Consider the following 52,059-nt stretch of genomic DNA (forward strand, 5'->3'; position numbering starts at 1 on the left):
TGGCAGGCGGTTCAGCTACGGCCGGACAGCCTCGCGCTGCCGCTGGTCGTCGTCCTGCGTTTTCGCCTGCAAGGCGAGCGGCGGGTCCGGGCGATCTGTGTGCCCAGGGATTCGCAGGCGGCGGATGTGCACCGACGCCTGCGGGTTCGGCTCACGTTCAGTCGGCGTAGGTGGGCGGCACCAGAATAGTGTCCAGCGCCTCCGGCAGCAGGTTCGGGTAGTCGAGGGTGTAATGCAGGCCGCGACTTTCCTTGCGTTCCATGGCTGACTGAATCATCAGTTCCGCCACTTGGGCCAGGTTACGCAGCTCGATCAAGTCCCGGCTGACCTTGTAGTTACTGTAGAACTCGTCGATTTCGTCCAGCAACAGCCGCACGCGGTGTTGCGCACGTTGCAGGCGCTTGTTGGTGCGCACAATGCCGACGTAGTCCCACATGAATCGCCGCAGTTCATCCCAGTTGTGCGCAATGATCACGTCTTCATCCGAGTCGGTGACCTGGCTGGCATCCCAGACGGGCAGGGCGACCGGAATCGAAACCTGCGGCAGCTGCTCGAGAATGTCTTCTGCCGCCGAGCGTGCGTAAACGAAACATTCCAGCAGCGAGTTGCTGGCCATGCGGTTGGCGCCGTGCAGGCCAGTGAAACTGGTTTCGCCAATTGCATACAGCCCCGGCACGTCGGTGCGGCCCTGCTGATCGACCATCACGCCGCCGCAGGTGTAGTGCGCTGCGGGAACCACCGGAATCGGTTGCTTGGTGATGTCGATGGAAAACTCCAGGCAGCGCTCGTACACCGTCGGGAAGTGCGTCTTGATGAACGCTTCCGGCTTGTGACTGATGTCCAGATAAACGCAATCGACACCCAGGCGCTTCATCTCATGGTCGATGGCCCGGGCAACGATGTCCCGTGGCGCCAGTTCGGCGCGCGGGTCGAAACGCTGCATGAAGCGTTCGCCATTGGGCAGTTTCAGGTGCGCACCTTCGCCGCGCAGGGCTTCGGTGATCAGGAAACTCTTGGCCTGCGGGTGATACAGGCACGTCGGGTGAAACTGGTTGAACTCCAGGTTCGCCACCCGGCAGCCCGAACGCCAGGCCATGGCGATGCCATCACCGCAGGCGCCGTCGGGGTTGCTGGTATAGAGGTAGACCTTGGCGGCACCGCCGGACGCGAGGATCACGAAGCGTGCGCCGTAGGTGTCGACTTCCCCGGTGCCGCGGTTGAGCACGTAGGCGCCGAGGCAGCGGTCGCCTTCAAGGCCCAGGCGCTTTTCGGTGATCAGATCGACGGCGACCCGCTGTTCCAGCAACTCGATGTTGGGCCGTTGTCTGGCTTTGTCGAGCAGGGTTCTGAAAATCGCTGCGCCGGTGGCATCGGCGGCGTGAATGATGCGCCGATGGCTGTGACCGCCTTCGCGGGTCAGGTGAAACTCGAAACCGCCATCTTCGGTGCCGGATTGTTCATCGCGGGTGAACGGCACGCCTTGATCGATCAGCCATTGAATGGCCTCTTTGCTGTGCTCGACGGTGAAGCGCACGGCGTCTTCGTGGCACAGGCCACCGCCGGCATTCAGGGTGTCATCGACGTGGGATTCAACGGTATCGGTGTCATCCAGCACGGCAGCGACACCGCCCTGGGCCCAGAAGGTCGAGCCATTGGCGAGGTCGCCTTTGCTCAGTACGGCAATGCGCAAATGATCGGGCAAGGTCAGCGCAAGGCTCAAACCGGCAGCACCGCTGCCAATCACCAGAACATCGTGTTGAAACTGTTGGCTCATTTCAGGATTCCGCTCAAAGCGACCCGGGTCGGGGTTGGCGCATGACTCCCGCATCGGCGAGTCAAGGCGGCCACACAGCGCACTAGTATATAGAGGGGGGGAGCGGCACAATAGCCGAGGTCACATGGCATTGTGAAACTACTGTGACGGAAAAGACTTGACGCTTCGTCGGATGATTTTTCGACCGGTTCGGCGACAAGAAGACTGTATCGTCGATTTAACAGTCTTTTTCCATTCACGGTTGCACAATGTCGGTCTTGCGCAGCTATAAATATTTGGAACTTTTGCCAAAGGCCCAAGATCAATAGACCGTTGCCTGAATCAAGGGACAGTGTCGGCTTCAATGCAGGATTGCGGTTTGATCCTTGCCGGCGAATCCGATGACAAGATTATTCGCGCAGCCGGGTTATGCCGAGCTGCGCTTTTCGTGCGTGCCAAATCAGAGCCCGCAGGAAACTTGCTTGGAGGGGGAGAACTTTTGCGAAAAGCCCGAGTCTATGTTTGCAAGTCTGGTCGTTTAGTTATGCAAGCTTCCTCCGAGCTTATCGAGGAGAGTTCATGCTAACCCAGGAAGAGGATCAGCAGCTGGTCGAACGCGTTCAGCGCGGCGACAAGCGAGCTTTCGATCTGCTAGTGCTGAAATATCAGCACAAAATTCTCGGGTTGATCGTGCGTTTCGTGCACGACACCCATGAAGCCCAGGATGTGGCACAAGAAGCCTTTATCAAGGCGTACCGTGCGCTTGGAAATTTTCGCGGGGACAGCGCGTTTTACACGTGGCTTTACCGCATCGCCATCAACACGGCGAAAAACTATCTGGTTTCACGCGGCCGTCGGCCGCCGGATAGCGATGTCAGTTCCGAAGATGCAGAGTTCTACGATGGCGATCATGGCCTCAAGGATCTCGAGTCGCCTGAGCGCGCATTGCTGCGGGATGAGATCGAAGGCACCGTCCATCGAACCATTCAGCAACTGCCGGAAGATTTGCGTACGGCTTTAACTTTACGTGAGTTTGATGGTCTGAGTTACGAGGACATTGCGGCAGTCATGCAGTGTCCGGTGGGTACCGTGCGCTCCCGGATTTTCCGCGCTCGGGAGGCCATCGATAAAGCCCTGCAGCCGTTGTTGCAGGAAAACTGAGACAGCGGCGACAGCCAAGAGAGGAACGCCATGAGTCGTGAAGCCCTGCAGGAATCGCTGTCCGCAGTGATGGATAACGAAGCGGACGAACTGGAATTGCGTCGGGTATTGAATGCCTTTGACGATGTTGAAACCCGTGAAACATGGGCTCGTTATCAAATCGCTCGGGCAGTGATGCACAAGGATCTGCTGCTTCCACGTCTGGACATTGCAGCGGCCGTTTCTGCTGCGCTGGCTGACGAAGCCGTACCGGCGAAAGTCTCCCGTGGTCCATGGCGCAGCCTGGGTCGCCTCGCTGTAGCCGCTTCGGTTACCGTCGCCGTGTTGGCAGGTGTTCGTCTGTACAACCAGGACGAGATCGCGGGTGTCGAGTTGGCTCAGCACTCCACTCAACCGGGTCTGGCCGTTCCTCAGGTCAAGGGTCCAGCTGTTTTGGCAGGCTATAATGAGAGCTCGGAAGCCACTGGTCCTATGGCCAACGGCGTATTGCAGGCTCAGCCGGGCTGGCACGATCAGCGTTTGCCAGGCTACTTGCGCCAACATGCTCAACAGGCTGCACTGAAAGGTACTGAGAGCGCTCTGCCTTACGCTCGTGCAGCGAGCCTGGAAAACCGTTAAGGAGGATCATGCGCGCCATACCTCTACTTTCGCTTCTGCTTAGTGGCTGGTTCATTGTTCCAGCCCATGCCGATGAGGCACAAGACTGGTTGACCCGTCTTGGCCAGGCCGAGCAGCAGCAAAGCTTTCACGGTACTTTTGTCTACGAGCGAAACGGTAGTTTTTCTACCCACAACATCTGGCACCGCGTCCAGGATGGCAAGGTCCATGAGCGTTTACTCCAGCTCGACGGCCAGGCTCAGGAAGTTGTGCGCATTGATGGGCGTACTCAATGCGTCAGCGGCATTCTGATTGCAGGGCTTGGGGATTCCCCCAACTCCGCTGCTCGTACACTCGATCCACAGAAGCTCAAGAATTGGTACGACCTTGCCGTCATCGGCAAGTCGCGTGTGGCCGGCCGTGCGGCAGTCATCGTTACCCTGACGCCTCGCGATCAACATCGCTACGGTTTTGAATTGCATCTGGATAAAGAAACCGGCCTGCCGCTCAAATCATTGCTTCTGAATGAGAAAGGGCAGTTGCTGGAGCGGTTCCAGTTCACGCAGCTGGATACCTCCGATTTGCCTTCCGACGATGATTTGCGGGCAGGCCCGGATTGCAAAGCCATCACCCTCGACAGCGACAAGGCTTCAGCCGTCAAGGCTGCCCAGACCTGGCATTCGGACTGGTTGCCTGCCGGCTTTGAGCTGACCAGCAGCACTTCACGCAAGGATCCCGCGACCAAAACCCAGGTCAGCAGTCTGATGTATGACGATGGTCTCGCACGTTTTTCGGTGTTCCTTGAGCCGCTCAATGGTGCCCCCGTCACCGATACCCGCACTCAGTTGGGCCCGACCGTCGCGGTATCCCGGCGCTTGACCACCCCTCAAGGCGAGATGATGGTCACCGTCGTCGGTGAAATCCCGGTAGGCACCGCTGAACGGATTGCGCTGTCCATGCGCTCCGATGCCACTGCAACCCAGTAGTGAGCTGAAACCGAAATGTTTGGTGAGCATTTCAATTTGCAAATATCCCCGAAATTTTTTATAGGTCAGAGCCCCTCGGCTCTGGCCTTGTTTGTTGTTCCCGGAACAAAAATACCGGCGTATCGTTCCCGGTGTTCCTTGCTCCATATCGCTTAACCATGCTCGTCGTAACGGGAGCCGTATGTCGATACCACGCTTGAAGTCTTACCTCTCCATATTTGCCACCGTGCTGGTGCTCGGTCAGGCGGTCGCTGTACAAGCGGCCGAGTTGCCTGACTTCACGCAGCTGGTCGAGCAGGCCTCGCCCGCGGTGGTAAACATCAGTACCACGCAGAAACTGCCGGACCGCAAAGTGTCGAGCCAGCAGATGCCAGACCTTGAAGGCTTGCCGCCGATGTTGCGCGAGTTCTTCGAGCGCGGCATGCCGCCACAACCGCGTACGCCGCGCGGTGATCGTCAGCGCGAAGCCCAGTCGTTGGGGTCGGGTTTCATCATCTCGTCTGACGGCTACATCCTGACCAACAACCACGTGATCGCCGATGCCGACGAAATTCTCGTCCGTCTCGCTGACCGTAGTGAATTGAAAGCCAAACTGGTCGGCACCGATCCACGCTCCGACGTGGCGCTGCTGAAAATCGAAGGCAAGGATCTGCCGGTCCTGAAGCTGGGTAAATCCCAGGACCTGAAGGCTGGTCAGTGGGTCGTGGCCATCGGCTCGCCATTCGGTTTCGACCACACTGTGACCCAAGGCATCGTCAGTGCCATCGGTCGCAGCCTGCCGAACGAAAACTATGTGCCGTTCATCCAGACCGACGTGCCGATCAACCCGGGTAACTCCGGTGGTCCGCTGTTCAACCTGGCGGGCGAAGTGGTGGGGATCAACTCTCAGATCTACACCCGTTCCGGTGGTTTCATGGGCGTGTCGTTCGCAATCCCGATCGATGTGGCCATGGACGTTTCCAACCAGCTGAAAAGCGGCGGCAAGGTCAGCCGTGGATGGTTGGGTGTCGTGATTCAGGAAGTGAGCAAGGATCTGGCCGAGTCGTTCGGTCTTGATAAACCGGCCGGTGCACTGGTGGCGCAGATCCAGGATGACGGTCCGGCGGCCAAGGGTGGCCTGCAAGTGGGTGACGTGATCCTGAGCATGAACGGTCAACCGATCGTCATGTCTGCCGATCTGCCGCATCTAGTCGGCGCGCTGAAGGCTGGCGCCAAGGCAAACCTTGAAGTGATTCGTGAAGGTAAGCGCCAGAATGTCGAGCTGACCGTCGGCGCTATCCCTGAAGAGGGCAAAGAGCTGGATGCCCTGCCGAAATCGGCCACCGAGCGCAGCAGCAATCGCCTGGGTGTTTCCGTGGTCGAGCTGACCGACGAACAGAAGAAAACCTACGACCTCAAAGGTGGCGTGGTGATCAAGGAAGTTCAGGACGGTCCTGCATCCCTGATCGGCTTGCAGCCAGGCGACGTCATCACTCACCTGAACAATCAGGCGATTGGTTCCGCCAAGGAGTTCACCGATATCGCCAAGGCGCTGCCGAAGAACCGCTCGGTGTCGATGCGGGTTCTGCGTCAGAATCGCGCCAGCTTCATCACCTTCAAACTGGCTGAATAAACCGGTTGTCGGCTGAATAAAAAACCGCCTCGAAAGAGGCGGTTTTTTTATGCCTGGTGAAAAGTGTCAGCCCATCATGTCCTTGATCATGCGCTCCTGCTCCATCAGCTCCCGTTGGCGGGCGTCGATACGCGATGACAACGGGAAGTTGGTCCCGGCCTTGCGCTTGGCGAAGTCCAGTTGCTGAATGGCCTGACGGTAGTCGCCAACCAGCGCAAAGTACTCGGCGCGCGCCTGATGCAAGCCGATGATGTTGCCTGAAAGGCCACGGGTTTCCGCCACCATGTACCAGACATCCGGATCATCGGGACGGCTTTTGAGCAGGTTCTCCAGCGCTTTTTCCGCTTCGGGCGCCCGGTTTTGCTTGAGCAGCAAATCGACGCGCACCTGATTCAGTGGATAGTTGCCCGGATACTGAGTCAGCATCCGGTCCACCCGGGTTTGGGCGTCTGGCAGGCGGTTGTTGGTGATGTCCAGATCGATCTGCGCCAGGTTGTAGATGATCTCGTTTGGCGACTTGGCCAGCAGCAACTTGAGATTTTCCCGTGCTTCGTTCAGTTGGCCGCCCTTTATCTGGGCGATCGCCAGGCCATAACGCGCAACGTCGTTTTTCGGGTTTTCATCCAGCTGTGCGCGGAAGCGCTTGGCGCCCAGGCCTGGGGTTTCTTCGTAGATCAGCTGGACTCGCGCACGAATCAGTTGATAACGCATGCTGTCTTCAATGCCGCCGGGTTTGGCCTGCTCGGCGCGGTTGCGGGTGTCGGCGATACGCGATTCGGTCACCGGGTGAGTCAGCAAGAACTCCGGTGGCTTGGCGTCGAAGCGGTATTGGCGCGCCAACCGCTCGAACATGGTTGGCATCGAGCGAGGGTCGTAACCGGCTTTTTCAAGGTTGAGGATGCCGATGCGGTCGGCCTCTTGCTCGTTCTGGCGCGAGAAACGTCGTTGTTCCTGAATCGCTGCCGCCTGCGTGCCCGCAATAGCCGCGATCCCGGCATCACCGGCACCGGCAGCGGCAATCACGATCCCGGCCAGCAGTGCGGCCATCATCGGCACCTGCATGCGTTGTTGCGCTTCGACGCCACGGGCAAAGTGGCGCTGCGACAAGTGAGCCAGTTCGTGAGCGAGTACCGAGGCATATTCGCCTTCGGTCTGGGCATTAAGGAACAAACCACCGTTGACCCCGACGATCCCGCCCGGTGCCGCAAAGGCGTTGAGCTGCGGGCTGTTGATCAGGATGAACTCCAGACGCCGGTCATTGACCTGGCTGGTCTCAACCAACCGGTAGACGCTGGACTCGACATAGTCCTTGAGTTGCGGGTCATTGAGCTGGTCAACCTGACTGCGCAGCAGCGCCAGCCAGGCGCGGCCCAGCTGATATTCCTGTTGTGGAGAGACGATTGCAGAACTGGCGTCACCGAGTGACGGCAGGTCGTCGGCGAAGCCCGGTGAGGCGAGCAGGCAAGCGAGCGTCAGCAGGGTAGGGCGCAAAAAAGTCATGCACAAAGCCTTAGTCGACAAAGACCTTACTGTAGCCGGACAGTACGCTTCGGACCAGATATTCTAAGCCGCTCGACCACCTGACCCGGAGTAACGCAATGACCGACGCTGTAGCCCATGACGCCGAACTGGACGCCAGCGGCCTGAATTGTCCGTTGCCGCTGCTCAAGGCCAAGATGGAACTCAACAAGATGGCCAGCGGCGCGGTACTCAAGGTGATCGCCACCGATGCGGGTTCGCAGCGCGACTTCCGCACCTTTGCCCGTTTGGCCGGTCATACGCTGCTTCGTGAAGAAGATGAAGCGGGCGTTTACCGCTACTGGCTGAAAAAAGCCTGAAAATTGCTGCGTTCGTTTCTAAGGATTATTGATGTTCAAAGTGTTACGCGACTGGATTCAGCGCTATTTCTCCGATGAAGAAGCGGTGGTGCTGGCGGTCCTGCTGTTTTTGGCATTTACCGCCGTGCTCACCTTGGGCGGCATGCTTGCGCCGGTGCTCGCCGGGATGGTGCTGGCGTATCTGATGCAGGGATTGGTGGTGACACTTGAGCGCCTGCGGGTGCCGGGCGGGGTGGCCGTCGGAGCGGTCTTTGCCTTGTTCATGGGCGTTTTGCTGGTGTTCATTATTGTCGTGGTGCCGTTGCTCTGGCACCAGTTGATCACCTTGTTCAACGAGTTGCCCGGCATGCTCGCCAAGTGGCAATCACTGTTGTTGCTGCTGCCCGAGCGTTATCCGCACCTGGTGTCCGACGAGCAGGTGTTGCAGGCCATCGAGGCCGCGCGCGGCGAGATCGGCAAGTTCGGCCAATGGGCGCTGACGTTCTCGCTGTCGAGCCTGCCACTGTTGGTCAACATCATGATTTACCTGGTGCTGGTGCCAATCCTGGTGTTCTTCTTTCTCAAGGACCGGGAAATGATCGGCCAGTGGGTTCGCGGTTATCTGCCTCGTGAACGCGCGCTGATCACCCGTGTTGCCCACGAAATGAACCGGCAGATCGCCAACTACATTCGCGGCAAGGTCATTGAGATTTTCATCTGTGGTGGCGTGACCTACATCGCGTTTGTCGTGTTGGGGCTCAACTACGCAGCACTGTTGGCGTTGCTGGTAGGCGTGTCGGTGGTGGTGCCCTATGTCGGGGCCGTGGTGGTGACCGTGCCGGTGCTGCTGATTGCGTTGTTCCAGTGGGGCTGGAGCGATCAGTTCATCTATTTGATGGCGGTCTACGGAATTATTCAGACGCTGGATGGCAATGTGCTGGTGCCGCTGCTGTTCTCGGAAGCGGTCAACCTGCATCCGGTGGCGATCATCTGCGCGGTGTTGTTGTTTGGCGGGTTATGGGGATTCTGGGGGGTGTTTTTTGCGATTCCGCTGGCGACGCTGTTCAAGGCCGTGCTGGATGCCTGGCCTCGGAAGGAGCCTGTTGTGGCACCGTTACTTTAATTGTCCGTCTTGAGGGCCTCTTCGCGGGCAAGCCTCGCTCCTACAGGGGGCTTGGGTACGACTCAAAACCTGTAGGAGCGAGGCTTGCCCGCGAAGGCGCCAGAACAGGCGCCATCAAAATCAGGCTTTGTTCAATGCCTGTGCGGCAGCCAAAACAGCATCCACATGCCCCGGCACCTTCACGCCGCGCCATTCCTGACGCAGCACACCGTTCTTGTCGATCAAAAACGTGCTGCGATCAACACCCATGTATTCCTTGCCATAAAGCTTCTTCAGCTTGATCACATCAAACAGCTGGCACAGCGCCTCTTCCTTGTCGCTGATCAGCTCGAAGGTGAACGCTTGCTTGGCCTTGAAGTTCTCGTGAGATTTCAGGCTGTCGCGGGACACGCCGAAGACTTCGGTGTTAGCCGCTTTAAAGGCATCGAGCTGATCGCGAAAGCCCTGGCCCTGGGTCGTGCAGCCCGGCGTGCTGTCCTTCGGATAGAAGTAGATCACCACTTGCTTGCCTTTAAGGCTCGCGAGGCTGACGGTCTGTCCGCTGGTGGCGGGTGCTTCGAAGTCGGCAACCGGTTGGTCGATGGCAACGGCCATGAAAGCTTCCTTACATTGGGTTTTGTGGGCGCCACGGTTCGATCAGGGCATCCAGGTTCAGCGCGTCGGCGAAATCCAGGAACTGGTCGCGCAACCAGCTGATCTGCACGCCAGCCGGCAAGGTCACGGTGAACGTGGCGTTGAGCATGGTCCCGCCGGTTTGCGGTGCCTGATAGGTGTCACAGGTCAGGTTTTCCAGCTCGACGTTGTGGTCCATGAAGAACTGGCACAGTTCGTTGATGATGTCCGAGCGGTAAGCCGAGCTGACATAGGCAACGTACGGCAGGGCCTGGGGACGGTTCTCCAGCGCCGCGCTGCGCACCACGTTGACCGTGAAGGCGTGCTTCTTGGCGAGGCTCGGCAGGCTGCCTTCCAGGCGCGCCAGGGCGTCCCAGCTACCGGAGATCTCGAGGATCAACGCACTGCACTCGCCGTGACGGGTCAGGCGAGAGGTGACCACGGCGCAGCGGTTTTCATGGCTGGCGCGGCACAGGACGTTAGTCAGCTCCATGGGGTTGGCGCCGAGGGCACTGATGACAAGGAATTGTTCGCGAACTGTGGGGGTGGACATGCAGCATTCCTAAAGCGATGAGCGGTCGATACTTCTACGGGCTTTTATTACCGGGGGCGAGCCTGCGGATGCGAATTCAGAAAACCCGAGCCGGAAGGTTGCAACGTGCTCCATTAAGGCAAGAGCGAAGGGTGGCAACGCTGGATCGGGGCTTGTGATGCCGAAAATGGAGGCTGAAACCCGGCGTACGAGCTTGTCAGTACCGATCAAAGTCTGAAGGGTAGCGAAAAGCAGCGCCAAGGGGAATGGCAGCAGCGCAGTACTTCGCTTGTACAAGCATCTTGGCGCCAGTACCATTACGGCTCTCTTTTTCCGGCAGGAGCGGTTGCATGATTGCGGGCAGTATGGTGGCACTGGTCACACCCATGGATGCACAGGGTCGTCTCGACTGGGACAGCCTGAGCAAACTGGTGGACTTTCACCTGCAAAACGGCACCCACGCCATCGTGGCGGTCGGCACGACAGGTGAATCGGCCACGCTAGACGTGAACGAACACATCGAAGTGATTCGTTACGTGGTCAAGCAGGTTGCAGGGCGCATTCCGGTGATCGCCGGTACCGGCGCCAACTCGACCCGCGAAGCCATCGAGCTGACCACCAATGCAAAGACCGCCGGCGCCGATGCTTGCCTGCTGGTGACGCCGTACTACAACAAGCCGACCCAGGAAGGTTTGTACCAGCACTTCAAGGCCATCGCCGAAGCCGTCGACATTCCGCAAATCCTGTACAACGTACCGGGCCGTACGGCGTGTGACATGCTGACCGAAACCGTGATCCGCCTGTCGACCGTGAAAAACATCATCGGTATCAAGGAAGCCACTGGCGACCTGGCCCGTGCCAAAGCGATCATCGACGGCGTCAGCGAAGACTTCGTGGTGCTTTCCGGCGACGACGCGACAGCGGTCGAGCTGATCCTGCTCGGCGGTAAAGGCAACATTTCGGTGACCGCCAACGTTGCCCCGCGCGACATGGCCGACCTGTGCAACGCTGCTCTGAAAGGCGATGCCGTCACGGCCCGCGCGATTCACGAAAAGCTGATGCCGCTCAATAAAACCCTGTTTATCGAATCCAACCCTATCCCCGTGAAATGGGCACTGCATGAAATGGGCTTGATGCCGGACGGTATCCGTCTGCCGCTCACCTGGCTCAGCGCTGCCTGTCACGAACCGCTGCGGCAGGCCATGCGCCAGTCCGGCGTACTGGTTTAATTGAGGAAGCACTACGCATGAAGCGATTGGCCGGACTTTCCGCACTTGCCTTGATTATCTCCAGCACCAGTGGCTGTGGATGGGTCTGGGGCCCGGAAGGTTATTTCCGTGACCGTGGTAGCGATTACCTGGAAGCGCAACAGACTGCACCTATGCAATTGCCAACGGACGTCAGCACTGCCAAGCGTCTGGATCCGCTGCTGCCGATCCCGCGCAACGTGGCCGATGACACCGTCAAGGGCGAATACATCGTGCCGCGTCCGCAGCCGCTGTCCGCTGCTGCCGACGCCAGTGCCTACTCGCTGCAGAAGAGCGGTGATTCGAGGTCGATCCTGGCCCAAAACCCGCCAGCCGAAGTCTGGCCAGTGGCTGTGCAGTTCTTCCAGGACAACGGTTTCCGTCTGGATGAACAGCGCCCGCAAACCGGCGAGTTCACCACCACCTGGCAGCATTCCGACGAACTGTCCGCAGCGATGGCCAAGCGCCTGAGCGCAGCCGGTGTCGGCGCCGACAGCGAAACCCGCGTGCGGGTCCGTATCGAGCCAGGCGTGCAGCGCAACACCAGTGAAGTCTATGTGGTCAGCGCCGAGCGTCCTGCCGGCAGCACCGCCGATGTGGCCTTCACCAACCGTTCGGTCAACACTGGCCTGGACGCAGCGCTGGTCGACGACATGCTGGCAAGCATGAGCCGCACGTCGGAGAAGGGCGGTTCGGTCTCCATGCTGGCCTCGCGTGATTTTGATGCGCCAAGCCGTGTCAGCCTGAGCGAAGACGGCAGCGGCAACCCGGTTCTGAACGTCGGCACCGACCTGGATCGTGCCTGGTCGAGCGTCGGTCGTGCGCTGGAGCAGGGCGAATGGCGCGTTGAAGACATCAACCGCAGCCTGGGCCTGTACTACATCAACCTGGCCGAAAAAGCCGAGAAGAAAGACGAGAAGCCTGGTTTCCTCAGCGGTTTGTTCGGCAGCAAGCCGGACAAGGAAGAAGTTGAAGCCCGTGCCGAGCGTTATCAGGTTCGCCTGAGCAAGGTAGGCGATACCGTTCAGGTCACCGTCGAGAAAAACATCAACACCGTGGCGCCGGCTGACGTGGCGCGCAAAGTGTTGAGCGTGATTCAGGACAACCTGGGCTGATCACATGCGTTTTGCCGTTCTCGGCAGCGGTAGCCAAGGGAACGGCACGCTGATAGCCAGCGCTGATACGTATGTGCTGGTGGATTGTGGTTTCTCCTTGCGGGAAACCGAAAAACGCTTGCTGCGCCTGGGTGTGAACCCGGCGCAGTTGAGCGCGATACTCGTAACCCACGAACATGCCGACCACGTGCATGGCGTGAGTTTGCTGTCTCGGCGCTACAATCTGCCTGTCTACCTCAGTCGCGGCACCCTGCGCGGGATGCGCAAACCGATTGAACCGGCCGGCCTTCTGGCTGGCGGCGAGCAACTGCAGATCGGCGCACTGAGCATCGGCGTCATTGCCGTGGCCCACGATGCACAGGAGCCGACGCAATATGTGTTCAGTGACGGTGAGCGGCGCTTCGGCCTGTTGACCGACCTGGGCTCGTACTGCAACAAGGTGCTGGACGGCTATCGTGACCTCGATGCGTTGATGATCGAGGCCAACCATTGCCGTGACATGCTGGCTCGCGGTCACTACCCGTACTTTCTCAAGCAGCGGGTGGGTGGTGAACTGGGACATTTGAACAACCACCAGGCGGCATTCCTGGTGTGCGAGTTGGGCTGGCAAGGCCTGCAACACCTGGTCCTGGCCCATCTGAGCAGCAAGAACAACCTGCCGCAGCTGGCCCGGCAATGTTTTGTCGACACCCTCGGGTGCGACCCGGACTGGCTGCAACTGGCCGATCAAGATTCAGGGCTCGACTGGCGACACATCGCCTAGCCCACCTACTTAGCAAGCGGAGCCCATCATGGAAAAACGTGAAGAACTCTACCGCGGCAAAGCCAAATCGGTTTTCAAGACCGATGACGCTGACCGCTTGATCCTGCTGTTTCGCAACGACACCTCGGCGTTCGACGGCAAGCGCATCGAGCAGCTCGACCGCAAAGGCATGGTGAACAACAAGTTCAACGCCTTCATCATGCAGAAACTCGAAGCAGCCGGCGTGCCGACTCAATTCGACAAACTGCTGGGCGACAACGAATGCCTGGTGAAAAAACTCGACATGATCCCGGTCGAGTGCGTCGTGCGTAACTACGCCGCCGGCAGCCTGGTCAAGCGCCTGGGTGTCGAAGAGGGCATGAAGCTCAACCCTTACACCTTCGAACTGTTCCTGAAGGACGACGCCAAGGGCGACCCGTTCATCAACGAATCCCACGTCGTGGCGTTCGGTTGGGGCACCGCCGAGCAACTGGTTCGCATGAAAGAACTGTCGCTCAAGGTCAACGAAGTCCTGAGCAAACTGTTCGACGACGCCGGCCTGCTGCTGGTCGACTTCAAACTCGAATTCGGCGTGTTCTCCGACGGCTCCATCGTCCTGGGCGACGAGTTCAGCCCGGACGGCTGCCGTCTGTGGGACAAGGCCACCGGCAAGAAAATGGACAAGGACCGCTTCCGTCAGGGCCTCGGTGACGTCATCGAAGCCTACGAAGAAGTCGCCAATCGTCTGGGCGTACCGCTTTAATCGACGCAAGCATCTGATAGCACGGAAAAAATTTCGCTTTGGGGGTTCGCTTCCGGCAAAAGTGTTGTTATGATGCGCGCCGTTGGAGAGATGCCAGAGTGGCCGAATGGGACGGATTCGAAATCCGTTGTACCTTCACCGGTACCTAGGGTTCGAATCCCTATCTCTCCGCCATTACATAGAAAAAGCCCCGTAGCTGAATAAGCTACGGGGCTTTTTCGTTTCTGTAGATTTTTTAGTGCGTTTTTTAGGGGGCGCCTAGAAGTAAGTACTAGGCGTCGGTATTCAGCGGTGGCCACCTCGTCAACACCTTGACAGCAGATGTACGTTCGTACGCATCTCTCGGATTTTGCCTACAACTGCGCCGAGAGTCCCGCCGATATTCTTGTGGCCTTACAAAAACAGCTGAATCCCGGATGTGAAAACGCCGCTTTCCAGTCTCTGGAAAAGCGGCGTTTTTGCACATTTATTGGGAGTCAGCTCACGCATCGGCGACATTGCTAGCCGCTGCCAAACCTTGTTTGGTATCATGAGTTAATACCATGAATAATAAACAGCTCAGTACGCTCAGAGCGGTCTTCTCAAGGCCGGCGCCCAACACTCTGGAGTGGGCCCGTGTCGAGTCCTTGCTGGGCGCAGCAGGGGCCAGAACCATTGAAGGCAACGGATCGCGGGTACGTTTTGAACTCAACGGTGTGGTCGCAACTTTTCATCGGCCCCACCCAGACAAAGAAGCCAAGCCCTACCAGGTGCGTGATGTTCGGGCTTTCCTTGAACAAGCAGGAGTTATCCCGTGAACGTTATGAATTATCAGGGCTACGCCGCCCGGATCGAATACAGCGATGAAGACAGCCTGTTTGTTGGCCATATCGCCGGTATCAAGGATGTCGTTGGGTTTCATGGCGAGTCAGTCAGCGAGCTTCGCGCAGCATTTGAAGAGGCCGTCACAGATTATCTGGAGACGTGCGCCAAGCTCGGCCGCTCCCCGCAAAAACCCTATTCGGGCAACCTCAGCCTGCGTCTCGCACCAGCACTTCACGCAACAGTCGCTGTTAAAGCACAGCTCGCTAACAAGAGCATTAATCAGTGGGTGGCTGATGTTCTTGATCGCGAGGCACATGCCTGACGAGTTCATGCGGTGCTGAGCTCTATTCTGTGCAATTGGGGTGGAGCTTAAAAACAGCCGTGAAGCTGCTCAATCAGAGCAGCTTCGTATTAGCCCGCCAATCTTACGGCTGTGAGTAACCCAGTTTCCTCTTGATCAGCTCGTAGACATCCCTGTGTGTGGAGTTGTGCAAGGTTTTGTCCTTGCAGGCGGATGCCAGTAATGTTTTGACCTCTTCCTTCGCATGAGGGTAAAGGCCTGCGACGTAGTCGGCTTCATGGGCTTGGGTGCAGTTGAAGTGTTTGTCGTCTTTTGCTTTATCTCTAGCCATTGCAGAGGCTCCTTTTGAGTTCGCATGATTGTCGGTGGTCAGGGCCTTTTCGCCCTGCACGTCGCAGAGCTTAGGGGCCAAGCCTGATGTCGCCAGGGGCTTGGACAAATCAGGAAGGGGCTGTCAGACGATGCCGGAGTCTGCCTTTGCACTAAACAAAAAAGCCCTGCAGGCGTAAACCTGCAGGGCTTCTTGGTCCGACTGGCCATCTCATTCAGCCCCGTAGCTTATTCAGCTACGGGGCTTTTACGTTTTCGGAGAAGTGAAAGGCTCAAGGTCTAGCCCCGAACCCGATGCTCCGTGAACTCGTAGTCCTCTTGGCAGTCGGCAGTAGGATCTTTGACGGTGTTCACGTAGTGAACAGTGTTTCCGTCCAGCATTTTGTAGTTATAGATTTCCGGAGTACGAACGCCGTCTGTTTTAAGCTCATTCTTGCCATTGGCCGCAGACCATGACCCGCGCTCGGTTTGAATGGGCCTGGTTTGTTGCGCATCTTTGAAGAACGTAATCGAGAAGCGACCATTGGGTTCGAAATGGGTATTCCACGACAGGAACTGACATTTCCCGCTTTCTTCGCGCATTCCTTGCCATGAGCCGACGAGGGATTGGTCAGTGGCTGGACTCTTCGACGTACATGCACTTAGCGCTGTGGTCAGAAGGATTAGAGAAAAAGTGATGCCCCGTTGCATGTACAGCTCCATTTGATGTGTTTGTGTAGGATCCGGCAGCCAATCGGCGTAAGAAAGATAAACCCCTTCTTGAGAAAAGTGACTCCCCCGAGTCAGTCTATTTAACCTGCGCCCTATCCATTGGTTGCCCCGTGAACCAAGGCTTCTTCCCCGAAATATCCCCTGACATTGCAAAACCTCGCCGCCCAAAAACCTCATCTACTCTGGTTTCGCAGGTCACTGACCTGCCGTTATCAGTCATCGCAAGGAGCGATCAATGTACTTCGAGATTTACAGGCAAACCCGTGGCACCCCGCACACCGGCAAAGGTCAATGGCGGTGGCGTTTACGGGCGGGGAACAATGAAACGATTGCCAGCGGGGAGGCTTACGTCAACAAGGCGGATTGCGTGCATGCCATCAGCCTGATCAAGGGCACTCAGGATCAGACCCCGGTGAAGGAAATCTAGGCCTCGAGCGGTGAAGCTGCTCAATCAGGGCAGCTTCGTTTCAAGCAGCCTTGCAGCCCGATCAAATGCAAACTGCTTGAGTCGCATAGACGCCCGTTGCGACAGCTACCTAAACTGTCAGCAGATTTGGGGATTGGGGGCAGTGGATGAATCGCAACGAACTACGCAAGGCGGATATCAACCTGATGGTGGTGTTCGAAACCTTGATGCTCGAACGCAACGTTACCCGTGTGGCGGAGAAGTTGTTTCTCGGGCAGCCAACCATCAGTTCGGCGCTCAACCGCCTGCGCACGATGTTCAACGACCCGCTGTTCATCCGGGTTGGCCATCGAATGGAGCCGACCGCCCGGGCCGAGGAGCTGATTCAGTATTTGTCGCCGGCGCTGGACTCGTTGTCGGTGGCGTTAAGCCTGACTCATGATTTCGACCCGACCGTCAGCACCATGACGTTTCGTATCGGGCTGTCGGACGATGTCGAGTTCGGCCTGTTGCCGCCGTTGCTGCGTGCCTTGCGTCAGGAAGCACCGAAGGTGGTGTTTGTAGTGCAGCATGTCGATTACTGGCGAATTCCCGATTTGCTGGCATCCGGCGACATCACCGTGGGTATCAGCCAGACCCGGGGTCTGCCGGCCAATGCCAAGCGCAAATTGTTGCGACACATCCAGCCCAGGATCCTGCGCGCCGATGCGTCCGACACGCCACTGACCCTCGATGAATATTGCTCGCGCCCGCACGTGCTGGTGTCGCACACCGCCAACATCAGTGGTTACGCTGACGAGTGGCTGGCGGAGATCGGGCGTACACGCCACGTAGTGTTATCCGTGCCGCAATACAGTTCCTTGCCAGCCTTGCTCGCCGGAACCGATCTGATCGCCAGCCTGCCGGATTACACCGCCGAGGCGATGGCGGCATCCGGTCAGTTGTTCATGGAACCTTTTCCGTTCAAGACACCGACGCTTGACCTGTCGATGGTCTGGCTCAGCCACGTCGACACCGACCCCGCCGAGCGCTGGTTGCGCTCGCGACTGGAGGCGTTCATGAGTGAGCGCTTAGCGTCGCCGCCGTCCCGGTGAGCAGGACCACTCTGTGTTATATGTACGACCTTTCCGCCTACTTTCAGGAGCCACGTCATGCCTCACCTGCACATGGAATACACCGCCAACCTGCCTGATTTGAACGCCGACGTGGCGTTGATCCGGCTCAACAATACGCTGGTGGCTTCCGGTCAGTTTGCTGCCGAATACGACATCAAAAGCCGAGCGGTGAAGGTCGAAACCTTCAAGGTCGGTACTGCATTGGCTGAGCGGGCATTTGTGCACGTGAAACTGGCGTTGTTGAGTGGCCGCTCGCCGCAGATCAAAAAGCAGTTATCCGAAAGCCTGCTGGCGGTGGTGCAGGACTTGTGTGAATGGCCGGCGGGGGTTGAAGTGCAGTTGGCTGTAGAAATCCTCGACATCGATCGGGAGTCCTACAGCAAAGTCGCCATCAACAACTGAGTCTCAGGCAGTGGCCTGTTCAGTGCAGGCCTTGACCACTTGTTCACGCAGCCAGGTATTGGCGCTGTCCTGATCGGCGCCTTGACTCCATTGCATGTCGAGGGTGAAACCCGGCAAGCCGTTGGGCGCTTCGCAGTGATTGAAAATCGCCTCGCTGGCCAGTAAGTGCTGGATGCGTCGGGGCAGGGTAACGATGAAGTCGGTGCCTGTGATCATTTTCAGCGCTGCGCTGTAGCTGTTGGAGCGTGCGACGATTTGCCGTTTTTGCGCTTGCTGCGCCAGCCAGCCGTCGACCATGTTGGTGGTCGATGTCCAGGGTGTAGGAAACACGTGCCGGCGTTCGGTGAAGGCTTGCAGACTTAAACGCGGCTCCAGCGGCGTGGCGCGTTTATCGAAGACGCAGACCAGATCGTCCTCCAGCAGCATGCGGGATTTGAAGTCGGTGTGACTGCGATGAAAATTCGGGCCGAAGCAAATCACCAGGTCGAGACTGCCGTCGCGCAGTTCTTCGGCCGGGATGTCGGTTTCGAACTTGTGCATGTTGACCATCACCGGTAAGTCGGCGAAATCAAAGCTTTTCAATAAACGAGGCAGGATTAACTGCTCGAAGTATTCGGGTGCGCAGATGTTGAAGGTGACCGGTTGCAGGGTAGGGTCGAACGCCTGTGCCCCGGCGTGACAGAGGTTGATACTGTCGAGGATTTTCAGCACGTGGGTGTACATGGTGCTGGCTTTGTAAGTAGGGCGCATCCCCGCGCGGGTGTTGATGAACAATTCGTCTTCGAATCCGCTGCGTAGCTTTTTCAGGCAATAACTGACGGTGGACTGACTGACGCAGAGTGTTTCGGACACTCCGGTGACGCTGCTTTGTTCATACACGGCGATAAACACCATGAGGTCCTGCATGTCGAGTTTTCTAAGCAAGTTACTGTTCAGCATCCATTCCATCTCGCTGTGATCCTTGCGCTGACTGAGCGCAAACTCGTGCGAATGATCCTAGCGGAACGATGGTCCCAGGAGAATGCCTTGTGGGAAGTTTCCCTTTTAGTTGTGAGGCAGTGCCAAATGCATGGTGCGACGACTGGACATCAATAACGCCAGCATGCCGATGCCTACGAGTACCGCACCGACGATTTCCAGCGGCATCGGCGATTGACGCCACCAGAACCAATGAAACAGCGTGATGAACAGCGTGCTTAGGTAAATGTACGAAATGACCGATGAGGGGGCGATGACGCCGATGGCCCGGTGCAGCAACCAGAAGGTCGCCAGGGTGGCAAACAACGCCAGGTAAATCAGCCAGTAAAAATCATTCAGGGTCAGCAACGATGCCGATCGCCAGCCTCCACTGACCCCACAGAACACCAGCAGGAACGACGCACCGAACAGCATGTTCCAGAAGGTCATGCCTACCGGGCCACGACCCTTGAGACTGCTGGTTTTCAGCCGCTGACTCAGGGGCGAATAGAGCGCCATCGCCAGGCAACCGAGCCCGTACACCGACACCGCATAGAACGACGGCAACTCGCCGGCCCCAGTGCCTTTCAGCACCAGCATCACGGCCCCGGCGGCCGCAATCAACATCGGCAATACCCGTTGTTTCAGGCTGCTGTCCGGCATCAACACGGCTTCGAAAAGCAGGGTCAGCAACGGCACCAGCGTGAACATCGTGCCGGTGTTTACCGCGCTGGTGTAGCGCAACGCTTCGAACAGCGAGCCAAAATAAACCGCCAGCAGCAGGCCGAGGACGGCATGGCCGAATAACCCGCGTCGATTCATGGCGGTGTCGCCCTTGATCAGCAGCAACGGCAAAAACACCAGGGCGCAAAACAGCAGGCGCAAGCCGGTCAGCAGGACCGGATCAATGGCCTGACTGACCTGCGCCGCTGCGGAAAACGAAGCAGCGATCAACAGTGCCCAGAGCAGCATGCCAGCGTGGGCGGCGGCGAAACCGGTGTGTTTCATGAGGGCGCTTCCGGGTCAGTGAATGTGGCGGGCGTAGTGCCGCGGGTTGAAGCGCAGGACCATCAACATCATCAGCACCATGACGCCGGTGAGCGACCACCAGGCCCATTCGAAACTGCCGAGTTGATCGCGGATGATCCCGGCAATCAGCGGCGAGAGGCCGGCGATCAGGTAGCCGATGCCTTGGACGAACGCCGTCAGCCCGCCTGCACGTTGCGGGTTGTCCAGATGATCCAACGACACGATCAGGCTCATCGGGAACAGTCCGCCGATGCCCAGCCCCAGCAGGCACGGCCACAACAGACTCAGGTGTTGCGGGCTCACTATCAGCCCACAGAAACCGGCCATGATCAGCGCCAGCAACACCATCAGCACCAGGCGACGGTCACTGCTGCGGTTGGCGATCGCAGGCGTCACCAGGCCGGACAGTACTTCCATGGCCGTGAGGAAACCTAACAACAAACCGGCGTTTTGTTCGCTCCAGCCTTTTTCCATGTAGTACGGCGCCAGCCAGGCCAGCACGCAGGTGTAGGACGCTGTGCCCAGACCAAAGAAGATGGCGAGTAACCAGGCGCGGGAATTGGCGGAGAACGATCTGTTTCGTTGCGCATGAGCGGGCAGTGCCGGCATCGCCGCACGTTGGCCGAGCCAGAAGAGTAGCGCCACCAACGCCAGGATCGACCAGATTGCCAGGCCTCCCCGCCAACTGTCGGTGCGCATCATCACCAGCGGCGCGAAGGACGCGGCGAGGGCCGCGCCACCCATGATCGATGTGACGTAGAGGCCCATGCACACGGAAACGTTGTCGCTGAAACGCGACTTGATCAGCGTCGGCATCAACGCCTGAATCAGCGCGATACCGACACCTGCCAGAACGGCGCTGAGGATCAGTTCGGCCGCGGAGTCGAGGAACAGGCGCGACACTGTCGCCAGGCCGATGATCAACAACGACACCACCACCGTGCGCTGTTCGCCAAGCCATTGGCTGACGCTGAGGCCGAAGAACATCGCCAGTCCCATGGCCATCACCGGCAGCATGGTCAGCAGCGACGCCAGGCTGAAACTCAGCGGGATGTCGCCGCGAATCGCCGAGAGCAAAGGGCCGACCGCGGCCATGGACGGGCGCAGGTTCAGGGCGACGAGCATGATGCTGATCATCAACCAGAAGGCAGGGCGAGAAGTGGCGCGGACGTTTTCCATCGATTGGACCTTGAATGACAGGGCCCGATTAGGCGCGAGCGGCCCGGAAGCCGCAAATCAGAAAGTCCGTTGCGGTATTTAAAAATCAAATACCTCTGCCGCAACGCAGAACCCTGTAGGGGCGAGACCGGCTTGCCGGCGATAGCAATTTTTCATTCAATATTTATGTTGCCTGACTCTCCGTCATCGCGAGCAGGCTCGCTCCTACAATGGTTTGTGTGGCGGCAGCCACATTGGGTATAGGGTGGCTGGTTGATTGTTTAGCCAACCCACAACCAAAGTTCTTCAAATCCCGATTTAACGACTTAACCAGCCATGTGACGCTGCTGCTCATCTGTCTACTGCGGTCTTCTTTATGGACGATTGTCCAGTCGCACTTCCTTCCGAACTCGCCTTCTGGGCGTTGTGGCATTGCCGTCACGCGCGCCCACCGGATTCCTGCCTTTCCCGTTGATTGTTCCTACAGGTCCTGCGCTGTGCGCCGGGATCAAACCGGCAGCGCCTGCGCGTTTGCCTGACGCGGAAACAAGAGAATTCCTATGAGTTGTGCCACGACCTCCTTCGCCACGAAACAAGAAGCCCTGACTTTTCTGGAACAGAATCCGGATATCGAGATGTTCGAGTTGTTCATCCTCGACAACAACGGTGTGCCACGGGGCAAGTTGTTGCATCGCGATGAACTGCTGGCGGTCTACGAAAGCGGTCGCCCCCTGCCAAGCACTATCCTGGGCCTGACCATCAACGGCGATGACGTGGAAAACTCGGGTCTGGTCTGGGACGTGGGGGATATCGATTGCCGGGCCTACCCGATCAGCGGCAGCCTGACGCGCATGCCATGGCGATTGATTCCGACGGCGGCGGTGCAGGTCAGCATGCACCCGAAGGAGGGCATGCCGGCGACCATCGCCGACCCGCGGCACCTGTTGGCGAAGGTGATCGAAGGCTTGCAGGCGGACGGCTATTACCCGGTGATGGCCGCGGAGCTGGAGTTCTATCTGCTGGATCAGCAGCGCGACAGCAACGGCCGGCCGCAACCGGCGCGGGATGTCGATGGCGGGCGCCCGCGCGCAACTCAAGTCTATGGTTTGCGTGAACTGGAGCAGATCGAGCCGTTTCTGGCGGATCTCTACAACGCCTGCAAACTCCAGGGCATTCCGGCACGCACGGCGATTTCCGAGTACGCGCCGGGGCAAGTGGAAATCACCCTTGAGCATCGCACCGACGCCTTGCAGGCGATGGACGAAGCCGTGCGCTACAAGCGCCTGGTCAAGGGCGTGGCGCACAAGCACGGGATGACCGCGTGCTTCATGGCCAAACCGTTCGATGACCTGGCCGGCACGGGCATGCATATGCACGTCAGCCTCGCGGACAAGGACGGCAACAACCTGTTCGCCAGCGAAGCCGCAGACGGTACGCCGCTGCTTAAACAGGCGGTTGGCGGGATGCTCAGCACTTTGCTCGATTCGTTGTTGCTGTTCTGCCCGAACGCCAACTCCTACCGTCGCTTCCAGACCAACAGTTACGCGCCGCTGGCGGCCACCTGGGGCGTGGACAATCGCACCGTAAGTCTACGCGTGCCAGGCGGGCCGGCATTCTCGCGGCACATCGAACATCGCATTTGCGGCGCCGACGCCAACCCGTACCTGGCGGCTGCGGCGATTCTGGCGGGTATCCATCGCGGCATTCGCGAACAACTGGACCCGGGTGCGCCCGTGGAGGGCAATGGTTACGCCCAGGCCACGGAACTGCTGCCCACCGACTGGCTGACTACCTTGCGCGCACTGGAAGGTTCGGGCTGGGCGCGAGAGGCCTTTGGCAGAGAATTTCTGGGTGTTTACCTCGCGGTGAAGCGAGCCGAGTATCGTCAATTCATGGGCGAGGTCGGTGAGCAGGATTGGCGTTGGTACCTGAACCAGGCCTGAACCATTCTCAAATACATCTCAAGATGTAGTTAAACGCCTTAAGCCAACTAATCGTTGGCTTCTTTTTCACAAAAAATTGATGGTTGGCTACTTAAAATTAGTGCTGTCGCGGTCAATGAAATTTTCACATTGACCGACGGCACTTCTTTTCAGGAACAGCCGATTATCATGTGGAAACTCAAAGCCGTTCGCCCCGAGTGGGTGACGTTGATTGCCAGTGCCTTTTTATTGATAGGCTTTAATTTGGTGCTCTGGCAACATTTGTTTGAAATCACCGCGTTCGACGGTCAAGGCATCGTCATGCGTGTGGCTTTTGGCTTGATGATTCTGGCTGCTTTCAACATCGTATTGACCCTGCTGGCGTTCCGCCCGCTGTTAAAACCGGTCTTGACCCTACTCTTCATGATCAGCGCCGGGGTGGCGTATTTCATGGGGCAATACGGTGCACTTATCGACACCGGCATGTTGCGTAACTTTGCGCAAACCAATGCCACGGAAGTGCGTGACTTACTCTCGATAAAGTTACTTGTTTATATTGTTCTGCTCGGGGTTTTACCCTCTTGGTTGTTGTGGAAGACGCCAATTAATTACCGTCGCTGGCACCGTGAGTTGCTCAGTAAAGTACTGGTAAGTGTTGCGTCGGTGGCGGTGATCGGTGGCGTCGCACTGGTCAACTATCAGGGCCTGTCCTCACTGTTTCGCAATCACCATGAATTGCGTTTGATGGTGGTCCCGAGTAACTACATCGGCGCCTCGTTCAGCTACCTGCGTGAGCAAGTCGCTTCGGCCCATCAGCCTTTCGTTAAAATCGGTGAGGACGCCGAGAGAAATCCGACCTGGCAAGCGCACAGCCGCAAATCCCTGACCGTGCTGGTGGTCGGTGAAAGTGCCCGGGCCGAGAACTTCGGTGTGCTGGGTTATAACCGTGACACCACGCCAAAACTGGATAAAGAAGCCGGCCTGATTGCGTTCACCGATGTGCATTCCTGCGGTACTGAAACGGCCGTGTCGGTGCCCTGCATGTTTTCCAACATGGGCCGCAAGGACTACAACGCGAGCAAGGCCAAGAATGAAGAAGGCCTGCTGGATGTGCTCAAGCGTGCAGGCCTGGATGTGATATGGCGCGATAACCAGTCAGGCTGCAAAGGCACGTGCGACCGCGTCACCCTCGACGATGTGAGTAACCTGAAAGACCCGGTGCTCTGCGCCAATAGTGAATGCCGCGATGAAATTCTCCTGCAAGGTTTGCAGCACTTCATCGACACCCTGGATAAAGACACGGTATTGGTGTTGCACCAGATGGGCAGTCATGGCCCGGAGTATTTCAAGCGCTACCCGAAAGAGTACGAACGCTTTACGCCGGTGTGTGAAAGTAATGCCCTGAATAATTGCAGTCGCGAAAGTATCGTCAATGGTTACGACAACACCCTCGTTTACACCGACCACGTGCTGTCGACCCTGATCGATCTGTTGCGCAGCAACCAGGACAAAGTTGATACCGCGATGCTCTACCTGTCGGACCACGGCGAATCCCTGGGCGAATACAACCTGTTCCTCCACGGTACGCCTTACATGCTGGCGCCGGAGCAACAGAAGCATGTTGCGATGCTGGCCTGGTTCTCTGACAGCTATCAAAAGTCGTTCTCGGTGGACACACACTGCCTGCAATTGAGCCGTGAAAAGCCGCTGAGCCAGGACAACCTGTTCCATTCGATGCTCGGTCTGCTGGAGGTCAACAGTAAGGTCTACAACCAGGATCTGGACCTGTTTGCCGGCTGCCGTGGTGCGGTGATCGACGGCGTCTTGGCCAAAGAGTGAGGGTAACGACCTTTTTTTCACGTATCGGCCGCTAACCTGCGGCCGGTAGATTTTCCTACAAGAGCAATCACACATGTCCCCTCAACCCCCATCTGCCTTCGAGCTTGAGTTCGCCCGGCGCTATGACCAGGAACACGCCCGCGTCTGCATGCAGCCGCGTCCGCGTGGTCTGGCCGGGCGCCTGGCGTTCTGGCGGGACGAGCAGTTGGTGCGCAACGCGCTCAAAGTGGCCGGTGAGCCGGGGTTGATTCTTGACGTTGCTTGCGGGGCCGGACGTTTCTGGCCGGTGCTGGCCGAACACGCGAACCGGGTGATCCTGGCGTCCGATCCGTCGCAGGACATGCTCGATCACGCCCCGATCCATCACCCGCAAGAGCTGTTGAAACGGGTCAAGACCTTTCAGAGTTCGGCGTTCGCCATCGGCTTGTCGGCGAATGCGGTGGACTGCATTTTTTGCATGCAACTGTTTCAGCACATCGCCTGCGCCGAACATCGGTCAGCCATGCTCGGTGAGTTCCACCGGGTCAGCCGCGACACCGTGATTGTCGCGGTGCGGGTCGAAGCTCATTTCAAACGCCGGCAACCCGATGCACAAGGCACTCATGCCCGGCATCTGGCCAGTAAGGCCGAGGTGGAAGCCGAGTTCAAACAGGCCGGGTTCCGTTTACTCAGCCATCAGGATTTCCTGCCCGGTTGCACGCGGATGCGCGTCTACGTGCTGCGTAAGGCCAGATAACCTCCCTCCGTCAGACTATTCTTGCTAACAAGCAGGTGTTTTCGATAAAGCTCTTGTTCAGTGGAGGCGCGGAAATCGCCGGGGCCGATATATACTGCGCGCCATTCTTCAAGGGAGAGCCGTGTGGCCATCGATATTCACTGGATTCGCGACAACGATAGCCTCGGCCGGTTTTGCGCCGAGTGGCAGCAGCTGCCCTACGTTGCCCTCGACACCGAATTCATGCGGGTCGACACCTTTTATCCGATCGCGGGTTTGCTGCAGATCGGCGATGGCGTACGCGCTTACCTGATTGACCCGTTGACCATCGACAACTGGCAACCCCTGGCCGCGTTGCTGGAAAACCCGGCCGTGGTCAAAGTCGTCCACGCGTGCAGCGAAGACCTCGAAGTGTTGCTGCGCCTGACCGGCAGCCTGCCGGCGCCGCTGTTCGACACGCAATTGGCCGCCGCCTACCTGAACCTCGGTTTCTCCATGGGGTATTCGCGGTTGGTGCAGGAAGTGCTCGGCATCGACCTGCCCAAGGGCGAGACCCGTTCCGATTGGCTGCAACGCCCGCTGTCCGACACCCAGATCAGCTACGCCGCCGAAGACGCCTTGCACCTGGCAGAAGTTTTCGTACAGCTTCGTCCGAAGCTGTCTGACGACAAATACGCCTGGGTCCTGGAAGACGGCGCCGAGCTGGTGGCCAACCTGCGTCGTGAAGTCGACCCGTACGAGGTTTACCGCGAAGCGAAACTGGCCTGGAAGTTGTCTCGCGCTCAGCTCGCCGTTTTGCGTGAACTCTGTGCCTGGCGTGAGCGCGAGGCCCGCGCCCGTGATCTGCCGCGCAATCGCATCATCCGTGAACATTCCCTGTGGCCGCTGGCGCGCACGCAACCGGACAACCTCGGGGCGTTGGCGAAAATCGAAGACATGCACCCGCGTACCGTGCGTCAGGACGGCGAATTTCTGCTTGATCTGATCAAGCGCTCTGGCAGTGTGTCGCCAGATCAATGGCCGCCTGCCGTGCCGGAACCGTTGCCGGTGGATGCTGCCGCACTGATCAAACAGTTGCGTGCGCTCGGCCAGGCCGAAGCCGAGCGACTGAACGTCGCGCCGGAACTGATGCTGCGCAAGAAAACCCTGGAAGCGCTGCTCAAGAGCGGCTTCCCCAATGGTCCTTACCAATTGCCTGATTCGCTGCGTGGCTGGCGCCGCGAATTGATGGGCCAGGCGCTGCTCGACAGCCTGGCCACCGCCGGAGAACAGCCTTGAAACGTATTTGCTCCATCTATCGAAGCCTGAAGAAAAACGAGATGTACCTCTATGTGCTCAAAAGCGATGCACTGGAGCGCGTTCCGGAAAGTCTGATGGCCGCTTTCGGCAAACCTCACCACGCGTTTGACCTGGTGCTGACCCCCGAGCGCAAGCTGTCGCGCGAGGACATCACCGTGGTGCTGGAAAACCTCGACAAGCAGGGCTATCACCTGCAAATGCCGCCGGCCGAAGACGAATACATCGAACACTTGCCGGAAGAGTTGTTGCGACGCAACGACCCGATGTAGTCGGCAGACAGGCTCTGTTCAGAGCCTTTATGAAAAACTGGAATGATTTTGGCGATGGCCGCAACGAGGGAGCGATACTCCCTCGGCGGCCGTCTGCACTGCTTTTGAAAGGTTTGAACCATGCGCGTTCTGATTGCTGAACACGACCACCCTGTGTATGCCCAACTGTTGCGTCAGGCAGCACCTGATCTGGAAGTGCTGACCAGCGGTGACTCCGCCGAACTGGCCAGTCAGGCTGCCGATTGCCCGATCTGGCTGGGTCAGCCGGACCTCCTGGCCACTCTGTTGCGTCAGGGCCACCAGCCACTATGGTTGCAGTCGACGTGGGCCGGGATCACGCCGCTGCTGGCCGACGGTTTGCCGCGCCACTATCGCCTGACTCGCGCTGTCGGGATTTTCGGTCAGGTCATGGCTGAATACGTGCTGACCTACATGCTCGGCCACGAACGCGAAGTGCTGCCGCGCTTGGTCAGTCAGGTCGAGCGCAAATGGGACAGCCGTCAGGGCCAAAGCCTGGCGGGGCGTAAAGTCTTGATCGTCGGCACCGGCGATATCGGCCAGACCGTCGCGCAGTTTCTGCTGCCGTTTGGCGTCGAGTTGTATGGCATCGCCAGCGAAGCCCGCGAGCAGGCTCCGTTTGTCGAAGTGGGAGCGCTGGCGGACTTGCCGCGCCTGGTCGGTGAAGTGGATTACGTGATCAATCTGCTGCCGAACACCCCGAGCACCCACGACCTGTACAACGCGGCGCTGTTCAAGCAATTCAAGCCGACCGGGTTGTTCATCAACGTCGGGCGCGGCGTGGCGGTGGTCGATGCGGATCTGGTGGAAGCCTTGAAGGAAGGGCATCTGGCGGGCGCGGTGATCGACGTCTGCCGTCAGGAGCCGCTGCCGCAGCGTCATCCGTTCTGGACGGCCTGGGGCCTGCTGTTGACCGGTCATAGCTCCGCACCAACTTCGCCGTCGATGATGGTGAAGTTGTTTGTCGAGAATTTGCGGGCGTATCAGGCGGGCAAAGCGTTGCGCGGCGAAGTGGATTTCAATCGCGGGTATTGAACCCACCGCTGGACTTGAATGGTGCGCAAATAACTGTGGGAGCGAGACCGGCTTGCCGGCGATAGCGGTGTGACAGTCTCCGTAAATATTGACTGACACACCGCTATCGCGAGCAGGCTCGCTCCCACATTGGTTTTGCGGTGTGGCTTAGAGGGTGAAGTCGCCTTCAGCCGCCAACTCGCTCAACGGACGACGCGGGCTTGGCTCTTCACGGGCTTGCAGGTAATCCGCCAGCGTCGCCTTGTCCCCCAGCTTGCCCACCGCCACTGCCGCGTGGAGTGCGTAACCTTCAGGAATGTTCAGCTCCTTGCGGGTCAGTTCCTGATCGAAACCGGCCATGCCGTGGGTGTGCCAGCCGCTGATGCTCGCTTGCAGCGCCAGATGGCCCCAGGCAGAACCGGTGTCGAAGGTGTGCCACAGCGCCGGGGTTTCTTCGGTGGCGCCGGGCGCTGTGAAGGTGGTTTTCGAGATCACGATCACCAGCGCCGAGGCGTGTTGCGCCCAGCTGCGGTTGAACTCGTTCAGCAGGCCCAGGTAACGCTCCCAGTTCGGCGTATCGCGGCGCGCGTAGAGAAACCGCCAAGGCTGCGAGTTGTAGGCCGATGGCGCCCAGCGTGCGGCTTCGAAGAAGCTCAGCAGGGTTTCCTCGGAGATAGCCTCGCCGGTGAAGGCGCGGGGCGACCAGCGATCAGTGAATTGAGGGTGGATGGCATAATCGGCAACGCGTGGATTGGCACTCATCAATAGATTCCTTGCTACGTTTGAAAGTGAGGGGCGACGCGAAACCCTACTGGGCAGCGCAAAAACTGACAAGCGCGTTCTACCGGCAGTCGCCAATGCTTGGCCCGCAACGGCCTTGGCACTAGACTGGCGGCCTTTTCACCACCTGATGTTGATGCTTGAGCCATGGCCGCCAAAGTCGAACCGTTCTGGATACGCAAAACCCTCGATCAACTTGATCAAGAGGAATGGGAATCGCTGTGCGACGGTTGTGGCCTGTGCTGCCTGCAAAAGCTTGAGGATGAAGACGACAACAGCGTTTATTACACGCGCATCGCCTGCAAACTGCTGGACCTGAAAACCTGCCAGTGCAGCGATTACCCCAACCGTCGTGAATTCGTGCCGGACTGCATTCAGCTCACACCGGGCAAGGCCGATGAGTTCAAATGGCTGCCGCCGACCTGCGGTTATCGCCTGGTCAGCGAGGGCAAGGATTTGCCCCTCTGGCACCATCTGGTGTGCGGTGATCGCGATGCCGTGCATCACGAACGTATTTCCCAGTCCGGGCGCATGCTCGCCGAAGGCAGCGTGCCCGAGGACGATTGGGAAGACCATCTGATTTTCCGCGCAGGTTAGTTTTACAAGGGAGTGTGTATGGCTGTGGGATTGCGGCTGGCGTTGGCCGTTGGGCTGCTGGCCCTGAGTTCGTCGGTGTGGGCGGCGAAGAAAGTCGATCTGGATTACCACGTGCGCCTGTTGCCGCAAAGCGATCAGGCTGAAGTGCGCCTGACGCTGGCCCAGGGTTCTGCGGTGCGCAGTCTGGATTTCGACCTCGGCGACGGCAGCCATTACAGCGACTTCAAGGCCGACGGCCAATGGCAACTCACGCCGGGCAAAGAGGCCCGGGGTGTCTGGCGCCCGGCGGCCGACAAGGCCAGCCTGACCTACCGCGTGCGCATCAGCCACGGCCGCAAGAGCGGCAGCTTCGACACGCGCATGACCCCGACCTGGGCGCTGATGCGTGGCGACGATCTGGTACCGGCCGCCAGACTCGATCAGCAGGACGGCATCGAATTGGTGTCACGCCTTGAATTCGAATTGCCCACCGGATGGAAAAGCGTCGAAACCGCCTGGCCGCGGATCGGCAAGAACAAATTCCGCATCGACAACGTCTCGCGCCTGTTCGACCGGCCAACCGGCTGGATGCTCGCCGGTCACCTCGGCAGCCGTCGCACCCGGCTTGGGGAAACCGAAGTCACCGTCGCCTCGCCTCAGGGCCAAGGCATGCGCCGCATGGACGTGCTGACGCTGCTGACGTTCGTCTGGCCGCAAGTGCAGGCTGTGTTTCCGCGTCATCCCGCCAAATTGCTGATCGTCGGCGCCAACGACCCGATGTGGCGCGGCAGTCTGGCGGCGCGAGAGTCGATCTATCTGAATTCGCGTCTGCCACTGGTCAGCGAAAGTGGCAGCAGCGCACTGGTGCGTGAGCTGGCCCAGGTGTTCGGGCGGATCAACGACAAGCAGCGCAGCGACTGGATCAGCGAAGGCTTTGCCGAGTATTACGCCATCGAACTGGTGCGCCGCGCCGGTGGCATGAGTGATGAGCGGTATGAGAGTTTGCACAAGAAGTTGGCCAAGGATAGCCAGAAGGTCACGACGTTGCGGGGCGAGCAGATCAGCCCTGCGCAGATTGGCAAAGCAGTTCTATTGCTGAGTGAACTGGATCAGGAAATTCGCATTAAAACCCGCAACAAGCGCTCGCTCGATGATGTGTTGCGTGGGGCGATGCACCTGGAGAGTGTGGATACCAAGGAATTCGTTCAACTGGCCGAGAGCGTGATTGGCGAGTCTTCCAAGGTGCTTGATACCGGGTTGCTTCAGTAACACCGCCATCGCCGGCAAGCCGGCTCCTACATTTGGAACGCGTCCCCCTGTAGGAGCCGGCTTGCCGGCGATGAGGCCCTTAACCGCGACACAAATCCCGGATCAAACCCCGGCTTTCGGCGACTTCAACGAATCATTCCCGGTCACGCTGGCAGTTTTGGTCGCCGCCTCGGCATTCGCCTTCAACCGAGCCAGGTCTTCCCCGGCACGCTCGATTTTCGCCCGCACGTTGTTCATGTCCTGACGGCTCTTCTCCAACAGGCTCTTGGCCGAGCTGTGGCCAGTGATGCCACGGGCCAGCGCCACGCCACCGATCGCCACCTGGATCAATCCGAAAATACCGCCGCGACGCAGGCCTTTGCCCACCATCACCAGACCGCCGGCGACGGAGCCTGCGCGTTCCCAGCCGTGGACGTTATGGTCGGAAGGACTCTGGAACGGGGTGGACTCGATGCGCTCCACGCGTTTGAGTTCGCTCATGATCTGTCTCCTGCTGGAAGGACTGCTTCAAGAATAGATAATTAAGCTGACTGCCGAGGCGGGCGGCTTGTTCCATCGGATGTGCGTCGGTTCAGCGGAATTTCGGCCCGGAGCGGGTGTTCAGGCCCTTGGCCATACGGTCGTACAGCACGACGTTGACGGTGGCCGCAAGGTTCATGCAACCGGTGGTCGGGATGTAGACCACGTCTTCGCACCAGTCGCGAATCTCTTTATCCAGCGAGCCGTCTTCCGGGCCGAAGATGTACAGCGCGCGATCCGGGTGGGTGTATTCCGGCAGCGAACGGGCGCCGTCGACCAGTTCCACGGCCACCGGCACGCAGCCCAGCGGCAGGATTTTTTTCAGGTCGTCGATGCCGATCAGCGGAATGTCGTAGTGAACGCGCTTGGTGTCGGTGACGAAGTCGGCGGCGCGGTCATAGCGCTTGCCGGTGTAGAACACGGACGCCACGTTGTAGCAGCCGGCGGCGCGCATGACCGAGCCGACGTTTTCCGGTGATTTTGGGTTGAACAAACCAATGCAGCTGTACCGTTTGTCTGCCACGAGCGGGGTGCCTTCGGGGAAAAAACGGCGATTATACGGGGATTGGGGGAGGGGGTGTCTGGTTTGAGATTGGTGGTGCCTGAACAATTGCTATCGCTAGCAGGCTAGCTCCCACATTGGATCTTGGGTGTTCACAAACTCTTATGTGCACAGAAGATCCCCTGTGGGAGCTAGCCTGCTAGCGATGGGGCCAAGTCAGGCAATGAAGATATTCAGTCTTCTTTTTTCATCAACCCAGCCAACGCCGCAAACGGGTTATGCGTCGCCTTGGCAATCTTCGGCGTGCTCAACGAACCCTCACCGAAATACTGCTGGTCGGTATACCGCGAGTGCTCGTTGTCGTGGCAATACAGGCACAACAATTCCCAGTTCGAACCATCCTGCGGGTTGTTGTCGTGGTTGTGGTCGCGGTGGTGCACGGTCAGTTCGCTCAGGCGCTTGCCGGAAAATTCACGGGCGCAGCGGCCGCACACGTGCGGGTACATCTTCAGGGCTTTGTCGCGGTAACCCATTTCCTTGTCGCGCTGGTTGTCGGCGAGGATGCGGTCCAGCTTCGAGGTGTTGGTCGGTGTTGACGAACTCATGGGTTCACCTTTGTAAAAGACTAATGACGGTTATGACGTAAGTTTAGCCTAGCCCTTGAGCTTCTCGGCAATCCAGATGGTGTGGCGGGTGCCCTTGTTGCCGTGGGCGAAGACCTGGACTTCCTCGGCCTTGAAGCCCGCTTTCTTCAGTTTGTCGGAAAACTGCTTGTCGGCGCTGGCGGACCAGACGGCCAGCACCCCTTTTGGGCGCAAGGCTTTGGCGCAGGCGCTCAGGCCGCCCGAGGAATAGAGCCAGCTGTTGGCTCTCTGGGTCAGGCCTTCCGGGCCGTTATCGACGTCGAGCATGATCGCATCGAAACCTTGCGGTTCGGCCTGCAGCACGTTCGCCACGTCTTCCATGCGAATCACCGTGCGTTTATCCAGCAGCGGGTTGCCGGCTTTCTCGCCCAGCGGCCCGCGATTCCACTCGACCACGCCCGGCACCAGTTCGGCGACCACCACTTCAGCGCTCTTGCCCAAATGCTTGAGGGCCGAGGCGAGGGTAAAGCCCATGCCCAGGCCACCAATCAATACCCGTGAATTCGGCCGTCCGGCGACCTTGCGGCAGGGGATCTCGGCCAGCGCATCTTCAGAACCGTGCATGCGCGTATTCATCAATTGTCCGCCGTCGCCGCCCTGGATCTTGATGACGAAATCCTCTCCGTATTCGAACAGGCACAGGGCACCGCCGTTTTCAGGGATAGGCGCGGTGTCGAGCAGAACGAAACGTTTCATGGGGATCTCTTGAGGAGGAAGGGCATGGGGGAGGCAAACGAACGCAGTTGGGAGTAGCCTGCAAATAGACAACAAGGCTAACGGAGCCATTGATGAAGCGCACCATTCTAACGGTCATTGCCTTGGCCGCGCTCTCGATAACTGCAGTGCAGGCCCAAGAGCTGCAAACCATTCCGACCAGCCCGTCGCCGCTCCCCGGTTCGCCCGGCACGGCAACACCGACGCCGTACCCGCAGATCACCCCCAACAGTGTGCCTAAAGTCGGGCCTGGCAGTGGCGGGCCGCCGCTGTTGCCGCCGATCATCGTGCCCAGCCCGCCCAAGGATCAGCCCTTGCCGGGGCTTGAGCAGAACCGCACGAAGATCAAGTCGCCCGGTGGTTAAACCTGCTGCGAGAGTAGTTGCCCGTCGGCCATGCGCAGGCGTTTTGACAGGGAGACGGCGAGGGCGCGGATGATCTTCGCGGCGATTTTCGGCGCGTCGTTGAGCATCTTTTCCAGGGAATCCTTGCCCAGGTTCAGCAGCTGGCAATTGCTCGCGGCCACGCAACTGGCGGAACGCCGTTCGCCATCGAGCACAGCCATTTCGCCGAACGCCCGACCGCTGCGCAGCGTGGCCATGGTCACCCGTTGTCCGTCGCTGTTGGTTTTTTGTACCGCGACCTGGCCGGTATGGATGATGCACATGAAACTGCCGGCATCGCCTTCGCGGAAGATCTCTTCGCCCTCGGCCACCGTGCTGATGCTGAAGTAGCCCGAGGCGGCTGCGAAGTCGGCGGGCAGCAGTTGATCGAACAGGCCACAGTCCATCAGCCAGTCGCGGATTTCGTTGTTCAGTAAGGTCGGTTCTGACATGTCGTCACGGTCTTTTTCTTGTGTCTTTGCGGGATTATGGAGCGCTCTCTGTAGGAGCGAGGCTTGCCCGCGAAGGCATTATCACAGCCAACATAGATGTTAAATGTTACGGCCTCTTCGCGGGCAAGCCTCGCTCCTACAAGGGCAGGCTCGGCATACTGGATTTAAGACCCGAACGCCGAGCCAAGTTCCTCAGGCAATGCCCAAAACCCCGAAAACAAATGCGTATTCGAGTGCTACGTCACGCAATCCCTGATAACGGCCACTCATTCCGCCATGCCCGGCGCCCAATTCGGTCTTGAGCAGCAGTTGATGGGTATCGGTTTTGGTCGCGCGCAATTTCGCTACCCACTTCGCCGCTTCCCAGTACTGCACGCGACTGTCGTTGTATCCAGCGATCACCAGCGTCGCCGGATACGCCTGCGCGGTGACGTTTTCGTACGGGGCGTAGGCCTTGATCCGATCATAAACGTCCGGCTCTTCAGGATTGCCCCACTCGTCGTATTCCGTGACGGTCAGCGGCAGATCCGGGTCGAGCATCGTGTTCAACACATCGACGAACGGCACTTCGGCAATCGCCGCGCCGAACAGCTCCGGCCGCATGTTAAGCACCGCGCCGATCAACAACCCGCCGGCACTGCCACCGCTGATCGCCAATTGCTGTGAGGTGGTGAAACCGTTGGCGATCAGGTGCTCGGCGCAGGCGATGAAGTCGCTGAAGGTGTTGTGCTTGTGTTCCTGTTTGCCGGCGCGATACCAGGCTTCACCCAACTCGCCGCCACCACGCACGTGCGCGATGGCAAACGCCACGCCGCGGTCCAGCAGGCTCAGGCGCGCGTGGGAGAACCACGGGTCGAGGCTTTCGCCGTAGGCGCCGTAGCCGTACAGATAAAGGGGTGTCGGCTTGCCGAGGGCTTCGCGCTTGACCACCAGGCTGATCGGCACTTGCGTACCGTCCGGTGCGGTCGCCCAAAGGCGCTGGCTGACATAGGCATCGGCGTCGAACGGGCCGAGCACCGGGGTTTCCTTGAGCACTTTCTGTTCGCCGCTGACCAGGTCCAATTGGCGGATTTGCGCCGGACGGTTCAATGCTTCATAGCGCAAGCGGATCCGCTCGCTGACGAATTCCAGGCTGTTTTGCACGTGCAGGCTGTAGGCCGCATCCGGCAATTGCACGCGGTAGCTCGGCAGGTCTTGCGGGTGAACCTCGATGATCGGCAAGCCGCCGACCCGCAGGCTCAGCGTCAGGGCGCCGGCGTTGAGGCTCATGCCGTCGATCATCGTGGTGTTGCTGTGGGGAATCAGGTTCTGCCAGTCGGCTTCGGTCGGTGCGACGCCGGTATCGACGGCCGTGTACAGGGCAAAGTTGATGCCGTCGCGGTTGGTGCGAATGAACCAGGTCCACGCGCCGTCGAGGGCGCCGTGGTCGACGTCGTACTCGTGGTCTTCGACCCGTGGCGCCACACAGGTAAACGCCTGTTGCGGCTGGAACGCGTCGAGCACCCAGACTTCGCTGGTGGTCTTGCTGCCCAGCGCCAGCAGCAATTGCTGCTCCGAGCTTGAACGATAGCAATGCATGAAGAAGCGGCCGTCCGGCTCATGGAACACTTCTTCGGCCGCCGTGCCGTCCAGCCGATAGCGGAACAGTTTGTGTGGGCGATGGGTGTCATCCAGTTCGCCGAAAAACAGCGTCAGGCTGTCGTTGGCCCAGGTCATGCTGCCATCGCAGTCGGCGAATTCCAGTTCGCTGACGCGGCCGCTGGATAATTCCTTCACGAACAGCGTGTAAATCTCATCGCCCGTGGTGTCGAGGCTGTAGGCCAGGCGCTGGTGGTCCGGGCTGATGCTGAACGCGCCGAGGGAAAAGAAACCGCCGTTGGCCAGTTCGTTCGGGTCCAACAGCAGCTGTTCCTGGCTTTCGTCGAGTTGCAGGCTGTCATCCGCCGGGCGCGGGCAGCGGTAGTGACGGGCGTATTCGTCGCCGGCGGTGGTGCGCGTGTAATACAGATACGGGCCCCACGGGGAGGGCAGAGACAGGTCGGTTTCGAGAATCCGGCCCTTGATCTCTTCGAAGAGGGTTTCGCGCAGACCGGCCTGATCGGCGGTTTGCGCCTCTAGATAGCGGTTTTCAGCCTTGAGGTAATCGAGCACCACGTCGGTGTCGCGTTCCTGCAGCCAGGCATACGGGTCAGAACCTTCAGCCTTGTGGGCAATCGGGGCGCTGGTGATGTTGGCGGATTGGGGCATGAAGGGCTCTCGGGCGATGTACGGAATAGAGGGGTTCGCAGGCTATAGGCAAATGACGAAAATCCCTGTGGGAGCGAGCCTGCTCGCGAAAGCGGTGTGTCAGTCGCCATCAATGTTGCTGACAGGACGCCTTCGCGAGCAAGCCCGCTCCCACAGGGTTTGTGCATAGCCGGCCGGCATTGGGACAAGCCTGATGTGCGAAAAGTCGTTACTATAAGCGCCTCTTTGCCTGCCTTGCCATGGACACCATGACCGAGAACGACTATCTGATCGCTTGGGGCCTTTACGCCTTCGCCGCTTTAGGCTGCCTGTTGGTGTGGATGCGCATGACCCGCTGGATGTGGCGCTGGTTGCGCGAGCCCCTGCGGCTGCTGGTCGCTGTGTTGCTGTTCAGTCCGACGATCATCGATCCGGTGAAGGAAAAAGTCGCACCGGCCATCGCCATTACCGCCCTCGATCTCGCGTTCAAGGTTGGCAACAATGCCTGGCGGGCGGTCTCCGACCTGTTCATGTACGGCATGATCGCCTTCGGCATTTACCTGGTGTTCGTCGCGATCCGTTTCCCGATCGAACGCGCTTCCAACGCCCGCAAGGAACGCACGGCAGCCGCCAAGGCTGCGGCCCGGGCCGACAACCCTGACGACGATCATCCTTTCGGCGGTGCCGGTGATGACCGTTACGGTCGTCCGCCGGTCCCGAGCAACCCTCAGCGTATGCGCGTCGAACCGCGTTTGTAACCTTGCCCCTGCCTTACAGAGAGTCCGAGCATGTGTGAGTTATTGGGCATGAGCGCCAATGTGCCGACCGATATCGTGTTCAGCTTTACCGGGCTGATGCAGCGCGGCGGCCGCACGGGCCCGCACCGTGACGGTTGGGGCATCGCCTTTTATGAAGGCCGCGGCCTGCGCCTGTTCCAGGACCCGGCGGCGAGCAGCGAGTCTGAAGTCGCCAACCTGGTGCAACGTTATCCGATCAAGAGCGAAGTGGTCATCGGCCATATCCGCCAGGCCAACGTCGGCAAGGTCTGCCTGTCCAACACCCATCCGTTCGTGCGCGAACTGTGGGGGCGCAACTGGTGTTTCGCCCACAATGGCCAACTGGCGGACTTTCAGCCGATCACCAGCTTTTATCGCCCGGTCGGCGATACCGACAGTGAAGCGGCGTTCTGCGATCTGCTCAACCGCGTACGCGCGGCGTTCCCGGAACCGGTAGAGATCGAAACACTGCTTCCCGATCTGGTTGCCGCCTGCGCCGAATACCGTAGCAAAGGCGTGTTCAACTGCCTGCTCAGCGACGGCGACTGGCTGTTCTGCTATTGCTCGACCAAGCTGGCGCAGATTACCCGTCGTGCACCGTTCGGCCCGGCGCGCTTGAAGGATGTCGACGTGATCGTCGATTTCCAGGCCGAAACCACGCCCAACGACGTGGTCACGGTCATCGCCACCGAGCCCCTGACCGAAAACGAAACCTGGACCCGCTACGAACCGGGCCAATGGAGCCTCTGGCGACGCGGTGAATGCGTCAGCCAGGGCAAGACCGAATAAGGATTCTCCCCCATGTTGCTCAGTTATCTACGGCTGGTGTTGTTCGCGGCAGGCCTGTTGATCGGCGTCCAGGTGCCGGGGTTCATCAACGATTACGCCAAGCGGGTCGAAGCGCACCTGATTGAGGCGCAGACCGGCTTGAGCGGTTTCCAGGGCACCGCCATTCAATTTTTCAAGGGTGACATGCAGGCCCTGGTCGCCCACTACCGCGCCAGCGAAGACCCGGTTTTCCGCAGCGATGCCGACAGCCTGAGCAACCTGCTGACCCGTCAACTGGCCCTCGATAAACAATTCCAGGCCATGCAAGGCCCGTGGTACATCCGCTTCCTGCAGGTTGTACTGGCCGCCGACCCGGATATCCGCAAGGAAACCTGGAACGGCTACAGCTACCAGATCCTGCTGACGCCGGAAGCGATGATCTGGGGCATGAGCGGCGCGTTGCTGCTGTCGTTCGGGATTGAATGCCTGTTCCGGCTGATCGACTGGGTGGTGCTGGGCGGCAAGCGCCTGCGCCAGAGCCGGCCGATTGAAGAGCGGGATTTGCGCGGGTTGTAAGTGATCAGCGCGCAAGGACGATGTAGTTTTCGCCGACCTTGCGCGCATACCCCGCCAACACCTGCTGACACAGCGCGACAATCTCCTCGACCCATTCCGCCCCGGTCCGCCAGGACACCACCACCTGTAGATCCGGTGGCCGTTGATCGATGGCCAGCAAGGTCAATTCGCCGCGCGCCAGCTCCTCGGCCACCAGCACCGGTGGCAACGCGCCAATGCCGAAACCGTCCCGCAGCAGCCGGGTAATCGCCGACACCGAATTCACGCAGTTCAGCCGTGGCGTCATGACGCCATTGGCCTGCATCAACGCGAGCACCTCTTGATGCGGGTGTGAGTTTTTCGAGTAGGTAATGATCCGCTCCCGCGCCAGATCGGCCACGCTGGAATACTCGCGGTTGTAGATCGAGTTGCTGGCAGCGATCCAGCCCATCGGGTGACTGGCCAGCTCCAGGCTGCGCACGCTCTCCTGACGCAGCAGGTCGGTTTGCAGGATCAAGTCGAGGAAGCCTTTTTGCAGCTGATCGCAGAGGTTGAGCGAGGTATCGGCCACCAGCTCGATTTCCACCAGCGGATAGTGATCCGTCATCTGTGCAACCAACGGGCTCAGCCAGGTATGAATCACCGTGTCCATCACGCCGATGCGCACCCGTCCGACCTTGCTGGAGCGGGTCTCGATCGACTGCTTGAGCGCCTGCATGGTGTCCATCATCTGCTCGGCATGTTCGAGCACTTTCAAGCCTTCGGGCGTCAGGCTAACGCCGCGTGAATCGCGCAGGAACAGCTTCACCCCGAGTTCGCCTTCGAGCACGGCGATGCGGCTGGAAATCGACGCCTGGGTGGTGAAGAGCTTGTCGGCGGTCAGGCGAAAACTTTTGAGTCGGGCGACCCAGACGAAGGTCTCGAGAAACTTCAGGTTCATGGGGTCAGCTCGTGGATAAAGTTTTCTTATGTCTAAGGCGGGTTTTTATTAGTTGGACGCAATAGGGGCGTGCGCCCAAAAATCAGGCCATCCGGTTCCCACGATAGGCGTCGTCGGGGCTCAGAACAATACCAATAAAATTTGCACGGAGAGTTGCCATGAGTGCGCCCGACACCACCGTCATCCCGAAAGCCACGGCTCGCCCGGGACCTTTCGACTGGTACCGCAACATCAATCAGCAGGAACGCCGCACATTCTGGAGCTGCAAGATCGGCTACGGCCTGGACGGCATGGACACCCAGATGCTCAGCTTCGTGGTGCCGACCCTCATTGCGATGTGGGGCATCACCACCGGTGAGGCCGGGCTGATTCACACCAGTACGCTGATTGCCTCGGCCATCGGCGGCTGGGTGGCGGGGATTCTCTCCGACCGCATCGGCCGCGTGCGCACCTTGCAACTGACGGTGCTGTGGTTCGCCTTCTTCACTTTCCTCTGCGGCTTCGCGCAAAACTACGAACAACTGCTGATCAGCCGCACCTTGATGGGCTTCGGTTTTGGCGGCGAGTGGACCGCCGGCGCGGTGCTGATGGGTGAAGTGATTCGCGCGAAGGACCGTGGCAAAGCGGTGGGCATGGTGCAATCGGGCTGGGCGCTGGGTTGGGGGCTGACGGCGATTCTGTATGCGCTGCTGTTCTCGGTGTTGCCACCGGAAGACGCGTGGCGTGCACTGTTTATCCTCGGCATCGTCCCGGCGGTTTTCGTGATCTTCGTCCGTCGCCTGGTCAAGGACCCGGAAATCTACCGCGAAGCCAAAGCCAAACAGGAACCGAGCAACCCGGCGAAGTTCTACGAGATTTTCGCCCCCGGCATCCTCTTCACCACGCTTCGCGCTTCGATACTGACCACCGGCGCACTGGGCGGTTACTACGCAATCACTTCCTGGCTGCCGACGTTCCTGAAGAACGAACGTGGTTTGAGCGTACTCGGCACGGGCGGTTATCTGGCGATGGTGATCGTCGGTTCCTACGTCGGTTACGTCATCAGCGCGTATTTGACTGACATCCTTGGCCGTAAGAAAAACTTCATTCTGTTCGCGGTGGGCTCGTTCACCATCGTGTTGCTTTACACCCAATTGCCGGTCAGTAACGGCGTGATGCTGTGGCTGGGCTTTCCGTTGGGCTTCTTTGCCTCGGGGATTTTCAGCGGCATGGGTGCCTTCCTGACCGAGTTGTTTCCGACGCGGATTCGCGGGTCGGGCCAGGGCTTTTGCTACAACATAGGCCGGGCGCTGGCGGCGTTGTTTCCGCTGTTGATCGGCTTGCTCAGCCAGAAGGTGCCATTGAGCGTAGGCATCGGGGCGTTCGCGGCGGTTTCCTACGGGGTAGTGATCCTTGCGGCGTTGAGCCTGCCGGAAACCCGTGGCAAACAACTGGATGCGCAGTAATCTGCCCACATCTGAAAAGAACAAAACCTACAGGAGTGTTCACCGTGAGCCGCCTGCTATTGAACTGCGACATTGGCGAGAGCTTCGGCAACTGGACCATGGGTCTGGACGCCGAGGTCATGCCCTTCATCGATTGCGCCAACATCGCCTGCGGCTTTCACGCCGGCGATCCGAGCATCATGCGCAAGACCGTCAGCCTGGCCCTGAGCAACGGCGTGCAGATCGGCGCCCATCCGGCCTATCAGGACCTGGTGGGGTTCGGCCGTCGCTCCATGGCGTATACCGCCCAGGAACTTCAGGACATTCTGCACTATCAGATCGGCGCCCTCGACGGCCTCTGCCGGGCGCAGGGCGGGCGCGTCAGCTACGTCAAACCCCACGGCGCGATGTACAACGACATGATGGCCAACCCGGCGCAATTGCGCGCCGTGCTGCAGGCCGTGGCGTCTTATGACAAGACGTTGCCGCTGATGCTGATGGCGACCCGCGACAACAGCGCCGCACAGCGATTGGGTGATGAGTACGGCGTGACGTTGTGGTTCGAAGCGTTCGCCGATCGTGCCTATGACAGCGCCGGCATGCTGGTTTCGCGGCAACTGCCGGGTGCAGTGCATCACGACCCGGAAAAAATCATCGACCAGGCACTGACCATCGCCCGTGGTGACAACCTGACCGCCAGCGATGGCAGCGCCTTGCATCTACAGGCCAACACCCTGTGCGTACACGGTGACAACGCCAGTTCCGTGGCGGCCGTGCGGCGCATTCGCGAAGCCCTCGATCAGCAGAGTGCGCCATGAAACTTCGGGTGGAAGTGGTGGCGCTGGATTGCCTGATGGTGCGGCTGTTCGATGAGATCGCCGAAGCCAACATGCCGTGGATGCTCGCTGCCAGCGAAAACCTGCGTGCGGCGTTCGGTGCACATTTGATTGATCTGGTGCCGTCGTATACGACGTTGATGGTGCATTACGATCTGAGCGCATTGAGCCCGGCGCAGGCGCGGGAATTGATCGCCGAAGCACTGATCGATTTGTCGCCCAACACCCGCACCGGGGGCAAATGTCATGTGCTGCCGGTCTGGTATGACGTGAGCGTCGGTCCGGAATTGCGCCTGTTGTCTCAGCGCAGCGGGCTGGCCGTGGAGGAGGTGATCCGCCGCCATAGTGACCGTGAGTATCAGGTGTTCGCCTTGGGCTTCGCGCCGGGTTTTGCCTTTATGGGGTTGGTGGAAGAAGTCCTCGCCGCACCGCGCCTGAATACGCCGCGCAAAAAAGTCGCGGCCGGCAGTGTCGGGATCGCCGAACGGCAAACCGCTGCCTACCCGGTGGTGTCCCCCGGCGGCTGGAACCTGATCGGCCGCACCCCGGCCAAACTGTTCGACCGCGAACGCGATGGCTACAGCCTGATGCAACCGGGCGACACCGTGCGTTTTCAAGCGGTCAGCCACGCCGAGTTCATCAACCTGGGCGGTGACGACACGCCACTGGAGGCGCAGGCATGAGCCGGCTATCGATTGAAGCGAGCACACCGTTGTGCCTGTTGCAGGACGCTGGCCGTTTTGGCGTGCGGCATCTGGGCGTGACCCAGGGCGGCGGGCTGGATTGGCGCTCGATGTCCTGGGCCAACTGGCTGCTGGGCAATGCGCTGGATGCAGCGGTGATCGAAATCACCCTCGGCGGGTTCAGCGTTGTTGCCGAAGAGGATTGCTTGCTCGCGCTGGCCGGGGCAGACCTTGGCGCGCAACTGGACGGTCAGGCGCTGGCGCCGTGGCGCAGTTTCAAGCTGCGCAAAGGTCAGCGTTTGCAGTTCACTCAGCCACTCCTGGGGGCGCGGGCTTATCTCGCGGCGCCGGGCGGCTTTGATGCGCCGAAGGTGTTGGGCAGCAGCGCGACGGTGGTGCGTGAGGAGCTGGGTGGGCTGGACGGCATGGGGCGGGCGTTAGCCAAAGGCGCGTCGCTGAGCTATTCGGCTGAAGCGCCATTGCTGATGCGCGAGTTGCCTCGCGAACAAGTACCGGACTTCAAATCCGATTTGCCACTGGACGTGGTACTCGGCGCGCAGATCGGCGAGTTCAGCGGCCAGAGCTTGTTCGATGCGTTCAACAGCGCCTGGACCCTCGACAGTCGCGCCGACCGCATGGGTATGCGCTTGCTGGGAACAGCGTTGCAGTACCAGGGCAAACCCATGATTTCCGAAGGTATTCCGCTGGGTGCGGTGCAGGTGCCGCCGGACGGGCAGCCGATTGTGCTGCTCAATGATCGGCAGACCATTGGCGGTTATCCGCGACTGGGGGCGTTGACGCCGTTGGCGCTGGCGCGGCTGGCGCAGTGTCTGCCGGGGGCGACGGTGCGGTTGCGGCCGGTGGTGCAGGATGTCGCGCATCGCGAACAGGTTGAGTATCTGCGACGTTTTTTGAACAGCTAAAAGCATCGCGAGCAGGCTCACTCCCACAGTTGAACTTCTGCGAACACATAATTTGTGTCCGCTCAAAATCCAGTGTGGGAGCGAGCCTGCTCGCGATGGGGCCCTGGCGGACTGCAAAGATTACTTGGAAAGAAACCGCATCCCTTCCTCAAGCCCCCGCAACGTCAGCGGGTACATCTGGTCATCAATCAAATCCCGAACGATATTGGTCGAGGACGTATAGCCCCACGTATCTTTCGGATACGGGTTGATCCAGATGAGCTTCTTGTACTTCTCCTTGAACCGCTGCATCCACACGTAACCGGCTTCTTCGTTCCAGTGCTCGACGCTGCCGCCGGCCTGGGTGATCTCATAAGGCGCCATCGCCGCGTCACCGATGAAGATCACTTTGTAGTCGGCGCCGTACTTGTGCAGCAGGTCCTGGGTCGACGTGCGCTCGGAGGTGCGGCGCATGTTGTTCTTCCACACCGATTCATAAATGAAGTTGTGAAAGTAGAAGTACTCCAGGTGTTTGAACTCGGTCTTGCAGGCCGAGAACAACTCCTCGCAGATCTTCACGTGCGCATCCATCGAACCTCCGATGTCGAACAGCAGCAACAGCTTGACGGTGTTACGCCGCTCCGGCCGCATCTGGATACTCAGCAGCCCGGCATCCTTGGCGGTGTGGTCGATGGTGCCATCGATGTCCAGTTCTTCGGCCGCACCCTGACGGGCGAACTTACGCAGCCGACGCAGGGCGACCTTGATGTTGCGCGTGCCCAATTCCACCGAATCGTCGAGGTTCTTGTACTCGCGCTGATCCCAGACCTTGACCGCCTTGCCCTGGCGCTTGCCGGCATCGCCGACCCGAATGCCTTCCGGGTTGAAGCCGCCGGAACCGAACGGACTGGTGCCACCGGTGCCGATCCACTTGTTGCCACCGGCGTGGCGTTCTTTCTGTTCTTCCAGGCGTTTCTTGAATTCTTCGATCAGCTTGTCCAGGCCACCAAGGGACTGGATCGCCGCCCGCTCTTCGTCGGTCAGCGAACGCTCGAATTCCTTGCGCAACCAGTCTTCAGGAATCAGGGCCTGAAGGTGATCGTCGAGTTTTTCCAGGCCATTGAAGTAAGCACCGAACGCTCGGTCGAACTTGTCGAAATGCTTTTCGTCCTTCACCAGAATCGCCCGGGACAAGTAGTAGAACTCGTCCATGTCGGCGAAGGTCACGCGCTGTTTCAGCGCGTTGATCAGGTCCAGCAGCTCGCGCACCGAGACGGGCACCTTGGCTGCGCGCATTTCATTGAACAGGTTGAGCAGCATGGCGATTGCCCCTACTTAATCAGAGCTTAGCGAGTACCGCGACGACTCATGAAGGCCAGGCGTTCAAGCAATTGCACGTCCTGTTCGTTCTTCACCAAAGCACCGGCCAGTGGCGGAATGGCCTTGGTCGGATCGCGTTCGCGCAGCACTGCTTCGCCAATGTTGTCGGCCATCAGCAGCTTCAGCCAGTCCACCAGTTCGGAGGTCGATGGCTTCTTCTTCAGGCCCGGCACCTTGCGCACGTCGAAGAACACGTCCAGCGCTTCGCTGACCAGATCCTTCTTGATGTCCGGGTAGTGCACGTCAACGATCTTCTGCAGCGTGACGCGATCCGGGAAGGCAATGTAGTGGAAGAAGCAGCGGCGCAGGAAAGCGTCCGGCAGCTCTTTCTCGTTGTTGGAGGTAATGATGATGATCGGGCGCTTCTTGGCCTTGATGGTCTCGTCGATCTCGTAAACGTAGAACTCCATCTTGTCGAGTTCTTGCAGCAGGTCGTTCGGGAACTCGATGTCGGCCTTGTCGATTTCGTCGATCAGCAGAATCACCCGCTCTTCGGACTCGAAAGCCTCCCAGAGCTTGCCCTTTTTCAGGTAGTTGCGAACGTCGTGGACCTTTTCCGTGCCCAGCTGCGAATCGCGCAGGCGGCTGACCGCGTCGTACTCGTACAGGCCCTGATGCGCCTTGGTCGTGGATTTGATGTGCCAGGTGATCAGCTTGGCGCCGAAAGACTCGGCCAGTTGTTCGGCCAGCATGGTCTTGCCGGTGCCCGGCTCGCCCTTGACCAGCAGCGGACGCTCCAGGGTGATGGCGGCGTTGACCGCCAGCTTCAAGTCATCGGTGGCGACGTAGGCCTGGGTGCCTTCGAACTTCATCTGCTAATCCTCGAACGGTAACGCCGACCTGACAGGGCAGGGCGGGGCGCAATAATTGTAGTACCCGACTATAACGCGCTGCCCGGTCGACTGTGAACGCAGACGGCTTATTCAGTCTCTGAATGGGGCGTCACATCTTGACTCAGTCTCGGCGGCTGGCCAGTATTGAGCTATCGCCATTTTGGCGATAGCTTGCGAGGCATGTCTACTAAATATCGATTTCGCGATACGTACCGCATTCAGTTGCGAGAGAAGGACCATCCGCCGCCCCATGTCCACCTGACCGGTGGCGGGCTGGATGTGATGCTCAGCCTGGAAACGGTTGAAGTGATGGTCGGCAAGGCGCCGCCGTTGATTATCAAGGAAGCTCTGGAATGGGTCAGGACCCATCAGGTGCAGCTACTGGAGGACTGGAAACGATGTTACCCATGAAACGACCACGGTTGTCTGCCGTGCAGGCGTTGCCGGATTACCGTTTGGCGCTGACATTTATCGATGGTCAGCAATTGACGCTCGATTTGAGCCGTGACCTGCGTACCTATCCTGGATTGCAGCCGTTGCTGGAGGCGGGAGCTTTCGCCAGTGCAACCCTGGGCGATGATGGCTGGTGCGTCGAATGGCCTGAGCAGGATATCCAGATCGGCGCAGACACTGTTTATCTGGATGCACTCGCGCAAAACGCAGCGGATGAAAACACCCGGATCTTCATCGACTGGCGTGCGCGTACCGGGTTGCCGCTCAATCAGGCCGCCGAGGCTTTGGGGGTGAGTGCCCGCAGCATCACGCGTTACAGCAGTGGCCGTGAAGCAGTGCCCCGGTCATTGGCGTTGGCCTGTCTGGGGTGGGATTTTCTGCAGCTGCGAGATCCGGCGCGGGCGGCTGAAGAAACCGGCCGTTACACCGTTACACGCAAACCCTAACCGGACTCCGGCTTCGGCCGTTCATACTGGGCATTGAAGGCCTGGACAAAACCGTTACGTAAAATCTGCAAAAACGCGTGGAACGCGCTGATATCCTGCCGATGAACGCTACCACTCAATTCAACGCGTGTTGCAAACTGGTTCTTGCCCTGGTTTTTCAGCACGGTTTCGGAGCCACCGACAATGGCCTCCCAAATGGAGCGGAACAGCCCTTTGTCCTTGTTCTCGACGTCCTGTTGCCAGTTGAACACATCGACGTCTTTGAGCAGTGGCTTGATGTAGCCAGTCAATTGGGCTTTTTTCGCTTGCGCTTCAATCACTACATCACCATGCCCGGCATTGAAATCGAACTTGCCGTAGGCCGAGGCGAAGTCGTTCATGCGTTTGAGTTCGATGCCCGTGGCGCGTAGGCGGAACTGGAAATCCTCGAAGTCGCTCAGCGGATCGAAGGTCGCGCTGGTTTCCAGTGGCGCGTGCCCCAGCAGCAGCGCTTTGCCATCGAACCGTGCGTCGCGCTTGCCTTCCTTGTCGACGACGTTGGTCAGGTTGTAAATGCTCGCGTTGACCTGGGTGGCGTTCATGTTCACGGGGGGCCTGGAATTGAAGTTCCGGAAGCTGATCTTGCCGTCGCTGATCCGCACTTCGTTCAGGGTGATCGGTAGCAATTTCTCCAATTGTGCCCGCCAATCGGTGCCTTCACCGGTCTGGGAGTTTTTCTTGTTGGCGCCGCCGTCGACGAAGTTCACTTCGGGTTTGACGAACTGCGCCTTGGCCACGACCGCGTGGTCGTACCAGAGCGAGTGCCAACTGACGGAAAGATCGATCAGCGGCGCATTGACGAAAGGCACCGGGACCTTGCCTTCGATCTTGACGACTTTCAGGCCGTTGATTTTGTAGGCGCCGCGCCACAGGGCCAGGTCCACGTCGGTGATCTGCCCGCGATAGTCACCCATATTCGCCAATCGTTCGTTCAGGTAGTCACGCACCAGATAGGGCAGGGCGATGTGCAGGGCAAACAGCAACATGAGGAGGCCGGCGAGGGTCCACAGAGGCCAACTGTATCGACGCTTCATGGCGGCAAATCTCTGGCGGTGTAATGCGATTGACTGCTGTGCGGGCCGGACGTTCGACTGACTGGACGACCACGGGCAACAGGCATACCGTGGAGGGCTAATTCAACGCTGCATAAGGACCCAGCCATGAGCCGTATCTTTGCTGACAACGCCCATTCCATCGGCAATACGCCGCTGGTGCAGATCAACCGCATTGCGCCGCGTGGCGTGACCATCCTGGCCAAGATCGAGGGGCGCAACCCTGGTTACTCGGTGAAGTGCCGGATTGGCGCGAACATGATCTGGGACGCCGAAAGCACCGGCAAACTCAAGCCTGGCATGACCATCGTCGAACCGACCTCCGGCAACACCGGCATTGGCCTGGCGTTTGTCGCCGCCGCACGGGGCTACAAGTTGGTGCTGAGCATGCCGGCGTCCATGAGCATCGAGCGGCGCAAAGTGCTCAAGGCGTTGGGCGCCGAACTGGTGCTGACCGAGCCGGCCAAAGGCATGAAAGGTGCGATCGAAAAGGCCACTGAAATGGTTGCCAGCGACCCGTCCCTCTACTTCATGCCGGCGCAATTCGAAAACCCGGCCAACCCGGCCATTCACGAGAAAACCACTGGTCCGGAAATCTGGAACGACACCGACGGTGCCGTCGATGTGCTGGTGGCCGGCGTCGGAACGGGCGGAACCATTACGGGGGTTTCGCGGTATATCAAGAATACCCAGGGCAAACCGATTCTCTCGGTGGCGGTGGAGCCCGTGGTGTCTCCGGTGATCACGCAAGCGCTGGCCGGTGAAGAGATCAAGCCTAGCCCTCACAAGATCCAGGGCATCGGTGCCGGCTTTGTGCCGAAGAACCTCGATCTGTCGATGGTGGACCGGGTCGAGTTGGTCACCGATGACGAATCCAAGGCAATGGCTTTGCGCTTGATGCAGGAGGAAGGGATTTTGTGCGGCATCTCTTGCGGTGCGGCCATGGCTGTGGCCGTGCGCCTGGCTGAAACGCCGGAAATGCAGGGCAAGACCATCGTGGTGATTCTGCCGGACTCCGGTGAGCGTTACCTGTCGAGCATGCTGTTCAGCGATCTGTTTACCGAGCAGGAGAATCAGCAGTAATCGTGAACAAATCAAAGCAGTGATGTTTCGATTTTGATCCCGACAAGTGGGCTGATCCAGGTCAGCCCCCGTTCAGGAGACATATGTTAAGAAGTGCGTTGTTGCACAATCTTTAACAGTGAATGTTGAGGAAAGCGGGTTTTTCCCGAGGCCGGTAGTGTTTATCATGGCCGACTGCCACGTCGGGTAAATGGCGTAGTGCAGAGTTGCTAATTCTCAAGGAGTTGTAGATGACCTTTACCATTGCCGCGAAGGCATCGCTGTTGCTGCTGTTCCTCGGCAGCACCCTCTATGTGCACTTGCGCGGCAAGGCGCGATTGCCGGTCTTGCGTCAGTTCGTCAACCACTCCGCTTTGTTCGCACCTTACAACGCCTTGATGTACCTGTTCTCCAGCGTGCCCTCCAAACCCTATCTGGATCGCAGCAAGTTCCCGGAACTTGATGTGCTCAAGGACAATTGGGAAGTCATCCGCGACGAAGCGATGCACCTGTTTGATGAGGGTTACATTCGCGCCGCGGAGAAAAACAACGACGCCGGTTTTGGCTCGTTCTTCAAGAAAGGCTGGAAGCGTTTCTACCTCAAGTGGTACGACAAACCCCTGCCATCGGCCGAAACGCTGTGCCCGAAAACCGTGGCCCTGGTCAGCAGCATTCCCAACGTCAAAGGCGCCATGTTCGCCTTGCTGCCGGGTGGCAGCCATCTCAACCCGCACCGCGATCCGTTTGCCGGTTCCCTGCGTTATCACCTGGGGTTGTCGACACCGAATTCCGATGATTGCCGCATCTTCGTCGACGGTCAGGTTTACGCCTGGCGTGATGGCGAAGACGTGATGTTCGACGAAACCTATGTGCACTGGGTCAAGAACGAAACCGAGAAGACCCGGGTCATTCTGTTCTGCGACATCGAACGTCCGTTGAGCAACCGTATCATGACCCGCATCAACCGCTGGATCAGCAGCCTGCTCGGTCGCGCCACTGCGCCGCAGAACCTCGATGACGAGCGTGTCGGCGGGATTAACCGGGCCTACGCCTGGAGCAAGAACTCCAGCGATAAGGTCAGCGGTGTGGTCAAGCAGTGGAAGCGGCGCAATCCTAAAGCCTACCGTGTGCTGCGGCCGGTGCTCGCGGTGGTGGTGTTGACGTTGTTGGGGTATTGGTTGTTTGGTTGATGTCGATTACAGAAAGACCGCTCGCTTAGAGCGGTTTTTTTTGCCCAGGATTTCATCGGCGCCCGGCGAGCACGTCAGGTTCTTCGCCTTCGATGCCTGTCGCAAGTATTTCCAGAAGGCGTCGCTGACTATCCGTGAGCACCAGAGCAATCTTTTTCCTTTCCAGTGCGGGTAAGCGATTTTTTGTAGGGGATTTCTTACTGGATTTACCCATTTTGTCCTCCACTATTGATCATTTATTAAGCAGTTTTTTACGATACTTGGCTTTCCACCGCTTTGACAAGCCGCCGTTCCGTATCGAAATAGAAGCCATGTTGTTGATAAATAGGAATCGCCCCTTTCAAGGGCTCCTGAACTTCGATGAACCTGCTTCCAATAATTGTGGCGTAGTGCTGAATGACCATTATGGACAATGTAGCAATGCGTTTTTTAAGGGGATGAGCCTCTCTTGGCCGTCCCTCCAGTCGGACGATGCGAATTCGTTGCCGACTTTTGTTTGGATTTGCGAAGCAGAGCCCACACAGTTGTTTATCGAACCAGATGGATAAATCCAGCGCCAAAGGCTCCTTCGCTTTCCATCCAACAACGTCATGCCATGAAAAATGAAAATCATCCCAGCGCTCCCAGGCACTCAACGCTTGTGCGTCGATAGGTTCAAATCGCACCTTCGATAAATCAAGAACGGTAGGGCCAGACCGTTCCTTTTTCTCTTGCAGCTCGGCGGTGCTGGCGGTGGCCAGTTTTCTAGCTCTCGATTTATACAATTGATACCGAAGTTGAGTCCGTTCCCTTGGCATTTGATCTCTTGCATTCCCTGTCCCCCTCAGTGGGCGATTTCCTTTCCCTCAGAGTAAGCAGCAGGTCTAACGCTGTATCTACTGGCCCTTTGTCCAAGTCATTGCAATCCATGTCGAGCGCTGGTTATAGTCGGCGCTCGGTGATTTCCGTTCACCGTCCATCCCATCAAAAAAGATCAGCCCATGCCTGCTTCCCTCATCAACGCGGTAGTCGATTCAGCGGTCCACGCTGGCGTCGTGCCGTGCGGGGATCAGCAGCCTGCGCAGATCAGTCATTACCCCCCACCTGTCCGTAGCACGCCGGTGTACGCAGTCGTATCACCGCCGGGCGTTGGCGTTTCGGGCTGATCAGCTTTCCCTGCTGTTCCCTTGCCCTTCTAAAAGCGTTCGCCTGAAAAACTACTGGATTTCAGCTTCGGCTGAGTTGGCTTTTTATGCCTGACTACAGGTGGTATTCATGTTTGTCCTTTCGAAAAAATCCGCGCTCGCGGCGGCGTCCACGAGCCTGTTCGTTTTGCTGTGGAGCAGCGGGGCGATCTTCTCCAAATGGGGCCTGGCCCACGCGTCGCCCTTCGCTTTTCTGCTGATTCGTTTCGCCATCGCGCTTTGTGGATTGGTGCTGCTGGTGCCATTGCTCAAGCTGAAACTGCCCAAGGGTGGCAAGCCGATGCTGTATGCGATGGCCACTGGTGTGGTGTTGCTGGGTGCTTATCAGATTTTCTATCTGCTGGCCCTGGACCTGAAGGTCACGCCAGGCGTGATGGCCACGATCATGGGTGTGCAGCCCATCCTCACGGTGGTGATCATGGAGCGCCAGCGCTCAGCGAACCGGGTGTTCGGTTTGATGCTGGGTTTGGCCGGATTGATCATGGTGGTGTATCAGGGCATTGGTCTGGCCGGCATGTCGCTGGCCGGGATGTTTTTCGGTTTGCTGGCATTGGCGAGCATGACGTTCGGTTCGATCATGCAGAAACGCATCACCGATAATCCCCTCGGTACGCTGCCGGTGCAGTACCTGGCGGGGCTGTTGTTGTGCGGGGTTTTCGTGCCGTTCCAGCCCTTTCACTTTGAACGCAGCAGCGGTTTCATCGTGCCGGTGTTGTGGATGGGGCTGGTGGTGTCGGTGTTGGCGACGTTGTTGCTGTATCGGCTGATCGCCCGGGGCAATCTGGTGAATGTCACCAGTCTGTTCTATCTGGTGCCGGCGGTGACGGCGGTGATGGATTATCTGTTTTTCGGCAACCAACTTGCGGTGTTGAGCATGGTGGGGATGGTGCTGATTATTGTTGGTCTGGGGGTGGTGTTTCGTCAGGCGCGGTAGAGCGGTTGGGGAGGGCATATCCGTTTTTTTTGTGATGGCGGCTGGCGGTTTCGCTTTTACAGCGAGTCACTTGGAAAAGCCCCAAGTAACCAAGGGCTCTTGCCCCTTTCGTTCGGTGCCTCGCCTAGGCTCGGCATGCCCTCGCTCCGGTCCTGCTCCGTGGGCCCGCCGCCATCGGCCATCCATGG

At 59.0% G+C, this 52,059-nt stretch carries 60 protein-coding genes and 1 tRNA gene (1 of these 61 cut by a window edge); 39 read left to right on the plus strand and 22 right to left on the minus strand.

Annotated elements, in window-relative coordinates; genetic code table 11:
• Nucleotides 1–189: the end of a protein YgfX gene (locus tag KGB27_RS06165; protein ID WP_223553592.1), read on the plus strand. Its footprint begins 264 nt before the window's first position; 189 of the gene's 453 nt are visible here — the last part of the coding sequence; its start codon lies off the left edge, out of view; it ends in the stop codon at nucleotides 187–189.
• Here KGB27_RS06165 and nadB read toward each other — a convergent pair.
• Nucleotides 158–1,774 (minus strand): L-aspartate oxidase, encoded by a 1,617-nt coding sequence (gene nadB / locus KGB27_RS06170; RefSeq protein WP_008034915.1) that lies wholly within the window; start codon nucleotides 1,772–1,774, stop codon nucleotides 158–160. The two genes, KGB27_RS06165 and nadB, sit on opposite strands and share 32 nt — an antisense overlap.
• Before the next feature lie 558 nt (nucleotides 1,775–2,332).
• Here nadB and rpoE point away from each other — a divergent pair.
• From rpoE to KGB27_RS06190, 4 genes are all read left to right on the plus strand, one after another.
• Nucleotides 2,333–2,914, plus strand: coding sequence for an RNA polymerase sigma factor RpoE (rpoE, locus tag KGB27_RS06175; RefSeq protein ID WP_007944079.1), 582 nt, complete (start codon nucleotides 2,333–2,335; stop codon nucleotides 2,912–2,914).
• A gap of 30 nt (nucleotides 2,915–2,944) precedes the next feature.
• A complete protein-coding gene (locus KGB27_RS06180; protein ID WP_008034916.1) occupies nucleotides 2,945–3,532 on the plus strand; it encodes a sigma-E factor negative regulatory protein in 588 nt (195 codons plus the stop codon).
• A gap of 8 nt (nucleotides 3,533–3,540) precedes the next feature.
• Complete coding sequence (locus KGB27_RS06185) at nucleotides 3,541–4,497, plus strand: MucB/RseB C-terminal domain-containing protein (RefSeq protein ID WP_223553595.1); 957 nt, start codon at nucleotides 3,541–3,543, stop codon at nucleotides 4,495–4,497.
• 181 nt (nucleotides 4,498–4,678) lie between these two features.
• A complete protein-coding gene (locus KGB27_RS06190; RefSeq protein WP_008034918.1) occupies nucleotides 4,679–6,109 on the plus strand; it encodes a DegQ family serine endoprotease in 1,431 nt (476 codons plus the stop codon).
• Nucleotides 6,110–6,175: 66 nt separating this feature from the next.
• Here KGB27_RS06190 and KGB27_RS06195 read toward each other — a convergent pair whose 3' ends face one another.
• Entirely contained in the window at nucleotides 6,176–7,609 is a 1,434-nt protein-coding gene (locus tag KGB27_RS06195; protein ID WP_008034920.1) for a M48 family metalloprotease, read from the minus strand.
• Between the two features lie 98 nt (nucleotides 7,610–7,707).
• Here KGB27_RS06195 and KGB27_RS06200 point away from each other — a divergent pair, with 98 nt between their 5' ends.
• Together KGB27_RS06200 and KGB27_RS06205 are read left to right on the plus strand one after the other, a co-directional pair.
• Nucleotides 7,708–7,947 (plus strand): sulfurtransferase TusA family protein, encoded by a 240-nt coding sequence (locus KGB27_RS06200; protein ID WP_008034921.1) that lies wholly within the window; start codon nucleotides 7,708–7,710, stop codon nucleotides 7,945–7,947.
• Nucleotides 7,948–7,978: 31 nt separating this feature from the next.
• Entirely contained in the window at nucleotides 7,979–9,049 is a 1,071-nt protein-coding gene (locus tag KGB27_RS06205) for an AI-2E family transporter (protein ID WP_008034923.1), read from the plus strand.
• A gap of 120 nt (nucleotides 9,050–9,169) precedes the next feature.
• Here KGB27_RS06205 and KGB27_RS06210 read toward each other — a convergent pair whose 3' ends face one another.
• Both KGB27_RS06210 and KGB27_RS06215 read right to left on the minus strand, forming a co-directional pair.
• Entirely contained in the window at nucleotides 9,170–9,643 is a 474-nt protein-coding gene (locus KGB27_RS06210; protein ID WP_008034924.1) for a peroxiredoxin, read from the minus strand.
• Nucleotides 9,644–9,653: 10 nt separating this feature from the next.
• Complete coding sequence (locus KGB27_RS06215; RefSeq protein WP_008034925.1) at nucleotides 9,654–10,214, minus strand: glycine cleavage system protein R; 561 nt, start codon at nucleotides 10,212–10,214, stop codon at nucleotides 9,654–9,656.
• Between the two features lie 329 nt (nucleotides 10,215–10,543).
• Here KGB27_RS06215 and dapA point away from each other — a divergent pair, with 329 nt between their 5' ends.
• From dapA to KGB27_RS06250, 7 genes are all read left to right on the plus strand, one after another.
• Nucleotides 10,544–11,422, plus strand: a complete 879-nt coding sequence (dapA, locus tag KGB27_RS06220; RefSeq protein ID WP_008034926.1) for a 4-hydroxy-tetrahydrodipicolinate synthase — start codon at nucleotides 10,544–10,546, stop codon at nucleotides 11,420–11,422.
• 17 nt (nucleotides 11,423–11,439) lie between these two features.
• On the plus strand, nucleotides 11,440–12,555 hold the full coding sequence (gene bamC, locus KGB27_RS06225) for an outer membrane protein assembly factor BamC (protein WP_008034927.1): 1,116 nt from the start codon (nucleotides 11,440–11,442) through the stop codon (nucleotides 12,553–12,555).
• Nucleotides 12,556–12,559: 4 nt separating this feature from the next.
• Entirely contained in the window at nucleotides 12,560–13,318 is a 759-nt protein-coding gene (locus tag KGB27_RS06230; protein WP_223553597.1) for an MBL fold metallo-hydrolase, read from the plus strand.
• Nucleotides 13,319–13,346: 28 nt separating this feature from the next.
• Nucleotides 13,347–14,060 (plus strand): phosphoribosylaminoimidazolesuccinocarboxamide synthase, encoded by a 714-nt coding sequence (gene purC / locus KGB27_RS06235; RefSeq protein ID WP_008034929.1) that lies wholly within the window; start codon nucleotides 13,347–13,349, stop codon nucleotides 14,058–14,060.
• Nucleotides 14,061–14,144: 84 nt separating this feature from the next.
• Nucleotides 14,145–14,234, plus strand: a tRNA-Ser gene (locus tag KGB27_RS06240).
• Nucleotides 14,235–14,602: 368 nt separating this feature from the next.
• A complete protein-coding gene (locus KGB27_RS06245) occupies nucleotides 14,603–14,857 on the plus strand; it encodes a type II toxin-antitoxin system HicA family toxin (protein WP_008036132.1) in 255 nt (84 codons plus the stop codon).
• Complete coding sequence (locus KGB27_RS06250) at nucleotides 14,854–15,186, plus strand: type II toxin-antitoxin system HicB family antitoxin (protein ID WP_008036135.1); 333 nt, start codon at nucleotides 14,854–14,856, stop codon at nucleotides 15,184–15,186. The genes KGB27_RS06245 and KGB27_RS06250 overlap by 4 nt, the downstream gene beginning before the upstream one ends.
• 103 nt (nucleotides 15,187–15,289) lie before the next feature.
• Here the strand turns inward: KGB27_RS06250 and KGB27_RS06255 are convergent, their stop codons facing one another.
• Nucleotides 15,290–15,496 (minus strand): hypothetical protein, encoded by a 207-nt coding sequence (locus KGB27_RS06255; protein WP_008036137.1) that lies wholly within the window; start codon nucleotides 15,494–15,496, stop codon nucleotides 15,290–15,292.
• Nucleotides 15,497–15,774: 278 nt separating this feature from the next.
• Complete coding sequence (locus KGB27_RS06260) at nucleotides 15,775–16,185, minus strand: hypothetical protein (RefSeq protein WP_192228699.1); 411 nt, start codon at nucleotides 16,183–16,185, stop codon at nucleotides 15,775–15,777.
• 256 nt (nucleotides 16,186–16,441) lie between these two features.
• On the opposite strand from KGB27_RS06260, the gene KGB27_RS06265 reads away from it, so the two are divergent.
• From KGB27_RS06265 to KGB27_RS06275, 3 genes are all read left to right on the plus strand, one after another.
• Nucleotides 16,442–16,633, plus strand: coding sequence for a YegP family protein (locus KGB27_RS06265; RefSeq protein WP_008034931.1), 192 nt, complete (start codon nucleotides 16,442–16,444; stop codon nucleotides 16,631–16,633).
• A gap of 146 nt (nucleotides 16,634–16,779) precedes the next feature.
• Nucleotides 16,780–17,706: a LysR family transcriptional regulator gene (locus tag KGB27_RS06270; RefSeq protein ID WP_008034933.1), complete on the plus strand. Its 927-nt coding sequence runs from the start codon at nucleotides 16,780–16,782 to the stop codon at nucleotides 17,704–17,706.
• Nucleotides 17,707–17,763: 57 nt separating this feature from the next.
• Nucleotides 17,764–18,129: a 5-carboxymethyl-2-hydroxymuconate Delta-isomerase gene (locus tag KGB27_RS06275; RefSeq protein ID WP_192228700.1), complete on the plus strand. Its 366-nt coding sequence runs from the start codon at nucleotides 17,764–17,766 to the stop codon at nucleotides 18,127–18,129.
• A gap of 3 nt (nucleotides 18,130–18,132) precedes the next feature.
• Here the strand turns inward: KGB27_RS06275 and KGB27_RS06280 are convergent, their stop codons facing one another.
• The 3 genes from KGB27_RS06280 to KGB27_RS06290 all read right to left on the minus strand — a co-directional run bounded on the left by KGB27_RS06280 (nucleotide 18,133) and on the right by KGB27_RS06290 (nucleotide 21,294).
• The gene (locus KGB27_RS06280; protein ID WP_192228717.1) at nucleotides 18,133–19,068 is read right to left on the minus strand and encodes a LysR family transcriptional regulator; all 936 of its coding nucleotides are present in this window, start codon (nucleotides 19,066–19,068) and stop codon (nucleotides 18,133–18,135) included.
• Nucleotides 19,069–19,173: 105 nt separating this feature from the next.
• Nucleotides 19,174–20,094 carry a DMT family transporter gene (locus KGB27_RS06285; RefSeq protein WP_223553598.1) on the minus strand — a complete coding sequence of 307 codons (921 nt, stop codon included), beginning with the start codon at nucleotides 20,092–20,094 and terminating at the stop codon, nucleotides 19,174–19,176.
• 15 nt (nucleotides 20,095–20,109) lie between these two features.
• Nucleotides 20,110–21,294, minus strand: coding sequence for a cyanate transporter (locus KGB27_RS06290; RefSeq protein ID WP_223553599.1), 1,185 nt, complete (start codon nucleotides 21,292–21,294; stop codon nucleotides 20,110–20,112).
• A gap of 539 nt (nucleotides 21,295–21,833) precedes the next feature.
• Here KGB27_RS06290 and KGB27_RS06295 point away from each other — a divergent pair.
• The 6 genes from KGB27_RS06295 to KGB27_RS06320 all read left to right on the plus strand — a co-directional run bounded on the left by KGB27_RS06295 (nucleotide 21,834) and on the right by KGB27_RS06320 (nucleotide 28,370).
• On the plus strand, nucleotides 21,834–23,216 hold the full coding sequence (locus KGB27_RS06295; RefSeq protein ID WP_008034959.1) for a glutamine synthetase family protein: 1,383 nt from the start codon (nucleotides 21,834–21,836) through the stop codon (nucleotides 23,214–23,216).
• 168 nt (nucleotides 23,217–23,384) lie between these two features.
• Entirely contained in the window at nucleotides 23,385–25,034 is a 1,650-nt protein-coding gene (locus KGB27_RS06300; RefSeq protein ID WP_223553600.1) for a phosphoethanolamine transferase, read from the plus strand.
• Nucleotides 25,035–25,107: 73 nt separating this feature from the next.
• Nucleotides 25,108–25,770 carry a class I SAM-dependent methyltransferase gene (locus tag KGB27_RS06305; RefSeq protein WP_192228704.1) on the plus strand — a complete coding sequence of 221 codons (663 nt, stop codon included), beginning with the start codon at nucleotides 25,108–25,110 and terminating at the stop codon, nucleotides 25,768–25,770.
• Between the two features lie 123 nt (nucleotides 25,771–25,893).
• Nucleotides 25,894–27,027 (plus strand): ribonuclease D, encoded by a 1,134-nt coding sequence (gene rnd, locus KGB27_RS06310; protein ID WP_008034962.1) that lies wholly within the window; start codon nucleotides 25,894–25,896, stop codon nucleotides 27,025–27,027.
• Entirely contained in the window at nucleotides 27,024–27,317 is a 294-nt protein-coding gene (locus tag KGB27_RS06315) for a YcgL domain-containing protein (protein WP_008036150.1), read from the plus strand. Before rnd ends, KGB27_RS06315 begins: the two co-directional genes overlap by 4 nt.
• Nucleotides 27,318–27,437: 120 nt before the next feature.
• Nucleotides 27,438–28,370 carry a D-2-hydroxyacid dehydrogenase gene (locus tag KGB27_RS06320; protein ID WP_223553601.1) on the plus strand — a complete coding sequence of 311 codons (933 nt, stop codon included), beginning with the start codon at nucleotides 27,438–27,440 and terminating at the stop codon, nucleotides 28,368–28,370.
• A gap of 147 nt (nucleotides 28,371–28,517) precedes the next feature.
• On the opposite strand, the gene KGB27_RS06325 is transcribed toward KGB27_RS06320, so the two are convergent.
• A complete protein-coding gene (locus tag KGB27_RS06325) occupies nucleotides 28,518–29,111 on the minus strand; it encodes a nitroreductase family protein (RefSeq protein WP_008034969.1) in 594 nt (197 codons plus the stop codon).
• 165 nt (nucleotides 29,112–29,276) lie between these two features.
• Between KGB27_RS06325 and KGB27_RS06330 the strand changes: the two genes are divergently transcribed.
• Entirely contained in the window at nucleotides 29,277–29,726 is a 450-nt protein-coding gene (locus KGB27_RS06330; RefSeq protein ID WP_008034970.1) for a YcgN family cysteine cluster protein, read from the plus strand.
• 18 nt (nucleotides 29,727–29,744) lie between these two features.
• On the plus strand, nucleotides 29,745–30,974 hold the full coding sequence (locus tag KGB27_RS06335) for a hypothetical protein (protein ID WP_223415200.1): 1,230 nt from the start codon (nucleotides 29,745–29,747) through the stop codon (nucleotides 30,972–30,974).
• Between the two features lie 102 nt (nucleotides 30,975–31,076).
• Here the strand turns inward: KGB27_RS06335 and KGB27_RS06340 are convergent, their stop codons facing one another.
• From KGB27_RS06340 to KGB27_RS06355, 4 genes are all read right to left on the minus strand, one after another.
• Nucleotides 31,077–31,454 (minus strand): DUF2892 domain-containing protein, encoded by a 378-nt coding sequence (locus tag KGB27_RS06340; protein ID WP_008036152.1) that lies wholly within the window; start codon nucleotides 31,452–31,454, stop codon nucleotides 31,077–31,079.
• Nucleotides 31,455–31,545: 91 nt separating this feature from the next.
• On the minus strand, nucleotides 31,546–32,016 hold the full coding sequence (locus KGB27_RS06345; RefSeq protein ID WP_008034973.1) for an RNA methyltransferase: 471 nt from the start codon (nucleotides 32,014–32,016) through the stop codon (nucleotides 31,546–31,548).
• A gap of 212 nt (nucleotides 32,017–32,228) precedes the next feature.
• Nucleotides 32,229–32,600 carry a YajD family HNH nuclease gene (locus KGB27_RS06350; RefSeq protein WP_007944009.1) on the minus strand — a complete coding sequence of 124 codons (372 nt, stop codon included), beginning with the start codon at nucleotides 32,598–32,600 and terminating at the stop codon, nucleotides 32,229–32,231.
• A 48-nt stretch (nucleotides 32,601–32,648) separates the two neighbouring features.
• Complete coding sequence (locus KGB27_RS06355) at nucleotides 32,649–33,335, minus strand: spermidine synthase (RefSeq protein WP_223481878.1); 687 nt, start codon at nucleotides 33,333–33,335, stop codon at nucleotides 32,649–32,651.
• Between the two features lie 92 nt (nucleotides 33,336–33,427).
• On the opposite strand from KGB27_RS06355, the gene KGB27_RS06360 reads away from it, so the two are divergent.
• Entirely contained in the window at nucleotides 33,428–33,718 is a 291-nt protein-coding gene (locus KGB27_RS06360) for a hypothetical protein (protein ID WP_192228708.1), read from the plus strand.
• On the opposite strand, the gene KGB27_RS06365 is transcribed toward KGB27_RS06360, so the two are convergent.
• Together KGB27_RS06365 and KGB27_RS06370 are read right to left on the minus strand one after the other, a co-directional pair.
• Nucleotides 33,715–34,188, minus strand: coding sequence for a cyclic nucleotide-binding domain-containing protein (locus tag KGB27_RS06365; RefSeq protein WP_008035048.1), 474 nt, complete (start codon nucleotides 34,186–34,188; stop codon nucleotides 33,715–33,717). The two genes, KGB27_RS06360 and KGB27_RS06365, sit on opposite strands and share 4 nt — an antisense overlap.
• A gap of 192 nt (nucleotides 34,189–34,380) precedes the next feature.
• Nucleotides 34,381–36,435 (minus strand): S9 family peptidase, encoded by a 2,055-nt coding sequence (locus tag KGB27_RS06370; protein WP_223553602.1) that lies wholly within the window; start codon nucleotides 36,433–36,435, stop codon nucleotides 34,381–34,383.
• Nucleotides 36,436–36,674: 239 nt separating this feature from the next.
• Here KGB27_RS06370 and KGB27_RS06375 point away from each other — a divergent pair, with 239 nt between their 5' ends.
• From KGB27_RS06375 to KGB27_RS06385, 3 genes are read left to right on the plus strand one after another with little or no spacing between them, the layout of a single operon-like run.
• A complete protein-coding gene (locus tag KGB27_RS06375) occupies nucleotides 36,675–37,172 on the plus strand; it encodes an MFS transporter (RefSeq protein WP_223553603.1) in 498 nt (165 codons plus the stop codon).
• Nucleotides 37,173–37,202: 30 nt separating this feature from the next.
• Nucleotides 37,203–37,979 (plus strand): class II glutamine amidotransferase, encoded by a 777-nt coding sequence (locus KGB27_RS06380; RefSeq protein WP_008035054.1) that lies wholly within the window; start codon nucleotides 37,203–37,205, stop codon nucleotides 37,977–37,979.
• A 12-nt stretch (nucleotides 37,980–37,991) separates the two neighbouring features.
• Nucleotides 37,992–38,534 (plus strand): DUF2937 family protein, encoded by a 543-nt coding sequence (locus tag KGB27_RS06385; RefSeq protein WP_008035055.1) that lies wholly within the window; start codon nucleotides 37,992–37,994, stop codon nucleotides 38,532–38,534.
• Between the two features lie 4 nt (nucleotides 38,535–38,538).
• On the opposite strand, the gene KGB27_RS06390 is transcribed toward KGB27_RS06385, so the two are convergent.
• On the minus strand, nucleotides 38,539–39,453 hold the full coding sequence (locus KGB27_RS06390) for a LysR family transcriptional regulator (RefSeq protein ID WP_008035056.1): 915 nt from the start codon (nucleotides 39,451–39,453) through the stop codon (nucleotides 38,539–38,541).
• Nucleotides 39,454–39,611: 158 nt separating this feature from the next.
• On the opposite strand from KGB27_RS06390, the gene KGB27_RS06395 reads away from it, so the two are divergent.
• The 4 genes from KGB27_RS06395 to KGB27_RS06410 are packed head-to-tail and all read left to right on the plus strand — an operon-like array spanning nucleotide 39,612 to nucleotide 43,319.
• A complete protein-coding gene (locus tag KGB27_RS06395) occupies nucleotides 39,612–40,898 on the plus strand; it encodes an MFS transporter (RefSeq protein WP_008035057.1) in 1,287 nt (428 codons plus the stop codon).
• 44 nt (nucleotides 40,899–40,942) lie between these two features.
• A complete protein-coding gene (locus tag KGB27_RS06400; RefSeq protein ID WP_223553604.1) occupies nucleotides 40,943–41,695 on the plus strand; it encodes a 5-oxoprolinase subunit PxpA in 753 nt (250 codons plus the stop codon).
• Complete coding sequence (locus KGB27_RS06405) at nucleotides 41,692–42,396, plus strand: 5-oxoprolinase subunit B family protein (RefSeq protein WP_223553606.1); 705 nt, start codon at nucleotides 41,692–41,694, stop codon at nucleotides 42,394–42,396. The genes KGB27_RS06400 and KGB27_RS06405 overlap by 4 nt, the downstream gene beginning before the upstream one ends.
• Nucleotides 42,393–43,319 carry a biotin-dependent carboxyltransferase family protein gene (locus tag KGB27_RS06410; RefSeq protein WP_223553608.1) on the plus strand — a complete coding sequence of 309 codons (927 nt, stop codon included), beginning with the start codon at nucleotides 42,393–42,395 and terminating at the stop codon, nucleotides 43,317–43,319. The genes KGB27_RS06405 and KGB27_RS06410 overlap by 4 nt, the downstream gene beginning before the upstream one ends.
• A 120-nt stretch (nucleotides 43,320–43,439) precedes the next feature.
• On the opposite strand, the gene KGB27_RS06415 is transcribed toward KGB27_RS06410, so the two are convergent.
• Together KGB27_RS06415 and KGB27_RS06420 are read right to left on the minus strand one after the other, a co-directional pair.
• Nucleotides 43,440–44,618 (minus strand): vWA domain-containing protein, encoded by a 1,179-nt coding sequence (locus tag KGB27_RS06415; protein ID WP_008035063.1) that lies wholly within the window; start codon nucleotides 44,616–44,618, stop codon nucleotides 43,440–43,442.
• A 26-nt stretch (nucleotides 44,619–44,644) separates the two neighbouring features.
• Nucleotides 44,645–45,490 carry an AAA family ATPase gene (locus KGB27_RS06420; RefSeq protein ID WP_008035065.1) on the minus strand — a complete coding sequence of 282 codons (846 nt, stop codon included), beginning with the start codon at nucleotides 45,488–45,490 and terminating at the stop codon, nucleotides 44,645–44,647.
• A 201-nt stretch (nucleotides 45,491–45,691) separates the two neighbouring features.
• On the opposite strand from KGB27_RS06420, the gene KGB27_RS06425 reads away from it, so the two are divergent.
• Complete coding sequence (locus tag KGB27_RS06425) at nucleotides 45,692–45,922, plus strand: DUF4160 domain-containing protein (protein ID WP_032829218.1); 231 nt, start codon at nucleotides 45,692–45,694, stop codon at nucleotides 45,920–45,922.
• On the plus strand, nucleotides 45,910–46,410 hold the full coding sequence (locus KGB27_RS06430) for a DUF2442 domain-containing protein (RefSeq protein ID WP_008035069.1): 501 nt from the start codon (nucleotides 45,910–45,912) through the stop codon (nucleotides 46,408–46,410). Before KGB27_RS06425 ends, KGB27_RS06430 begins: the two co-directional genes overlap by 13 nt.
• Here KGB27_RS06430 and KGB27_RS06435 read toward each other — a convergent pair.
• Nucleotides 46,407–47,483 carry a DUF748 domain-containing protein gene (locus KGB27_RS06435; RefSeq protein WP_223553609.1) on the minus strand — a complete coding sequence of 359 codons (1,077 nt, stop codon included), beginning with the start codon at nucleotides 47,481–47,483 and terminating at the stop codon, nucleotides 46,407–46,409. The two genes, KGB27_RS06430 and KGB27_RS06435, sit on opposite strands and share 4 nt — an antisense overlap.
• 126 nt (nucleotides 47,484–47,609) lie before the next feature.
• On the opposite strand from KGB27_RS06435, the gene cysK reads away from it, so the two are divergent.
• Both cysK and KGB27_RS06445 read left to right on the plus strand, forming a co-directional pair.
• A complete protein-coding gene (cysK, locus tag KGB27_RS06440) occupies nucleotides 47,610–48,584 on the plus strand; it encodes a cysteine synthase A (protein WP_223553610.1) in 975 nt (324 codons plus the stop codon).
• A gap of 230 nt (nucleotides 48,585–48,814) precedes the next feature.
• Nucleotides 48,815–49,753 carry an aspartyl/asparaginyl beta-hydroxylase domain-containing protein gene (locus tag KGB27_RS06445; protein ID WP_223553611.1) on the plus strand — a complete coding sequence of 313 codons (939 nt, stop codon included), beginning with the start codon at nucleotides 48,815–48,817 and terminating at the stop codon, nucleotides 49,751–49,753.
• A gap of 52 nt (nucleotides 49,754–49,805) precedes the next feature.
• Here the strand turns inward: KGB27_RS06445 and KGB27_RS06450 are convergent, their stop codons facing one another.
• Both KGB27_RS06450 and KGB27_RS06455 read right to left on the minus strand, forming a co-directional pair.
• Nucleotides 49,806–49,967, minus strand: coding sequence for a hypothetical protein (locus KGB27_RS06450; RefSeq protein ID WP_192228715.1), 162 nt, complete (start codon nucleotides 49,965–49,967; stop codon nucleotides 49,806–49,808).
• Between the two features lie 37 nt (nucleotides 49,968–50,004).
• Nucleotides 50,005–50,550: a hypothetical protein gene (locus tag KGB27_RS06455; protein WP_207286129.1), complete on the minus strand. Its 546-nt coding sequence runs from the start codon at nucleotides 50,548–50,550 to the stop codon at nucleotides 50,005–50,007.
• A gap of 183 nt (nucleotides 50,551–50,733) precedes the next feature.
• On the opposite strand from KGB27_RS06455, the gene KGB27_RS06460 reads away from it, so the two are divergent.
• The gene (locus KGB27_RS06460; RefSeq protein ID WP_177318199.1) at nucleotides 50,734–50,898 is read left to right on the plus strand and encodes a hypothetical protein; all 165 of its coding nucleotides are present in this window, start codon (nucleotides 50,734–50,736) and stop codon (nucleotides 50,896–50,898) included.
• 109 nt (nucleotides 50,899–51,007) lie between these two features.
• Complete coding sequence (locus KGB27_RS06465; protein WP_223553612.1) at nucleotides 51,008–51,871, plus strand: DMT family transporter; 864 nt, start codon at nucleotides 51,008–51,010, stop codon at nucleotides 51,869–51,871.
• Nucleotides 51,872–52,059 lie beyond the last annotated feature (188 nt).

The organism is Pseudomonas sp. BF-R-01, from assembly GCF_019946615.1.
Taxonomy (GTDB): domain Bacteria; phylum Pseudomonadota; class Gammaproteobacteria; order Pseudomonadales; family Pseudomonadaceae; genus Aquipseudomonas; species Aquipseudomonas migulae.

Excerpts from the sequence above, each read along its gene's own strand:
- cysK (WP_223553610.1), top strand. The coding sequence starts at position 47,610 with ATGAGCCGTATCTTTGCTGACAACGCCCATTCCATCGGCAATACGCCG.
- KGB27_RS06270 (WP_008034933.1), top strand. The coding sequence starts at position 16,780 with ATGAATCGCAACGAACTACGCAAGGCGGATATCAACCTGATGGTGGTG.
- KGB27_RS06320 (WP_223553601.1), top strand. The coding sequence starts at position 27,438 with ATGCGCGTTCTGATTGCTGAACACGACCACCCTGTGTATGCCCAACTG.
- KGB27_RS06210 (WP_008034924.1), bottom strand. The coding sequence starts at position 9,643 with ATGGCCGTTGCCATCGACCAACCGGTTGCCGACTTCGAAGCACCCGCC.
- KGB27_RS06340 (WP_008036152.1), bottom strand. The coding sequence starts at position 31,454 with ATGAGCGAACTCAAACGCGTGGAGCGCATCGAGTCCACCCCGTTCCAG.
- KGB27_RS06415 (WP_008035063.1), bottom strand. The coding sequence starts at position 44,618 with ATGCTGCTCAACCTGTTCAATGAAATGCGCGCAGCCAAGGTGCCCGTC.
- KGB27_RS06265 (WP_008034931.1), top strand. The coding sequence starts at position 16,442 with ATGTACTTCGAGATTTACAGGCAAACCCGTGGCACCCCGCACACCGGC.
- KGB27_RS06295 (WP_008034959.1), top strand. The coding sequence starts at position 21,834 with ATGAGTTGTGCCACGACCTCCTTCGCCACGAAACAAGAAGCCCTGACT.
- rpoE (WP_007944079.1), top strand. The coding sequence starts at position 2,333 with ATGCTAACCCAGGAAGAGGATCAGCAGCTGGTCGAACGCGTTCAGCGC.
- KGB27_RS06195 (WP_008034920.1), bottom strand. The coding sequence starts at position 7,609 with ATGACTTTTTTGCGCCCTACCCTGCTGACGCTCGCTTGCCTGCTCGCC.
- KGB27_RS06430 (WP_008035069.1), top strand. The coding sequence starts at position 45,910 with ATGTTACCCATGAAACGACCACGGTTGTCTGCCGTGCAGGCGTTGCCG.
- KGB27_RS06285 (WP_223553598.1), bottom strand. The coding sequence starts at position 20,094 with ATGAAACACACCGGTTTCGCCGCCGCCCACGCTGGCATGCTGCTCTGG.
- KGB27_RS06335 (WP_223415200.1), top strand. The coding sequence starts at position 29,745 with ATGGCTGTGGGATTGCGGCTGGCGTTGGCCGTTGGGCTGCTGGCCCTG.
- KGB27_RS06455 (WP_207286129.1), bottom strand. The coding sequence starts at position 50,550 with ATGCCAAGGGAACGGACTCAACTTCGGTATCAATTGTATAAATCGAGA.
- KGB27_RS06405 (WP_223553606.1), top strand. The coding sequence starts at position 41,692 with ATGAAACTTCGGGTGGAAGTGGTGGCGCTGGATTGCCTGATGGTGCGG.
- KGB27_RS06365 (WP_008035048.1), bottom strand. The coding sequence starts at position 34,188 with ATGTCAGAACCGACCTTACTGAACAACGAAATCCGCGACTGGCTGATG.
- KGB27_RS06360 (WP_192228708.1), top strand. The coding sequence starts at position 33,428 with ATGAAGCGCACCATTCTAACGGTCATTGCCTTGGCCGCGCTCTCGATA.
- KGB27_RS06380 (WP_008035054.1), top strand. The coding sequence starts at position 37,203 with ATGTGTGAGTTATTGGGCATGAGCGCCAATGTGCCGACCGATATCGTG.
- KGB27_RS06190 (WP_008034918.1), top strand. The coding sequence starts at position 4,679 with ATGTCGATACCACGCTTGAAGTCTTACCTCTCCATATTTGCCACCGTG.
- nadB (WP_008034915.1), bottom strand. The coding sequence starts at position 1,774 with ATGAGCCAACAGTTTCAACACGATGTTCTGGTGATTGGCAGCGGTGCT.
- KGB27_RS06290 (WP_223553599.1), bottom strand. The coding sequence starts at position 21,294 with ATGGAAAACGTCCGCGCCACTTCTCGCCCTGCCTTCTGGTTGATGATC.
- KGB27_RS06205 (WP_008034923.1), top strand. The coding sequence starts at position 7,979 with ATGTTCAAAGTGTTACGCGACTGGATTCAGCGCTATTTCTCCGATGAA.
- dapA (WP_008034926.1), top strand. The coding sequence starts at position 10,544 with ATGATTGCGGGCAGTATGGTGGCACTGGTCACACCCATGGATGCACAG.
- KGB27_RS06435 (WP_223553609.1), bottom strand. The coding sequence starts at position 47,483 with ATGAAGCGTCGATACAGTTGGCCTCTGTGGACCCTCGCCGGCCTCCTC.
- KGB27_RS06185 (WP_223553595.1), top strand. The coding sequence starts at position 3,541 with ATGCGCGCCATACCTCTACTTTCGCTTCTGCTTAGTGGCTGGTTCATT.
- KGB27_RS06215 (WP_008034925.1), bottom strand. The coding sequence starts at position 10,214 with ATGTCCACCCCCACAGTTCGCGAACAATTCCTTGTCATCAGTGCCCTC.
- KGB27_RS06385 (WP_008035055.1), top strand. The coding sequence starts at position 37,992 with ATGTTGCTCAGTTATCTACGGCTGGTGTTGTTCGCGGCAGGCCTGTTG.
- KGB27_RS06450 (WP_192228715.1), bottom strand. The coding sequence starts at position 49,967 with ATGGGTAAATCCAGTAAGAAATCCCCTACAAAAAATCGCTTACCCGCA.
- KGB27_RS06330 (WP_008034970.1), top strand. The coding sequence starts at position 29,277 with ATGGCCGCCAAAGTCGAACCGTTCTGGATACGCAAAACCCTCGATCAA.
- KGB27_RS06325 (WP_008034969.1), bottom strand. The coding sequence starts at position 29,111 with ATGAGTGCCAATCCACGCGTTGCCGATTATGCCATCCACCCTCAATTC.
- KGB27_RS06245 (WP_008036132.1), top strand. The coding sequence starts at position 14,603 with ATGAATAATAAACAGCTCAGTACGCTCAGAGCGGTCTTCTCAAGGCCG.
- KGB27_RS06370 (WP_223553602.1), bottom strand. The coding sequence starts at position 36,435 with ATGCCCCAATCCGCCAACATCACCAGCGCCCCGATTGCCCACAAGGCT.
- KGB27_RS06425 (WP_032829218.1), top strand. The coding sequence starts at position 45,692 with ATGTCTACTAAATATCGATTTCGCGATACGTACCGCATTCAGTTGCGA.
- KGB27_RS06180 (WP_008034916.1), top strand. The coding sequence starts at position 2,945 with ATGAGTCGTGAAGCCCTGCAGGAATCGCTGTCCGCAGTGATGGATAAC.
- KGB27_RS06260 (WP_192228699.1), bottom strand. The coding sequence starts at position 16,185 with ATGCAACGGGGCATCACTTTTTCTCTAATCCTTCTGACCACAGCGCTA.
- KGB27_RS06255 (WP_008036137.1), bottom strand. The coding sequence starts at position 15,496 with ATGGCTAGAGATAAAGCAAAAGACGACAAACACTTCAACTGCACCCAA.
- purC (WP_008034929.1), top strand. The coding sequence starts at position 13,347 with ATGGAAAAACGTGAAGAACTCTACCGCGGCAAAGCCAAATCGGTTTTC.
- KGB27_RS06390 (WP_008035056.1), bottom strand. The coding sequence starts at position 39,453 with ATGAACCTGAAGTTTCTCGAGACCTTCGTCTGGGTCGCCCGACTCAAA.
- KGB27_RS06395 (WP_008035057.1), top strand. The coding sequence starts at position 39,612 with ATGAGTGCGCCCGACACCACCGTCATCCCGAAAGCCACGGCTCGCCCG.
- KGB27_RS06200 (WP_008034921.1), top strand. The coding sequence starts at position 7,708 with ATGACCGACGCTGTAGCCCATGACGCCGAACTGGACGCCAGCGGCCTG.
- KGB27_RS06230 (WP_223553597.1), top strand. The coding sequence starts at position 12,560 with ATGCGTTTTGCCGTTCTCGGCAGCGGTAGCCAAGGGAACGGCACGCTG.
- KGB27_RS06420 (WP_008035065.1), bottom strand. The coding sequence starts at position 45,490 with ATGAAGTTCGAAGGCACCCAGGCCTACGTCGCCACCGATGACTTGAAG.
- KGB27_RS06350 (WP_007944009.1), bottom strand. The coding sequence starts at position 32,600 with ATGAGTTCGTCAACACCGACCAACACCTCGAAGCTGGACCGCATCCTC.
- KGB27_RS06410 (WP_223553608.1), top strand. The coding sequence starts at position 42,393 with ATGAGCCGGCTATCGATTGAAGCGAGCACACCGTTGTGCCTGTTGCAG.
- KGB27_RS06445 (WP_223553611.1), top strand. The coding sequence starts at position 48,815 with ATGACCTTTACCATTGCCGCGAAGGCATCGCTGTTGCTGCTGTTCCTC.
- KGB27_RS06375 (WP_223553603.1), top strand. The coding sequence starts at position 36,675 with ATGGACACCATGACCGAGAACGACTATCTGATCGCTTGGGGCCTTTAC.
- KGB27_RS06300 (WP_223553600.1), top strand. The coding sequence starts at position 23,385 with ATGTGGAAACTCAAAGCCGTTCGCCCCGAGTGGGTGACGTTGATTGCC.
- KGB27_RS06465 (WP_223553612.1), top strand. The coding sequence starts at position 51,008 with ATGTTTGTCCTTTCGAAAAAATCCGCGCTCGCGGCGGCGTCCACGAGC.
- KGB27_RS06280 (WP_192228717.1), bottom strand. The coding sequence starts at position 19,068 with ATGCTGAACAGTAACTTGCTTAGAAAACTCGACATGCAGGACCTCATG.
- KGB27_RS06305 (WP_192228704.1), top strand. The coding sequence starts at position 25,108 with ATGTCCCCTCAACCCCCATCTGCCTTCGAGCTTGAGTTCGCCCGGCGC.
- KGB27_RS06460 (WP_177318199.1), top strand. The coding sequence starts at position 50,734 with ATGCCTGCTTCCCTCATCAACGCGGTAGTCGATTCAGCGGTCCACGCT.
- KGB27_RS06355 (WP_223481878.1), bottom strand. The coding sequence starts at position 33,335 with ATGAAACGTTTCGTTCTGCTCGACACCGCGCCTATCCCTGAAAACGGC.
- KGB27_RS06275 (WP_192228700.1), top strand. The coding sequence starts at position 17,764 with ATGCCTCACCTGCACATGGAATACACCGCCAACCTGCCTGATTTGAAC.
- bamC (WP_008034927.1), top strand. The coding sequence starts at position 11,440 with ATGAAGCGATTGGCCGGACTTTCCGCACTTGCCTTGATTATCTCCAGC.